A 47,460-nucleotide genomic window follows, 5' to 3' on the forward strand; every position below is an offset into this window, starting at 1 on the left:
GTCGGCAGCGTCGGATGGGTATAAGAGACCGGGAGGCAGCTTGCCCCACCCGCCGCGAGGGGCTACGCCGTTCGCTGCTACCTACTTCAGCCGATCCAGGGCCTCGACCAGTTCCTCGGCCAGCGGCGCGTTCAACACGTAAGGGGTCTTGCCCGCGTCCAGCGCGAACTCCAGCGAGGCGGCATGCAGAAACAGCCGCTTCAGCCCGATCTGCTCACGAAAGCGCTTGTTGACGACAGGATCGCCGTATTTGTCGTCACCCGCCACCGGATTGCCCAGATGCTGGGCGTGCACGCGGATCTGGTGGGTGCGCCCGGTTTCGATCCGCACCTCGCAGTAGGAATGGCCACCGCGGCGCTCCAGCACCTTGAAGTGGCTGATCGACGGCTTGCCGATCGCATTCACCTGCACGTGGCGCTCTCCGCCCTGGCGCAGGCCGACGTGCAGCGGCGCGTCCACGGTCATGGTGCCGTCGGGCATGCGCCCGGCCAGCAGGGTCAGGTATTTCTTGCGGATGCCGGCGCCGTGGTCCTCGCGCAGCAGCGCCTGCAGCTCGCTCAGTGCAGAGCGCTTCTTGGCCACGATCAGCAGGCCGGAGGTGTCCCGGTCCAGCCGGTGCACCAGCTCCAGCGTCTTGCCCGGACGCAACGCCCGCAGGGTTTCGATGGCGCCGAAACTGATGCCGCTGCCGCCATGGCTGGCCACGCCGGACGGCTTGTTCAGGGCCAGCAGGCGCTCGTCTTCATACACGATGGCCTGTTCCAGCCGGCGCATGAACGATTCCGGCGGACCGGTCCTGTCGCCTTCCTCGCTGAGATGGACCGGCGGAATCCGGATCACTTCCCCGCCTTCCAGCTTGCGCTCGGCCTTGGCGCGGCCGCCATTGACCCGGACCTGGCCGCTGCGCACCAGCTTGTAGACCAGGCTGCGCGGCGCCCCTTTCAGTTGTCCGAGCAGGAAATTGTCCAGCCGCTGTCCCGCCCGGTCGTCGGGAACGGTGATCATGCGCACGGAAGGCTTGTCGGAGTTGGGGTTTGCGGGGTCTTGAGCAGTCATCAGCCTGTTTATTCTGTTACACTCGGGCGGCGAGATAAGGGATTGATTTCGTTGGAAGTTACTCCGGGCCAGAAGCCTGTCTTCCAACGAATCCGGCACAGTGCGCGACCACCGCCCCCGGGGCGGCCATGTTAGCGGCTCACCGGCGCTCCCGGCCATCGCCGATTGCCTGACACGCAGTCGCGCTGAACATGTCCCGCGTGGCGCTCCAGTTTTGGCTGACAGCTGCCGCCGGTCCCGTAACACCCAAAACCAGATAACAAGAGCGCTCCCGCGGCCTGCCGTGGTGTCGTAGCGCTGGAAACCCGGGCCACCCTCCCCGCGCCTGCGCGAATGGGCGGCCAGCCGTATCCAGAGGCGAAACTCCATGGCGTTCCGCGCGGTAGCCGCTTGCGAGGAACGCAACAATGAAGCGAATGCTGATCAACGCCACGCAGGCCGAAGAACTGCGTGTAGCCATCGTGGATGGCCAGTCGTTGTATGACATCGACATCGAGCAGCCGGCCAAGGAACAGAAGAAGTCCAACATCTACAAGGGCCGGATCTTCCGCATCGAGCCCTCGCTGGAAGCCGCCTTCGTCGAATACGGCGGTGGCCGCCATGGCTTCCTGCCGCTGAAGGAAATCTCCCGCGATTACTTCCAGGCCGGCGTGGACCACAACAAGGCCGGCATCAAGGAGCTCCTGCGCGAAGGCCAGGAAATCGTGGTGCAGATCGACAAGGATGAACGCGGCAACAAGGGCGCTGCCCTGACCACGTTCATCTCGCTGGCCGGCCGCTACATGGTGCTGATGCCGAATTCGCCGAGCGCCGGTGGCGTCTCGCGCCGGATCGAAGGCGAAGACCGCGCCGCCCTGAAGGACGCGCTGGACAAGCTGAACATTCCCGACGAAATGGGCGTGATCATCCGCACCGCCGGCGTCGGCCGCGATGCCGAAGAGCTGCAGTGGGACCTGGATTACCTGCTGAACGTGTGGCGCGCCATCGCCGAAGCGGCGCTGAGCAAGCCCGCCCCGTTCCTGATCTACCAGGAATCCCGGCTGATCGTGCGTGCCCTGCGCGACTACCTGCGCGCGGACATCGGCGAGATCCTGGTCGATACCGAAGAGATGTACCAGCACGCCCGCGAGTTCATGCAGCAGGTGATGCCGCAGACCCTGCGCAAGCTCAAGCACTACACCGATGACATCCCGCTGTTCAACCGCTTCCAGATCGAGTCACAGATCGAAGGCGCCTACGAGCGCAACGTGCGCCTGCCGTCGGGCGGCTCGATCGTGGTCGACCAGACCGAAGCGCTGACCGCCATCGACGTGAACTCCTCGCGCGCCACCAAGGGCAGCGACATCGAGGACACCGCGTTCCAGACCAACCTGGAAGCGGCAGAAGAAGCGGCCCGCCAGCTGCGCCTGCGCGACCTCGGCGGCCTGGTGGTGATCGATTTCATCGACATGTCCTCCAACAAGCACCAGCGTGAGGTCGAGAACCGCCTCGCCCAGGCGCTGAAGTACGACCGCGCCCGCGTACAGGTCGGCCGCATCTCGCGCTTCGGCCTGCTGGAAATGAGCCGCCAGCGCCTGCGTCCGAGCCTGGGCGAATCCAGCCAGCTGGTCTGCCCGCACTGCGACGGCCACGGCCGCATGCGCAGCGTGGAATCGCTGTCGCTCTCGATCATCCGCGTCGCCGAAGAGCATGCGATGAAGGAAAACACCGGGCAGGTGCTGGTCCAGGCCCCGGTCGAGATCGCCAACTACCTGCTCAACGAAAAGCGCAGCGCCCTGCGCGAGATCGAAGCGCGCCACGAAGCCCCGATCGTGATCGTGGCCGACGAGCAGCTGCACACCCCGCATTACACCGTGACCCGCCTGCGCGAAAACGAGCTGGGCGAGGAAAGTGGCAAGCCGAGCTACCAGCGCGGCACCCCGCGCAAGCTGCCGGTGCATGCCCTGACCAAGGGCCAGCTGAACATCCCGCCGCCGGCCGTGACCCAGGTCCAGCACAACTCGCCAGCGCCGATCCGCGAAGAAGCCGCGCCGCAGCCGGCTCCGGTCCCGGTGGCCGCTCCGGTCGCCGCTCCGGCTGCCACCGGCGGCGTGGTCGGTTGGTTCAAGCGCATCTTCGGTGGTGAACCGGCAGCTGCACCGGCACCGGCACCGGCCGCGCGTGCCAGCGGCGGTGAGAATGGCCGCAAGGACCGCAACGGCAAGGATCGCACCGGCAAGGACCGCAAGGACCGCCGTGACGACAGCCGCAGCGCCGGCAACGGCGCCCCGCAGGCACAGGGCCAGGGCCGCAAGGAACGCGGTGAGCGCGGTGAGCGCCGCCAGGGCAATGCACAGGGCGGCAACGCACAGGTCGCTGCCACCGCCAACGCACAGGCCGGCAACGGCAATGGCCAGCAGCAGCCGAAGCAGCGTCAGGAACAGGCCCAGCAGGGTGGCAAGCAGCGCAATGAGCGCGGCGAGCGCGCCGAGCAGGCCCAGGGACAGGCGCCGGCACAGGGCCAGCAGCAGCCGAAGGTGAAGCAGCCGCGCCAGCCGCGTGTGCAGGATGGCGACAAGCCGCAGCGCGACGGCAGTGACATTGCCGCCGCGGCAACCGTCACGGCGATCACGCCGATGGGCCTGGACGCTGCCGAAGCCGCATCGCGCCTGGCCAACCAGCAGCTGCGTGGCGAAGAGGTCGACAGCCACACCACGACCGCGGCATCCCCGGCAACACCGCAGGCCACCGAGGCAGCACCGGCCACGGCACGCATGCCGGTTGTCGACACCGACGTCGAAGAAACCAGCGCGGTCAATGTTGAAGGCACCGAAGGCACCGAAACGCCGGCCACGGATGACGGCAGCAGTGAAGGCGGCTCGCGTCGTCGACGTGGTCGCCGTGGCGGTCGTCGTCGTCGTCGTGGCAATGCAGAAGGCACCGCATCGGATTCGCTGGGTCATGACGATTCCGACGAAGACGACAACGACGCCGAAGAGCAGGACGCGACCGCGGTTTCGGCTCCCTCTGAAGTGGGTGACACCGAAAAGCGCCAGCCGGCCTCGAGCCGTCCGCAGCCGGAGTTCGACTTCGACGACGAAGGCGATGCCCCGGCTCCGATCGAGCGCGAGAAGCGTGCAGCCGCAGTGCTGGCGACCGCCGCCATCGTGCCGGCCGCGGCCAGCGCAGTGACTGCCGCGCGGGCTCCAGTGGTTGAAGCACCGAAGGTGGAAGCGCCCAAGGTGGAAGCACCGAAGGTCGAGGCGCCGAAGATTGAAGCAGCGCCCGCATTCGTGGCATCGCCCCGGGTCGACACCCCCGCCGAAGCCGTCGCCGATGTGGAAGCGGTGAAGCCGGCCGTCAGCGCCGACGTTGCCCGCCCGCAGCACGACGCCGCCACTCCGGTGCAGGCAGACGTGCCGAAGGCCGAAGCGCCGGTCGCGGCAGCCCCGGTCGCAGCGGTCGAGCAGGCACCGTCCTGGCAGCCCGTGCCGCCGGCAGCGCCCAAGGTGGAGGCCGTCCCGGCCGAAGCCGAAGCGCCGAAGCCGGCCCCGGTGGCGGCTCCGTCTGCCCCGGTGCAGACCAGCATGCTGGACGCCATCGAACCTGCTGCGCCGCAGGCCCCGGCCGCCACCGCGGCGGCGGGTGAGCCGGTCGTGGCTCCGGTTGCCGCTCCGTTGCCGGCTGCGGTTGCCGCACCGGCAGTGGTGGAGGCGGTGGAAGCCGCCGAGCCGGCGATCCTGGCCGGCGGCACTGATGCCGCCGCCCAGGCCGCCGTCGTGGCCCAGCCGGAACCGGCCGCCGCATCGAAGGCCACCGAAACGGTGACCAGCGAGACGGATGCCGAGGAAAACAAGGCCAAGCCGGGCAACCTGCCGCAGGGCTGATCCGCTGCGGTGGTGAAAACGAAACAGCGGCCTTCGGGCCGCTGTTTTTTTGTACCTGATGGCTGAGCCGTACTCGGCGAGTGCAACGGCTAGGGCGTGACGACCAACGGTCGTCACCCACCAGGGCACAGGCTGACGGCCGGCGGCCGTCAGTGCCCGGCGGCGGCGCCTTGGCGCTGCTCCGCCGCCGTATCCGGCGCGAACTGCAGGCGCGTCCATACACCATAATGGTCCGACGCCCAGCGGCCGCCCGCGTCGGGCTGGTCGAACAGGATCTTCGCCTCACGCGCCAGCAGCTGGTCCTGCTGGAAGAAGATATGGTCGATGCGCGACGGCGCCTGGAAATAATGACGGTTGAGGGTGCTGACGCCACTCAGGTCATTGTTGACGTGCACGCTGCCGTAGCTGTCACCGTAATGACTGCGCAGCTCGCTCAGATCCCCTGCATCGACCATCGCGTTGAAGTCGCCGGCGATCACCACCGGCGCGCCGGCCGAGGTGCTGCTGATGAAGCGCAGCAGGTCCTCCACCTGCGCCCGCCGGGTCTGGACGCCCTGCTCATCGGAACGCTCGTTGAGGTGGGTGGCGTAGACATTGATCGGCCTCCCATCCACTTCGATGCGCAGGTGGCCCACGGTGCGGTAGTCGCCCAGCGGCTGCAGCAGATGCTGGCCGCGAGCGAGGACCGGCCGGCGGGTCAGCAGCGCATTGCCATAGCGTTTGCTCGCCCCGGCCGGATCGGTCGAAACGAACAGGTACGAATAGCCCAGCCGGTTCGCCAGCCACTCGGCCTGGTTGCGCACGTTGCGCTTCTGGATCACTTCCTGCAGGGCGATCGCATCCGGCTGCAGCCGCTGCAGTTCGGCCAGGATGGTCTTGCGCCGCTCCGGCCAGTCCTCGCGATCATGGTGCAGGTTGAAGGTCACCATGCTCATGTCCGCTTCGCGCGTCATCCCCGGCGAAGCGCCGGTCGTTGCCGCGAACGCTGCACCCGACCGCAGATCCGCCGCCATTCCCCCACCGGGCAACAGCAATGCCGCACTCACGGCACAGCCAAGCACCATCCGCACGACACCACGCGCGCACTTCCCGCCCCTCACCCGCATGCTGCTCACCCCTTGCGTTCGGCCCGGCGCACGGCGGCCGGGACCTCGATCTCGATCTTCGCCGGTACCTGGTGCACGTGCAGTTCACCGCCAATCCATTCCACCGGCTCGCCATTGATCGTGGTCGCGCCGGGCTCGCCCGGATACGGCCAAGGCAGCACCAGGCCGCCGGCCGGTGGCAGTACGCCGGCTGCGACCTCCAGCACCAGTTGCTTGTCGCTGCGCTGCAGCCGGTAATCCAGCTGGCCCTGCGGCGTGCGCAGGCCCTTCACCGCGACGCCCCGCCCCTCGAACCAACGCACCGGCACGCCGGCGGCCAGCACCAGCGACTGGTCCACGTCGCGGTTGTAGGCAAACATGTCCAGCGCCGAGCGCACGAAATCCGACGCCACCCAGGCATGCGGCAGGTCGCCGACGAAGAACGGCTTGCGCGGCGTGCGCGACACCACTTCGGCCCACTGGTTCCAGGCCTGCGGCGAGCGGTCCTTGAAGAAGAATTCGGTCGCCTGCCAGGCGCGGTCACGCCAGCCCAGGCGCACGAACGCAGCGACGTTGCGCCATTCGTAGGGGGTGTAATCCTTCCACTCGCGCTTGCCGTCGCGGCGTGCCACGAACTCGGTCCAGTAACGCTGGAAGGTGTTGTCCAGTTGCGGTTGCGGCAGCCGCCCCTGCTCACCGCCCGGCGCCAGCGCGATGGTCGTGGAGGTCGCATCGAAGTCGCCCAGCTCCGCCGACCCCGGCAGGAAGTCGATGTGGTGCTGATCCATCGCCGCATACAGCGATGCCTGCAGATCGGCGCGGAACTCATCGCGCGCGCCGGTGATCGCCAGCACTTCCATCTTCTGCAGGCGCTCGGCGATGATCCCGGCGTCCTTGTAACCCCGCAGCGCCCAGAAGTTGTCCCAGTACGAATGCATCGGCTTGGCCGAGTAGCCTTCGTGGCTGATCGAGGCCGGCATCATCCCGTAGAAGGCCGGGTTGCGCGCGCGGTTCTCTTCGGTGCGCTCGCTGGCGCGCAGGCGCTCCATGTAGTGGAAGGCGCCGACCACATGCGGCCACATCGCCTCCAGGAAGGCGTCGTCACCGGTGTAGCGCCAGTATTCGGCGATGTTGTAGATCAGCTCGCCGTGGCTGTCGTTCTCCGGGACCGGGTCACTGCCGCGGTCATCCACGCAGCAGGGCACCTTGCCGTTGTCGAACTGGAACGGGGCATACCACTGCACGTAGTCGCGCACCGCATCGCTGCGGCCCATGCGCAGCAGGCCTTCGGAAATCATCGCGCCATCGCGGATCCAGCTGCGCCCGTAGGAGCGCGTGCCGGGCTGCAGGCGTGGGCCCACGCGGGAAATCAGCATGTGCGCGAGCGCCGTGCGCAGCGTGTCGGCAAGCGGCTGGCCTTCGCGCGGCAGCTGCAGCTGCAGGCCGTCCAGCTTCTGCCGCCACATCGCCGCGACCTGCGCCTGCGCCTTGCCGGCATCGAAACCGCGCGGGTTGAAACTGCCCATCTGCGGCAGCACCAGCGCCACTTCGCGGCTCTGCCCCGGTTCCAGCTTGAACGTATACAGCAGCGCACCGGAGACCATGCCGGTGGGATCCTTCACCGAGGTGGTGGTCGGCAGCGCGCCGCCAGCCAGGTGCATCACCTCCAGCTTGCCGTCGAAGGCGGTGGCAAAGCGCGCGTCCGGCGCCTGCACCGGATACAGCCGCGGTTCGCCATTGACCTTCACCAGCCCTTCTTCCATGTCCAGGCTGTCGATGCGGCTGAAGCCCCCGATGGTATTGAGGAACTGGGTCGGCGGATTGACCTGCCACGGGCGGATCGCCAGCGCCAGGGTGTACTCGTGGGCGACCTTGTCCGGATTCTTCAGTGAGTAACGGGCCACCAGCTGGGATTTTTCCGGGGTGCCCTGCACGAATCCGGTCACCGACAGCGACGCCTTGTCGTGCTGCCAGTCCACGCTGGCGATCGGCAGGTAACTGTCCTGCAGCGACTGGATCGGGCTGACATCGGCCCAGCTGACCAGCTTTCCGTCCAGCTTCAGGAACGGCTCCACGCTGAAGCTGCCACGCGCCATTTCCAGCGCGCCGTCTTCGCTGATCAGCGCCTGCTCGCGGCCGCCATCCAGGCCCAGCAGGGTCCAGCTCGGCTGCTCGCCTACGTACGCACGCGGCAACGAACCGCGCGGCAGGTCGGCCGCCACCGAAGAAAGAAACGCATTCGGGGTGGCGGCGAACGCCAGCGGCTTCAGCGCGATATCGCGGATGCCATAGCGCCAGTTGGGGCCACCCTGCAGGTCGAAGCGCAGGTAGCGCGCATCGGTCTCCGGCAGCGCCAGCCAGTCACGGCCGCCACTGCCGGCAGTGACCTCGCGCACGGTGCGCCAGTCGCGCCCATCCTGCGAGGCGCGCACGGTGTAACGCGTGGCCTCCAGGCCGGGCAGCCAGTCGATCACCGCCCCACCCACTTCACGCGGTTTGCCCAGGTCCAGGCTGATGGTCTGTTGCTTGACCCCGCCGCTGACCCAGAACGTATCGGCCTTGCCGTCGATCATGCGGTCCTGCAGCGCGGTGGCCGTGTCGGCCAGCACGTCCGGCTGCAGCGGCGAATCATCCTGCGCGGGCAGGCCCTGCAGGGTCAGCTTGTCGAAGCAGACCGTGCCGCGCCCGCCAACCTTGCTGTATATCGTGAACTCCATCGACGCGCTGCGCTTGAGTTCCTTCTCCGGCGACGGGCCCCAGGCCTTGTCGATGTGGCGCTTGCGGAACTCCACCGGCGTCCAGGCCTTGGGGAAGGCGTAGCCGGGGCGGTTGACCCACCACACGTTGTCGCCGCTGGCATCGATCAACTTGAACTGCAGGTCGTTGGACGGCGAGTCGCCGCGCAACTGGAACCCAAAGCGGTAGTTGGCCGGGTAGTCGATGCTCAGCGCGCGACGCACGCCGACATAGCCGGATACCTCGTGGAAGTCGTAATCCAGGCACATCGCGCGGCCGCCGCCGGCACCGGCGACGTTGCGCAGCGAGCCGCTGACCTGGTCGGACAGCACCAGTGTCCACTGGCCCATGTCGTCGAAATCATCGATGACCTTCGGTGCAGGTGCGGCAGGAGGCGGGGCAGCAACTGCCACGCAGGACCACAACAACGCCAGGCCAGCGATGATTTTCCGGTTCACCCTTTGACACTCCCCAACATGAGACCTTGAATGTAATAGCGCTGCAGCAGCAGGAACAACGCCAGCACCGGGATCACCGTGACCACCGCGCCGGCCATCATCATCTCAACGTCCATGATGTGTTCGCGTGACAGCGTGGCAAGCGCCACCGGCAGGGTGTAGTGCTCCTGGTCGGTCAGCACGATCAACGGCCACATGAAGTCGTTCCACGCGCCCATGAAGGTGAAGATGGACAGGGTGACCAGCACCGGCTTGAGCATCGGCAGCACGATCTGGAAGAAGATCCGCATCTCCCCTGCCCCGTCCATGCGCGCCGCTTCCAGCAGTTCGTCCGGGATGGAGCGCGCGTACTGGCGCACCAGGAAGATGCCGAACACGGTGGCCAGCGCCGGCACGATCACCCCGCCGAAGCTGTTGACCAGGCCCAGCTGCTTCATCAGCAGGAACAGCGGCAGCATCGCCACCTGCGCCGGGATCACCAGCGCGGCCATCAGCACCTGGAACAGGCGGTCACGGCCAACGAAGCGCAGCTTGGCGAAGGCATAGCCGGCCATCGTGTTGAGCAGCAGCGACCCCAGCGTGATCGCCACCGACACCAGCAGGCTGTTGGCGAAGTTGACGCCCATGCCGGTCCGCGCGAACAGCTCGTGGTAGTTGGCGAAGGTGACGTGCGAGGGCGTCAGTGGCGGCGGGAACGTGGTCGCCTCGCCGGCCGGCATCACCGACACCGACACCATCCACAACAGCGGCGCCAGGCTGACCAGCGCCAGCACCAGCAATCCACCGTTGATCCACCACCCGTGCCAGCGTGACTGGCCGATTTCGCGACTCATACCATCTGCCTTTTGCGCCCGAAGCGCAGCATCACCGAGGTCACCGCCAGGATGATCAGGAACAACAGGAACGCCACCGCCGATGCCCGGCCGAGGTTCCACCACTTGAAGCCTTCTTCGAACATGAAGTACAGCACGCTCACGGTGCTCTGCAGCGGGTCGCCGCGGGTCATCACGTAGGGTTCGGCGAACAGCTGGAAATAGCCGGACACGGTGATCACCCCGACCACCAGCAGCACCGGGCCGAGCATCGGCAGGGTGATGTGCAGGAACTGCTTCCAGCGCGATGCGCCATCGATGCGCGCGGCCTCGTACAGGTCATGCGGGATCGCCTGCAGGCCAGCCAGGAAGATCACCATGTTGTAGCCGAAGTTCTTCCACACCGCGAACAGCATGATCGTCGGCATGGCCCAGTCCGGATCGCCCAGCCAGTCGATCGGGCTGATGCCGATGTGCCCCAGCCCGTAGTTCACCAGGCCATAGCTGGTGTGGAACAGGTAGCGCCAGATCACCGCCACCGCCACCAGCGTGGTCACCACCGGGGCGAACAGCGCGGTACGGAACAGGGCCTTGAAGCGGGCCGCCGGCGCGTTGAGCAGGATCGCCGCACCCAGCGACACCGCGATGGACAGCGGCACCCCGATCACCACGAAGTAGGTGGTGTTCCACAGCGACTTCCAGAACATCGGGGTCTGCAGCAGGTCGATGTAGTTGCCCAGTCCGACGAAGCGCAGGTTGGCGCCGTCGGCCAGCGAGTACAGGTCGAAGTCGGTCACGCTGAGCGCCAGCGCCGAGGCTACCGGCAGGCCGAAGAACACGCCCAGCACGATCACCGCCGGGGCAGCGAAGATCCAGCCGGCAAGCGAAGAACGGTTCATGGCTGGCCTCCCGTGGCCGCAGGCGCAGCATCGCCCGGTTGTCCGGTGGCCTGCTCATGCATCCAGCGACGCTTGGCCAGCACCTTGTCCACGCGGTCGTCCAGCTCGGTCACGGCTGCATCCTGCGCCTGCCCACCACGCACCACCTTTTCGGTGACGATGCGCATTTCCTGCACGATGCGCTCCCATTCCAGTACCTTCGGGGTCGGCTTGACGCGCTCGAGCTGGTCACGGAACGCAGCCGCCAGCGGATCATCCGCCAGCGACGGGGCCTGCCAGGTGCTGCGACGCGGCGGCAGGTCGCCGATGATGGAATGGAAGCGTTGCTGGATTTCCGGGCGCGACAGGAACTCGATCAGCTTCCACGACGCTTCCTTCTGCTGCGCCTTGCGGAAGATCACCAGGCTGGTGCCACCGGCGATGCCGGCACCGGGGCCATCCGGCCCGGGCAGTGCGGCGGTGCCCCACTTGCCGGCCAGTTCCTTCGGCTCCAGCTTCTTGAACTCGCGGATGTTCCAGGGGCCGGAAATGTAGAACACATTGAAGCCCCGGAAGAACTCATCCCAGACGTTGGAGATCTGGGTTTCTGACATCTTCGGCGCCCAGCCCTTCTCGAACATGTTGGCGTAGAAACCCAGCGTCCTGCGGAAACCGGGGCTGCGGAAATTGCCGCGGGTATCGTCATCGCGCAGCAGCGGGTCCGGCTGCTGCAGGGCAAAGGACAGCTGCTGCTCGAACTCGTTGATCGGCATCAGCACCGCATAGCGGTTCGGGCCCTGCATCTTCTTGATGTCGGCCATCTGCTGTTCGAACTCGGCCCAGGTGCGCGGCGGCGCATCGTGCCCGGCCTGCGCCAGCAGGTCCTTGCGGTAATACAGCAGGCGGGTATCGACGTACCACGGCACGCCGACCACTTCACCGTGGATCACGTTGGTGTCCCAGATGCCCGGGAAATAATCGGCAGGCTCGACCACCGTGGAACGGTCGATGTACGGCTGCAGCGGCTCCAGCGTATCGAGCTCGGCGAACTCCGGGATCCACGTATTACCAAGCTGGCAGACATCGGGCAGCCCGTCTGCGGCGAACGCGGTCAGCAGCTTTTCGTGCGCGGCCGTCCACGGGATGTTCTGCACGTCCACGCGGATGCCGGGATTCTCGGCCTCGAACTCATGGATCAGCTCGGCCACCACTTCGGCCTCGCGTCCCATCGCCCAGAAGCGCACCGTGGTGCCCTCTTCCTTGCGCGCGCAGCCCGCCAGCACCAGGCCGGCCACCAGCGCGGCGACCCAGCGCAGGCGACGGCCCGGGGACTTCTTCTTCGTTGCCAGCGCAGGCTTACTTGCCCGGGTTGTTGTTGCGCGATGCATTCTTCTGTTCCTGTGCCGCGGCGGCGCGTGATTCTGCAATGCCGACCGCGCGTGCGTCGGCGGCCTTCTCGTCTTTTTCCAGCTGCAGCGGCTGCTGCTCGCCTTCCGGGGTCAGCCAGCCGCCACTGAAACCAGCGCGCTCCAGCCCCTTGCGGATGTGTGGGTTCTTCTTCATCACCTCCCACACGAAATCATTACGGTAGTTGGCGATCATGGTCAGGATCGGGCCCTGGTCGATGCCGATGTAGTCACTCGCTACCCAGCCGCGATCAGGCACCATGCGCCCGGTCTTGATCGGGATGTCGTAGTTGAAACTCGGGTTGAACGAATCCAGGAAGCCGTAGCTGGAATAGATGTAATCACCGAAGCGCTTGTGCATTTCCTGGGTCGCCGGGATCACTTCTTCCGGGGCGAACACGATGGAGGAAATGGCCGCGGTCGGGGCGATGGTGCCGTCGTCGAAATTCTCGCGCAGGCCGGCGCCGCGCGAAGAGTAATGGCGGAACTGGCGCTGCTCGCCACGGTATTCCTGGGTGGTGTTCTGCGGACCGTCACTGGCGGTCAGGCCCCAGACGTTCTGGCCGTATTCCTTCCATTCCATCGGGTTGCTGATCGCGTACTCGCGCTGGGCCAACGCAGCCGAACGGCTGTTGAGGAAATACGTGCTGCCGCGTTCGCGCATGTAGGCGTCCTGGATATCGCGGAAGTCGATCCAGACATGGCTGTACTGATGGCCGAACAGCGGGCCGAAGGACAGGTATTCCTGGCCCTGGTAGACACCCCAGTCGTTGTCGTAGGTACGCGTCCACACCGTCCACGCATCCGGGCTGACCGGATGGGTCGGCGAACCGAGCGCCAGGATGTAGACGATCATCGCCTCGTTGTAGCCCATCCAGTCGTGTTCGATGGTGCCGCTTTCCGGGAACCAGCCCATCGAGATCAGCGGCGAACGCTCCTGCAGCCACGGCCAGTCAACGCGCTTGTACAGCGTCTCGGCGATGTCCCGGATTTCCTTCTCGCGCGAATCGCCGCCGTCGTAGTACGACTGCGCGAACAGCACGCCCATCATCAGCAGCGCGGTATCCACCGAAGACAGTTCCACCCAGCTGTCGTAGCGGTGGCCTTGCTGCATGTCCAGGAAGTGGTAATAGAAGCCCTTGTAACCGCCCTTGCCGGTGCGCTGCGGGCCCATCGGCACATCGCGCAGGAAACGCAGCGTGGTCAGGGTGCGGTCCACCGCCTGGTTGCGGCTGACCCAGCCGTTCTCGATGCCGATCGGATAAGCGGTCAGCGCGAAACCGACCGAGGCGATGCTGGCGAACGGCCGCGAGGGATAGCGGTCCGGGGTCAGTCCGTTGATCTCATTGCTGGTGTCCCAGAAAAACTGGAAGGTGCGGCGTTCGATGTCATCGAACAGCGGCGGCAGCTCCGGCTTCATCGGACGCGGTGGCAGGTCGGCCTCGACCAGGATCACCTGCGGGGCCGGTTTGGCCGGCTCGGGCGCGGCCTGCGGCTTGCAGCCGGCGGCGGCCAAGGTGATCGCGGCGATGGTCAACAGGTGGCTAACCCGCATCGGCCCCTTCCTTTTGTGCTGTTCAAGAATGGAGAGCATAACGTCCAATGACCTGAAATCGTTTACAAACGCGTCTCGAAAAAAAACCACCGTAGTGGTTCGACGCCGACGGTCATTGCCCAGCCCACTGCCCCCTCCAGGGCAGTGGGCTGGGCAATGGACGGGTCCGAAGACCCGCCATTGCTTCCCACGGTACCGCCCGGAGGCGGTACCGCGTCGTGCATCAGGCGCTCCGGATCAGAACCGGAAGCCGACCTCCGCCTTCACCTGGCGCGGCGTACCGATGATTTCGCCGGTCTCGTTGTAGCTGGCCAGCAGCTTGCCATCGGGCTTGGTGTAGTTGTAGGTGGAGAAGTTGTCGAAGTTGAACACGTTGATGATGTCGATGCGAGCGTACAGCTCGGTGTCGTGCGCCATCTTGAACGTCTTCGTCGCCTGCAGATCGACCGAACGGTAGCCGAAGATCTTGCCACCCAGCAGGAACTTGCCGTTGCCATTGGGCACCGCGGCTCCCGGCGTCGGCAGGTTGTAACCGCTGGCCTGCAGCACGTTGTACCAGTCGTTCACCGCGGTCGGCGTGGCCAGGGTGACCTTGCCGCCGAAGGTGATGCCCCAGAAGCCCGCATACGAACCGGTGACCACCAGGCGGTGGCGCGGTGCGCCGTTGGAGCGGATGGTCGGGTAATCCTCGATCAGGCCGCGGTCGAAGGCGTACTTCTCGTTGATGTCGCGGTTGTGGCGCGCGGTGGTCCAGGTGTAGGCGACCGAGGTGCCCCAGCCGCTTTCCTTGGTGAACGGCTTCTGCGCCGACAGCAGGACCTGGGTCGCACGGGTCTTGATGCCCTGCTGGCCGATGATCAGGCTGCCGAAGCCCGGCACGTTGCAGCTCCAGGCCTGGCTCAGGCCCGGGTCGGTGCCACCGCACAGGCGCGGGTCATCGAAGAACTGGCCGGTCGGGTAGCGGTTGCCCAGGGTGAAGGCGAAGCCGTCATAGCTCAGGGTGCGGGCGATGGTGGCATCGGTCAGCCATTCACCGACCTGGTTGCTCATGCCCAGGCTGAACTGATCGGAGTACGGCGCCTTGAGGTTGTTGTTCAGCAGGTCCACTTCCAGACCGGCATTGCTGGTCGAACCGACCAGCGTCTGCAGGTTGCCGATGCCATTGAGCAGGTTCGGGTTCCAGTCATAGCAGGCGGCCTGGCCGTTGATGCAGCTGCCGGTGGCCGGGTTGCGGAAGTAGATGGTCGGCTGCGGCAGGGCCAGCTTGGTGGTTTCCAGCTGCAGGTTGTCGAACAGGTCGCGATCGTAGGAACGGCCCGCACCACCGTGGATAACGTGCTGCTCGTCGGCGTTGATGTCATACGAGAAGCCCAGGCGCGGCTGCCAGGCATCCTTGAACGCCTTGCGGTTCTTGCCGGTGCTGATGTAATCGCTGATGTCCAGCCCGCCCAGCGCCAGCGAATCGGCGTAGGTCTGGCCGGCGGCAGCGCGCGGGTCCTGCGAATAGATCGCGTCGACCACTTCCCGCGGCGTCACGAAGTCCAGGTAGGACGGGGTCTTTTCGTAGTCCCAACGCAGGCCGAGGTTGAGCTGCAGGTGGTCGTTGACCTGCCAGTCGTCCTGGATGAACAGGCCGATCTGCTTGGACTTGGAGCGCACTTCGCCGGACACGCCCGACACGCCGGTCACCGGCTTGACGAACTGCGCCTTGTACGGAATGGAATCGGGGAAGTCCGCATCGCCCAGGCTGTAGGTGAAGGTCGGGTTGATCTGCGCCGCATCGGATGCGTACAGGTCGATTTCCTTGTACTTCACGCCCATCTTGACGGTGTGGTCGCCGGCCCACTGCAGGCCGTCCAGCGTCAGGTTGTCTTCGATCGACCAGCCCTTCTGGCCCTTCACCTGCGAATCCAGTGCCGAGGCGCCACCGACCTTCACCACGGTGCGGTCTTCGGTGCCGTCCGGTGCGGTGTAGGTGATGCCATTGGCCAGGGTCAGCGGGGTCGGGTTGTTGAACGAATCTTCGTGGGTGAGCAGCACTTCGTTGTAGTAACGCTCGCCGCTGTGGTTCCAGCGCAGGGCGTAACGACGGTCGGTGTTGACCACTTCACGGCCCGCTTCCGGTGCGGTCTGGCCGCTGAACTGCTGCTGGGTCTCGTCGCGGTCCTGGAAGGTCAGCTCGATGCGATCGTTGTCGGTCGGCTCGAAGTCGATCTTGGCGAAGATCAGGTCCTGCTCGAACGGCTGGCTGGCCGGGCCGAGGCCGGCGGCGGCATCGGCCGGCAGCAGGCTGGCCGCACCGCCGACCGCGCCGTCGGGTGCGATGGTGACCGGCAGGTCGAAGCGCTTGGCTTCGTAGGTCACGAAGAAGTGTGCCTTGTCCTGGATGATCGGACCGCCGAGCGCGAAGCCGTATTCCTTCTCGGCCGAGGCCATCTTGTCCTGGCCGGCCTGGCGCTCCGCCGGGGTCTTGGCACGCATGTCCTCGTTGGTGTAACGGTAGAAGGTTTCACCCTTGAACTCGTTGGTACCGGACTTGGTCGCCGCGGTCACCGCAGCGCTGGAGACCTGGCCGTACTCGGCCTTGTAGTTGCCGCTGATGACCTTGTATTCGCCGATCGCCAGCTGCGGGAACGGGTTGCCGGCGCTGCCGGACTGGCCGGCCACGCCGCCGCCCTTGACGTAGCTCTTCTGGCCCACGCCGTCGATGTACACGTTGGTGCCGTCGGCGTTGGTCGCACCGCCGCGCAGCGAGGTGTTGCCCTTTGCGTCACGGGTGAAGATCAGGCCCGGCACGGCATCGGCGAACTCCAGGAAGTTGCGCGACACCTGCGGCGTGGTCTGGATCTGCTGCAGGCTGACGGTCTTGCCAACTTCCGACGTACGCACTTCCTGCAGCAGGGTCGGGGCGATGACAGTGACGGTGTCCAGGTTCTTGGCATCGCCGGCAGCGGCCGGGGCGGCGGCTTCACCGGAGAAGTTCAGCGTGGCGGCCGAAGCCACGGTCACGGTGACCTTCTGGGTCTGGCCATTGGCCACCACGTTGTAGGTGCCCGGGTCGAGGCCCTGCAACGAATAGCTGCCATCGGCGCGCACGGTGGAACGTCGCACCGAACCGGTGGCGACGTTGGTGGCGACCACTTCGCTGCCGGCCTGGGCCGAAGCGACGTTGCCGCGCAGGCTCGCGTTGGCCGACTGGGCCATCACGTCCGGTGCTGCAGCGATGGCCAGGCAGCTGACCAGGGCGCACGTCAACAGACGGCGAGCCGGCATCCGACGATGGTGATTGAACTGCGTCATGAAAATCTCCGGGGGTGGTGGCGACCGCGATGGCCGCCCCTTTCATGTCAAACAAAAAATGGAATCGCCTCTGGCTTCAACGGCCGGATGGCGTGTGGGTTTGGGTCCTGCGGGCAACACTCTTACTTGAATCACGCACGATCAGCTTCGGCACAAGCGTCTGCTTGTCACCCGCGCCTTCCGTGCTTTTTGAATCCATCAACTGCATCAGGCGCGTCATCGCCATGTCACCGAGTTCGGCGATACTCACCTGCATCGTCGTCAACGACGGGTGAACGAAACGGGCCAGCGGAATGTCATCGAAACCGGCCAGGGCCACGTCATCGGGAACCTTCAGTCCGGCCTGGGCAAACGCATACAGACAGCCCAGCGCCATCATGTCGTTGGCCGCGAATACCGCATCGGGCAGCGTTCCGGCTGCCAGCAACTCCTGACCGGCACGATGGCCGGAAGCTTCGTCGAAATCGCCGGGCAGCTCGATGCCCTGCGCATCACTGCCAAAGGCAGCCAGCGCATCGCGGAAGCCCCGCAGGCGTTCGCGCGCATCGTAGTTGGAGTCCGGGCCTGAAATGAAGGCAATGCGGCGGTGGCCAACGTCGAGAAGGTGGCGGGTCATCGCCACCGCGCCGGCGTGGTCATCGATGCTCAACACAGGATGGTCCTGGTCGGGCAGATAGGTATTGATCAGTACCGTGGGCAGCGACTGCGGCAGGTTGTCGGTCAGGAAACCCGGGCTTTCCGCATACGGGGACAGCACCAGCAGGCCGTCGACGCGGCCGCGCATGGCACGCAGGGCAGCGCCCTGCTGCTCCTGGTCGCCGTGGTAACTGGACACCAGCAGGTGCTGGCGGCGGATGCGGGCGATCTGGTCGATGCCGCGCATCAGTTCGGAGAAGAACTCTCCATACAGATCAGGCAGCACCACCCCGACGGTATTGGTGCGCCGGCTGCTCAGGCTGCGGGCGGCCGCGTGCGGGGTGTAGCGCAGGCGCGCAGCCACCTCCAGCACCAGTTGGCGAACCGGCTCGGCGACATTTTCGTGTCCATTGAGCGCGCGCGAAACCGTGGCCACGGAGACCTTGGCTTCCCGCGCAACATCCTTGATGGTGATCGCTGCCTTGTTCACAAAGTCGCCCTCCACGACTCCAGCCTTACGGCTTGGCGCGGAATGTAAGCGTTTCCAATGTCCGATGTAAACACTTCGTTAGTCCTATAGGTCGTGGGGCGTCCGCCCGCTGTCCGTGGCGGGACGTCCCCGGGACGTCACAGGACAGGAGGGGACACCGGGTCAGCCAGCCTCGGCCGGGGTATGCGCCTGGATCGACAGCGCATGGATATCGGTCTGCATCATGTCGCCAAGTGCGGCGTAAATGGCGCGATGTCGGGCCAACTGACCCAAACCAGCAAATGCCCCGCTGACCACCCTGACGTTGAAGTGGCCGCGCCCGTCGCGCGCCCCTGCATGCCCGGCATGTCGGTGGCTGTCGTCTTCTATCTGCAACTGCACGGGGGCCAGCGAATGCTGCAATGCATCACGAATTCGCTCGATCCGCTCCGCATTGCTCACGGCAGCACCTTGCGGAACGGACGCACCTCGGTGCGCACGTAGACACCGGCCGCCACGTACGGGTCGGCATCGGCCCACTCGCGGGCGGCGGCCAGCGAGTCGAACGCGGCGATCACCACGCTGCCGCTGAAACCGGCCGGACCCGGATCTTCGCTGTCGATCGCCGGGCACGGTCCGGCCAGCAGCAACCTGCCCTGCTCCTGCAGGGCCTGCAGCCGTGCCAGATGGGTCGGGCGCGCCGCGATCCGGGCCGCGAGCACGTCCTGGCCGTCATAGCCTTCAATTACGTACCACATCATTTGTCTCCTGTTGTCCTGCGGGAACTGGCGCTGATTCTAGCCGCTGCCCGGCCCTGCGCCGCGCCTGACTGGACACCGGCACTGCAAAGCCGTAACCTGTTTGCATTGCACGTGACTGGACGCAGCGTCCCGTCGGTCCCATGGCCCCGCAGGCCACCGATGATCGAACCGCTGCCCCCGACCAGACCGCGTAGACGACCTCCCCGTAGTTTCGTCGCTGCCGCCAGTGCGGTGCGTCCTGCTTTATTGATGTGTGGAATCGCGCCGATTCCGGCGTGTCCTGGTTTCCGCCATGGCCTGTCAGGCAGTTGCCTGAAGGGAATGGCCGGTGCCGCGACCGGTCCGTTGCAATCCTGATGTCCTTTGATGACCTCTGAAACCGCGCTAGACGCGACCCCGTCAATCCGGCCGCCCACCCCACAGCAGCAGGAAATGCCGCTGGCCGTGGTGCATGGACAACCGGTCCTGCAGATCCCGCAGGACCTGTACATCCCACCGGATGCACTGGAAGTCATCCTCGACGCCTTCGAGGGACCGCTGGACCTGCTGCTGTACCTGATCCGCCGCCAGAACCTGGATGTCCTGGACATTCCCGTCGCCGAGATCACCCGGCAGTACGTGGAATACATCACGGTGATGCGCGAACTGCGTTTCGAGCTCGCCGCCGAATACCTGGTGATGGCCGCGATCCTGGCCGAAGTGAAGTCGCGGATGCTGCTGCCGCGGCCGGTCAGCGAGGACGGCGATGAAGCCGATCCGCGCGCCGAACTGGTCCGCCGGCTGCAGGAGTACGAACGTTTCAAGCAGGCCGCCGAGGATATCGACAGCCTGCCCCGGCAGGACCGCGACACCACCGTGGTGCATGCCTTCGTGCCCGACCGCGCGGCGATCCGGCTGCCGCCGCCGGTGGAACTGAAGGAAATGCTGGTGGCCCTGCACGACGTGCTCAAGCGCGCCGAGCTGTTCACCGGGCACGCGATCAAGCGCGAGGCCCTGAGTGTCCGCCAGCGCATGGGCGACCTGCTGGGCCGCATGGAAGAAGGCGTGTTCTACCGTTTCGAATCGCTGTTCACCGCCGAAGAAGGAAAGCTCGGCGTACTGGTCACCTTCCTGGCAATGCTGGAACTGGCCAAGGAACAGCTGCTGGATATCGTGCAGGAAGCCCCGCTGGCGGCGATCTACGTCAAGTCGCTGGCGGCGGGAAACACCAATGAGCCGCTGTCTTTCAGCAGCGAATTCGATGACAACGACGCAGCCAACCCGACCGAGTGAGCGCGAATTGCCGATGGATCAACCGCTGATCAACCGAATCGTCGAAGGCGCACTGCTGGCATCGCCGCAGCCGCTGACCCTGGTGCAGCTCAAGGAGCTGTTCCCGGAAGACGAGCCGGCGCCGGCAGGCAGCGTGGAACGCGCATTGGAAACCCTGCGCGAGGCCTGCAGCGAGCGTGGCGTGGAACTGGTGGAGGTGGCCTCCGGCTTCCGTTACCAGGTCACCGCCGAAGTGCATGGGCATATCAGCCGGCTGTGGACCGAGCGCAAGACGCGCTACACCCGCGCCACGCTGGAAACCCTGGCGCTGATCGCCTATCGGCAGCCGATCACCCGTGGCGAGATCGAACAGGTACGTGGCGTGGCGGTGAGCAGCAACATCATCCAGGCCCTGGAAGAACGTGAGTGGATCCGGGTGATCGGCCACCGCGACGTGCCCGGCAGGCCGGCGCTGTTCGGCACCACCAAGGGTTTCCTGGATTATTTCGGCCTCAAGCGTCTGGATGAACTGCCGCCGCTGTCCGAGCTGAAAGACCTGGCTGAACTGGAACCGCAGCTGCCGCTGGGTCCGGATGGCCAGCCCGACGCACCGCAGCCCGCCACGGCCGCCAGCCCCGGCGCAGCAGCCAATGATGACGATGCCCCGGCCGCCGGTGGCACCGATGAAGAAGGCATCCCGGCCGCCGCAGGCGCCGATGCCGCACCCCGATCCCCTGCCGCGCCCGTCGCGGTAGACCCTGATGAGCAAGCACCTTCGCCCAGCGACAACGGGCACCCCGACACCGCGCCGGGCACGCGCGCGGCGCCAGTGAACGAGAGCGAAGACAACGCCGTCGCGAAGACGACCGTGGCTGTTGACCTAGCCGATTCCGAACCAGAGGCCGACGACCAAACGCCGGCCGGAGCCAAAGTTAATGAGTGATACCCCCCGCAAGCTGTCGTTGAACAAGCTGTCGCTGAAGCGCGAAGCCACCTCCGAACAGTTCAAGCTGGAAGAACGCCTGCACAAGGTGCTGGCACAGGCCGGGCTCGGTTCGCGCCGGGCGCTGGAGCAGCGCATCGCCGAGGGCCTGGTCAAGGTCAACGGTGAAGTCGCACAGACCGGCATGTCGGTGCGCAGCGGCGACCGCATCGAGCTGGACGGCCGTGGCTTCGTCGCCACCGCCCTGGCCGAACCTTCGCGCGTACTGGTCTACAACAAGCCGGAAGGCGAAGTGACCACCCGCGAAGATCCCGAAGGCCGCCCGACCGTGTTCGAGTCGCTGCCGGCGCTGAAGGGCGCGCGCTGGATCGCCGTCGGCCGCCTGGACATCAACACCACCGGCCTGCTGCTGGCCACCACCGATGGTGAACTCGCCAACGCGATGATGCACCCGTCCTTCGAAGTCGAACGCGAATACGTGGTGCGCGTGCGCGCCCCGGAAGGCCAGGAAAAGGTCGACGACAACACCATCCTGCGCCTGCAGCGTGGCGTCGCGCTGGAAGACGGCCCGGCCAAGTTCGATGAAGTCGAGCGCATTGGCGGCACCGATTCGCATGACTGGTTCCGCGTGGTGGTGAAGGAAGGCCGCAACCGCGAAGTCCGTCGCCTGTGGGAATCGCAGGGCTGCCAGGTCAGCCGCCTGAAGCGTACCCGCTACGGCACCGTCAGCCTGCCGCGCGAACTCACCCGTGGCCATTCGGTGGAACTGCCGACCGCCCAGGTCGAAGCGCTGCGCGCCAAGTTGAACCTGGAAGAAGGCGCACCGTCCGCGCTGACCCTGCAGCCGGTGATCGGCCAGCGTCGCGCGGCCAAGACCACCGTGCGCATGGGCCGCGATGGCGGCCGTGGCACGGCCTATGTCAACGGCCACAACACCGCCGATGAAGGCCGCGAGCTGCGTCGCTTCGACAACGTCCGCGAAGAGCGCGGCCGCGGTCGCGGTGGCAAGGGCGGCGGCGGCTTCAAGGGCGGCCTGACGGTCAGCGGTGAAGCCGCGGCCAAGCAGTCGCAGCGTCCGTTCAAGGCGCGCCCGCAGAAGAATGACCGTGGCCTGCCGGAAGGCAACCCGGCTGCGTTCCGCAGCTGGTACGTGCCGGACGGCGTCAGCACCGGTCCGAGTGGCCATCGCAACGCCGGTCCCGGCGCGGCGCGTGGCCCGGGCGCACGTGGCCCCGGCGGCCCCGGCGGCCCCGGTGCCCGTGGTCCGGGTGGTCCGGGCGCTCGCGGCCCCGGCGCACGCGGTCCCGGCCAGGGCGGTGGTTACGGCCAGGGCCAGGGTGAAGGCGGTCGTGGCGGTTACGCCAAGCCGAAGTCACCGGGCGCCGGTGGCAACCGCGGTGGCCAGGGCGGCCAGGGCAACAAGCATCCGTATGGTCATCCGGGCAACGCACCGTCGTTCCCGTCCGACCACGCCAACCCGGGCTTCAGCCCGTACGGCAGCACCCCGCGTGCGGCCAACGGCAATCGCGGCCCGGGCGGCAACCGTTCGGCCGGTGGCCCAGGCGGCAATCGCGGTCCGGGTGGTCCCGGCGGCAACCGCGGTCCGGGTGGCCCGGGTGGCAATCGGGGCCCGGGCGGCCCGGGCGGCAACCGTGGTCGCGGTGGCCCGCGCGGCGGCTGATCCTGGCCTGTGATCCAACAAAAACCCGGCCTCGGCCGGGTTTTTTGTTGGATGGGGTGACGACTTGGATGGCTGGTGGGTGACGACCGTTGGTCGTCACCTACACCCTCCTCGCTCAGCGCCGTTCGATGGTGAACGCCGTGCCGTCGACCCCCAGGCCCCAGCCCTTGCCGGTGCCGGCCAACGCCAGCGAGATATCGCCCTTGGTCATCGCCACCGCGCCACTGGAGCGGACCGCCCCGGCATGCGCGCTGACCGCCGCATAGGTACCGAACAGGTCATCGGGGGAATACGCACCGGTGAAACGGCCCGTGCCATCGACGATCTTCGACTTGCCCACGGTCAGGCCACCGCCCCTGACCTTCAGCGTGACCGGCACGCGCATGCCGTTGTCGCAGGTGATCGTCCCATTGCCGGAGGCGGTCTTGTAGAACGCCGACCAGCCGGACAGGTCGTAGCGCAGGCTGCATTCGAGGTTGCCGGCCGCCTGCGCAGCCGGAGCGGCAAAGGCCGATGCCAACAGAGCAGCCATCAGCGAAACAGTGTTCTTCATCGTGGGAATACTCCGGATGCGTGATGCGCCGAATCTAGCAGCGCGCCGCCCCGTCAGGACAGGGCCAGCCGCGCCAGTCCGCTGCGCGGTTCAGCCTGCGCGCGGCGGCGGGTCCAGTTCGAAACGGTCTGCGTCCAGCATCGCCGGGAAGCGCGCGCGATGGGCGGCCAACGCCTGCCCCGACAACGTGGTGGTCACCACCTGCTCTACCTCGCGCACCTCCACCTGCGGCTGGCCCAGGTAGTCAATGACCGCGCTGTCACCGGCGTAGTGCAGGTCGTTGCCATCCACGCCCACCCGGTTCACCGCCGCCACGAAACACAGGTTTTCGATCGCGCGTGCACGCAGCAGCGTCTTCCACGCATACGCCCGTGCAGAGGGCCAGTTGGCGACGAATATCTGCAGGTCGAAATCCAGCTGCCCTGCCCGCTCCACGTCGAAACGGTTGCGGCAGAACACCGGGAAACGCAGGTCGTAGCAGACCTGCGGATTGATCCGCCAGCCCTTCCATTCCACGCTCAGGCGCTCGCGCCCGGCGGCATAGCGTTCGTGCTCGCCCCCGTAACGGAACAGGTGGCGCTTGTCGTACTGCTGCAGAACGCCATCCGGAGTGGCAAACAGCAGCCGGTTGTAGACCGCATCGCCTTCGCGCAGCTGCACGCTGCCGGTGACCGCCGCGCCCAGTTTCACCGCCTGCTCGACGATCCATGCCACGGTGGGGCCGTGCATGTCTTCGGCCTGGCTGATCGCCGCGTTGGAAAAACCACTGGTGAAGGTTTCCGGCAGCACCACCAGATCGGTCGTGCCGACCAGCGGCGCCAGCAGCGCGGCGTAATGTGCGCGGTTGCCGGCCGGATCGTGCCAGCGCGTATCGCCCTGCACCAGGCTGATGCGCAGATCCTGGGCGGCGGCGCTCACAGCTGCTTCAACCGTTCAATGGCCGCATCCAGCGTGGCTTCGTTCTTGGCAAAACACAGCCGCACGATGCGCTGGCCGGCCGGCGGCGTCTCGTAGAACGGCGACAGCGGGATCGCCGCCACGCCCTTTTCGATGGTCAGCCACTTCACGAATTCATGGTCCGGCAGGTCGCTGATGGCCGAATAATCGACCAGCTGGAAGTAACCGCCAGGCACCGCCAGCGGCATCAGCCGGGTCTGCGCCAGCTGCTCGCCGAAGCGGTCGCGCTTGGCCTGATAGAACGCCCCCAGTTCCAGGTGGTGCTGCGGCTCGTCACGGATCATCGCGGCGAAACCATACTGCGCCGGCCCGAAACTGGTGAAGGTGTTGTACTGGTGGACCTTGCGGAATTCCGCGCTCAGCGCTGGCGGCGCGATCGCATAGCCGATCTTCCAGCCGGTGCAGTGGTAGGTCTTGCCGAAGCTGGAAATCACGAACGCGCGTGCGCGCAGTTCCGGGTGGCGCAGCGCTGATTCGTGGCGACGGCCGTCGTAGATGATGTGTTCGTACACCTCATCGGAGATCAGGTAGATGTCCGTGCCACGCAGCAGGTCGGACAGCGCCTGCAGGTCGGCCTCGGCCAGCATCGCACCGGACGGATTGTGCGGGGTGTTGACCATCAGCAGGCGGGTGCGCGGTGTGATCGCCGCGCGCACGCGGTCCCAGTCCACCGCGAAGGTCTGCGGGTCCAGTGGCACGTGCACCGCACGTGCGCCGGCCAGGTCGATCGCCGGTTCATAGCAGTCGTACGCCGGGTCGAGCACGATCACTTCCTCGCCGGCACGCACGACGGCGTGGATGGCGTTGAAGATCGCTTCGGTGGCGCCGCTGGTGACGGTGACTTCGGTATCCGGGTCGACCTGTGCGCCGTACAGGTCCAGCGATTTCTGCGCGATGGCCTGGCGCAGCGGCGCCACCCCGGTCATCGGCGGATACTGGTTGAGTCCTTCGGCCATCGCGCGGGTGGTGGCATCGATCAGGCGCTGAGGCGCGCTGAAATCGGGGAAGCCCTGGCCGAGGTTGACGGCGCCGTGTTCGGCGGCCAGCTGGGACATCACGGTGAAGATGGTGGTGCCCACCTTGGGCAGCTTGGTCTGCGGTTGCATCGGCCTGTGCGGGGAGCGGAAGACAGGCGTGGAGTGTACTGCGGGGGGTGAAGCGTGACGACCAACGGTCCTCACCCACCGGGTGCTGGGGTCATCACGCACCGGGTGCTGGGGTCGTCACCCACCGGGTGCTGGGGTCATCACCCACGGGGTGCTGGGGTCGCCACCCACCGGCAGCTGCCCGCGCGCTCCGCAAGCCGGCGCGGGCGGCTAGAATCAGGGCCCGTCCGCCGTGCAGAGATCGTGTCCCTTGAATACCCCTGCGCTGCTGGCCGCACATGGTCTTTGCTTCTCACGAGATGACGAACGCGTGTTCGGGCCGCTCGAGTTCCATGTCGATACCGGCGAAGCGCTGCTGGTGCAGGGGGACAACGGCGCCGGCAAGACCACCCTGCTGCGCGTGCTGGCAGGCCTGCTGCGGCCGTCAGCCGGCCGCGTGGAGATCGATGGCCGCGCCGCCAGCACCGCCGAGCGCGCGCGCTTCGTCGCCTACCTCGGCCACCTGCCTGCCATGAAACCGGACCTGGATACGCTGCAGAACCTGCATTTCCTGTGCGGGCTGCATGGCCGTCGCGCGCGCCAGATGCCCGGCAGCGCGCTGGCCGTGGTCGGGCTGGCCGGCCACGAAGACACCCTGGTGCGGCATCTTTCGGCGGGACAGAAGCGCCGCCTGGCGCTGGCGCGGATGTGGTTGTCGCCGGCGCCGCTGTGGCTGCTGGACGAACCCTATGCCAACCTCGACCTGGAGGGCATCAACCTGGTCAACCGGATGATTTCCGCGCACCTGCGCGGCGGTGGCGCAGCGCTGGTCACCACCCACGGCGCGTATGCCGCCCCGCCAGTGCGCACGCGTCAGTTGCAGTTGGCGCTGCCGCAGGTAGCCGCATGATCGCGCCCGGTACCGAACCCGGCCTGTGGCAGACCGCACGTGCGCTGGCCACGCGCGACCTGCGACTGGTCTGGCGCCGCCGTGGCGATGCGCTGCAACCGGTGCTGTTCGCGTTGCTGGTGGTGGTGCTGTTCGCACTGGCGTCCGGCCGCGATCCGCAGCAGCTGGCCGCCAACGCGGTTGCGGTGCTGTGGCTGGCGGTGCTGCTGGCCGGGCAACTGGCGCTGGATTCGCTGTTCCGTTCCGATGCCGAAGACGGCTCGCTGGAACAATGGCTGCTGGCGCCGGTGCCGCTGGCGTGGCTGGTGCTGGTGCGCGTGCTGATGCACTGGCTGACGACGGCCCTGCCGCTGATCGTGCTCAGCCCCCTGCTGGCGGAAATGCTGCATCTGCCACATGACCAACTGCCGATGTTGCTGGCATCGTTGCTGCTGGGCACGCCGCTGTTGAGCCTGATCGGCGGCATGGTGGCGGCACTGACGGTCGGCATCCGGCGCTCTGGTATCCTCGTGGCGTTGCTGTCGTTGCCGCTGTACGTGCCGGTGCTGGTGTTCGGCGCAGGCAGTGTCGCCGCTGCTGCACGCGATCAGGATCCGTATGGCGCGCTGCTGATGCTCGCCGCCGGGCTGGTGGTGGCACTGGTGCTGGCGCCACTGGCCACCGCTGCCGCCATCCGCATTTCCTTGAGCTGAGCCACACCGACCAACCGGGATAGCCGCTACCGCATGCAACCGATCGTCCGCTGGTTCCACCAACTCGGCTCACCGCCCGCCTTCGACCGTTTCGCCCGTCGCTGGTCCCGTGTCTTCCACCTCGCTGCCCTGCCGGTGCTGGCCTTCGGGCTGTGGCAGGCGCTGTTCGTGGTGCCGGCCGACTACCAGCAGGGCGACAGTTTCCGCATCCTGTTCGTGCACGTGCCCAGCGCGTGGATGAGCCTGTTCGTGTTCGCGCTGATGGCGCTTTACGCAGCCATCGCACTGGTGTGGAAGATCAAGATCTGCGAGGTGCTGGCGATGGCGTGCGCCCCCATCGGCGCAGGCTTCACCCTCGTCACCCTGCTCACCGGCAGCATCTGGGGCCGGCCGATGTGGGGCACATGGTGGGACTGGGACCCGCGCCTGACCACCGAACTGATCCTGCTGTTCCTGTACTTCGGGGTGATCGGGCTGTACATGGCCATCGAGGACCGGCGCAATGCCGCGCGCGCGGCGGGCCTGCTGGCCATCGTCGGGGTCGCGTTGCTGCCGGTCATCCGCTATTCGGTGAACTGGTGGGGCAGCCTGCACCAGGGCCAGACCATCCGCCTGTTCGGGCCGACCACGCTGGATGCCAGCATGCAGCTGCCGCTGTGGCTGATGGTGATCGGCACCAAGTTGTGGTTCGTCGGCTCACTGCTGGCCAAGGCGCGCGCGGACAACCTGCAGCGCGAAGCCGGCAAGGACTGGGTGCAGCGCCAGCTGCAGGGGGAAGCATGAATTACCTGGGCTACGTGGTGGCCGCCTACGCAGTGTTCGTCGGGCTGCTGGCCATCGATGCGATCGGCTCGCACCTGCGCCTGCGCCGCGCACGCCAGGATGCCCGCCAGCGCCAGCAGCGGCAGCAGGCTCGGCGCTCGGCCAGCACCGGTAACGGCGCGCCGCTGGAGCTGGAGCGATGAACCCGCAGCGCCGGCGTCGACTGCTGTGGGTGCTGCTGCTGGTGGCCGCTTCCGGCCTGGCCACCGCGCTGGTGGCGATGGCCCTGCAGCGCAACGTGGCCTACCTGTACACCCCGGCCGAAGTGCTGCGTGGTGATGCCGGCAGCGCCGAACGCTTCCGCCTGGGCGGGATGGTGGCCAAGGGCTCGCTGGAACGTGAGCCCGGCTCGCTGGTGGCGCTGTTCACCGTGACCGATGGTGATGCCGAGCTCACCGTTCGCAGCGACCAGATCCTGCCCGACCTGTTCCGCGAAGGCCAGGCGGTAGTGGTGACCGGACGCCTGCAGGGTGATCGCTTCATCGCCGAAGAAGTGCTGGCCAAGCACGATGAAACCTACATGCCGAAGGAACTGGCCGACAAGATGGGCAAGGCGCACGTCAAACACGATGTGCCCGTGCCTGCGCCCGAGGTGCGCTGAGTGCTGCCCGAACTGGGACAGATCCTGCTGCTGCTGGCATTGTTGGCCGCGTTGCTGCAGGCCAGCCTGCCGCTGATCGGGGCGCAGCGCGGCATCGCCAGCTGGATGCAGGTCGCGCGACCGGCGGCGCTGGCGCAGCTGCTGTTGGTGGCGGCCGCCTTCGCGGTGCTGACCGCTGCCTTCGTGCAGCAGGATTTCTCGGTGCGCTACGTCGCCGAAAACTCCAATACGCTGCTGCCGATGGTGTACCGCTGGTCAGCGGTGTGGGGCGCGCACGAAGGCTCGCTGCTGCTGTGGGCGCTGGTGCTGGCCGCGTGGACCGGCGCGGTGGCGCTGGGCTCGCGCGCGCTGCCCGCTACCGTGCAGGCGCGCGTGCTGGCGGTGATGGGCCTGGTCAGCATCGGCTTCCTGGCGTTCCTGATCTTCACCTCCAATCCGTTCGCGCGCCTGATCCCCGCACCGTTGGAAGGCCGTGATCTCAATCCCCTGCTGCAGGACCCGGGACTGATCATCCACCCGCCGATGCTGTACCTGGGCTACGTCGGCTTCTCGGTGCCGTTCGCGTTCGCGGTCGCCGCGCTGCTGGATGGCCGGGTCGATACGCGCTGGGTGCGCTGGACACGGCCGTGGACCAACGTGGCCTGGGCCTTCCTCACCCTGGGCATCGCGCTGGGCAGCTGGTGGGCCTACTACGAACTGGGCTGGGGCGGCTGGTGGTTCTGGGATCCGGTGGAAAATGCGAGCTTCATGCCATGGTTGGCCGGCGCCGCGCTGATCCACTCGCAGGCGGTCACCGAAAAGCGCGGCACCTTCGCCAGCTGGACCCTGCTGCTGGCGATCGCCGCCTTCGCGCTGTCCCTGCTTGGCACCTTCCTGGTGCGTTCGGGCGTGCTGACCAGCGTGCATTCCTTCGCTGCCGATCCCTCGCGCGGCATGTTCATCCTGCTGTTCCTGGCGATCCTGGTCGGCGGCGCACTGTTGCTGTTCGCGCTGCGCGCCGGCAGCCTGGGCGTGGACAGCAGCGATCCGCGCCGCGGCTTCACCGCCACCTCGCGCGAGACCCTGCTGCTGGCCAACAACCTGCTGCTGGCCAGTGCCTGTGCGATGGTGCTGCTGGGCACCCTGTATCCGTTGCTGGCCGATGCGATGGGGCTGGGCAAGATCTCCGTCGGGCCGCCCTACTTCGGCAGCCTGTTCCTGCTGCTGATGGCGCCGCTGGTGCTGCTGCTGCCGTTCGGCCCGCTGGTCAACTGGCAGCGCGACCAACCCTCGCGCGCGCTGGCGCTGCTGTTGCCGTGGCTGGTGCTGGCAGTGCTGTTGGCCGCGCTGGCGTGGTGGCGGGCACCCCAGAACGGCTGGAAGGTCGGGCTCGGCGTCGGCGCGGCCGCATGGGTTGGATTGGGCACGGCACGCTTCATCTGGCAGCGGCTGCGCGGCAATGGGCGCTTCACCGCGGAAATGACCGGCATGCTGCTGGGCCACGTGGGCATGGCGGTGTTCCTGGCCGGCGCGCTGCTGGTGGAAGCGCTGAACGTGCAGCGCGAAGTCGCCCTGTCACCCGGGCAGGCCGTGGTGGTGGGCCGCCATGAAATCCGCTTCGAAGGCGTCGATCATCGCGAGGGCCCGAACTTCAGCGCCGACCGCGGCCACCTGCGGGTGTTCCGCGATGGCCGCGAACGCGCCCTGCTGCATCCGGAAAAACGCCTGTATGCCAGCGGTGGCCAGGTGATGACCGAAGCCGGCATCGATGCGCGCCTTTCCGGCGATGTCTACGTGGCAATGGGCGAGCCACTGGGCAACAATGCATGGGCCGTACGCGTGCATATCAAGCCATTCGTGCGCTGGATCTGGCTCGGGGCGCTGCTGATGGCGCTCGGTGGCCTGGTCGCTGCCGTTGACCGTCGTTTCCGCCGTCCGTAGGAGTCCTGTTTTCCATGTCCGAATCCCCCGCCCCCCGCCCTTCCCGTCCGCTGCCGCCGGTGGCCATCGTGATCGGCGTGCTGTTCTTCTTCGGCCTGCTCGGGCTGATGGTGTATGGGGTGATGAAGAGCGGCGATCCGCAGCGCGATGTCCTTCCCTCGCCGCTGATCGGCAAGCAGGCGCCGGCTTTCGAACTGCCGGTGCTGCACGATCCGCACATCCAGGTCCGCAGCGAAGAGCTGCGCGGCGCGCCGTACCTGCTCAATGTCTGGGGCAGCTGGTGCGCGGCCTGCCGCGAAGAACATCCGGTGCTGACCCGCTTTGCCGAAACCAAGCGCGTGCGGGTGATCGGCTACAACTGGAAGGATGAACCGGCCGATGCCCTGCGCTGGCTGGAACAACTCGGCAATCCCTTCATGGTGGTGTTGAGTGATATCGAAGGCCGCACCGCGATCGACTGGGGCATCACCGCCGCACCGGAAACCTTCCTGGTGGACGGCAGCGGCGTGGTGCGCTGGAAGTACAGCGGCGCGATGACCCAGGCGGTGATCGAGCAGAAGTTGATCCCGGCGCTGGAACAGGTCGAGAAGTCCCAGGCCGATGCCGGCAATGCACTGCACGCCACTCCCTGATCGCCACGCGGCCAGCCGGCTGGCAGGCGGCCTGCTGATGGCCGTGCTGCTGCTGGCCTCGCTGTTCTGCAGCGTCGCGCGCGCGCAGCAGCCGGTGCATGATGCGCGGCCGCTGCAGTTCACCGACCATGCCGAAGAAGCCCGCTTCCATGCGCTTGCCGCGCAGCTGCGCTGCGTTCAATGCCAGAACCAGTCACTGGCCGATTCCAATGCCCAGATCGCCCAGGACCTGCGCCGCGAAGTGTTGCAGCTGATCCAACAGGGCCATGACGATGCCGAGGTGAAGCGCTTCCTGGTGCAGCGCTATGGCGAGTTCGTGCTGTACCAGCCCACGTTGCAACCCGGTACGTGGCTGCTGTGGGGCGGACCGTTGCTGTTCCTGCTGGCCGGCGCGCTGCTGGTGTGGCGGCTGGTGCGCCGCCGCGGTGGCACGGTGGTGGTCGAGGAAACCCGCGGTGATGGCTGGTGACGGCCGGCTTGGCCGTACTGGCGGGGATTGCGGGCCTGCTGCTGGCGCTGGCGGTGCTGTGGCCGCTGCGCGCGCGCGGGCGGGCGGGATTCCTCGTTGCCTGCCTGAGCATCGGCCTGGCCAGCGCCAGCCTGTACCTGCTGGTGGGCGATCCGCGCGCCGCGCAGGAACCGGCCGCGCCCTCGCTGGCGGAGCTGCGCGATGGCGTGCAGGCGCTGGAACAGGCACTTGAGCAGGAACCGCAGCGCGCCGATGGCTGGGTGCTGCTGGGCCGCTCGCGCGGCGAACTCGGCCAGCTTGATGCCGCTGCTGCCGCGTACAGCCGGGCTGCAGCGCTGGCACCGGACGATGCCGGCGTGCTGGTGGAAGCCGCCCAGGCGCGTGCCCAGGCCGATCCGGAAAAACATTTCGATGACCGGGCGCTGGGCTGGCTGCAGCATGCGCTGCAGGTGCAGCCCGATGCCGAACGCGCTGCCTGGCTGCTGGGCATCGCGCTGCGCCAGCGCGGCCGCGATGCGGAAGCGGTGGCCGTGTGGTCCGCGCTGCTGCCGCGCCTGCAGCCCGGCGCGGCGGCGGCACTGCAACAACAGCTGGTCATCGCACGCGCGGCGGCAGGTGCCGAAGCGCCCGCCGCTTCCTCCGGGGCGTTGCAGGAAAACGCGGCGCCCCTGCTGAGCATCCGCATCGCGCTACCGCCCGGTTTCGCTCCCGCGCAGTGGCCACGGGACGCGGCGCTGTTCGTGCTGGCACGTGCACCGGGAGGCCCGCCGATGCCGGTGGCGGTGCGCCGCTATCCGCTGCAGGCGCTGCCTGCGAGCGCCACCCTCAGCGACGCCGACAGCCCGATGCCGACCCAGCCGCTGTCTTCCCACGCACAGGTGGAGGTGCTGGCGCGACTGTCACGCACCGGCACGGCGTCGCACGCCGAGGGCGATCTGCAAAGCGCGCCGGTGACGGTGCAGATGCCGCAGCGCAGCGAGCTGGAGCTGCAGCTGCGGTAACGCCGTCAGCCCGCGGACCGCTGCGCTCGCCGACCATGGGTCGGCGCTGCCGTCCCCGGTGGACGCACAAACGAAAAAGCCCGGCGCGAGCCGGGCTTTTTCGTCATGCGGCAGCATACGGCTCAGTCGCCCTGCTGCTTCTGCATGTGTTCCCAGCGCTCCTGCGCATCGATCGTGCGCTCGGCGGTCAAGCGCGCTTCGAGGCGATCCAGGCCGATCTCTTCGCCGGTATCGACGCAGTAGCCGTAATCACCTGCTTCCAGGCGCTTGAGCGTGCTGTCGATCTTGCCGATCAGCTTGCGGTAACGATCGCGGGTGCGCAGTTCCAGCGAGTTCTCGGTTTCGCGAGTCGCACGCTCGGCTTCATCGCCGATATCACGCACTTCCTCGCGCAGGTTCTCGATGGTCTGCTTGGATTCTTCCACCAGATCGGCGCGCCAGTCCTGCAGGCGCTTGCGGAAGTACTCCTGCTGCAGCGGGCTCATGTATTCCTCTTCTGCGCCCGGCTTGTAGCCGGCAGGCAGGATCGGACGGCCGGTGGCTTCGTCGGTCTTGTACTCGACCACCTTGTATTTGCTGCGCGGCGCCGGAGCGGTCGAGCGTGCGGTCACTGCCACGGCGACCTTGCCCACCGGGCGGGCGACGGTCTTCGGGGCGGCATCGGATTTCACAGGGGTTTTCGCGGACGATTTCGAAACGGGCACGGGATTCTTGATTTGCGGGGCCTGCTTGGCTGGCGCCTTGGCCACCTTTTCAGGTGCCTTGGTACCGGCGTTGCTGGCCGGGACAGACGTGGCCGGAACCGGCGGGGCCGGCTTCGGTACGGACTTCACTGCGGGCGCCGCCACCGGCTTGCCGGTGGCTTTGCCGACCGCGGGCTTTGCCGTGGCGGTCTTGTTCACCGCCGGACTGGCCGACGGCTTGCTTGCGGACGCCTTGCCGGAAACCGGCTTGGCGGCCTTGGCCGCCTTGGCGACCGTGGAAACCTTCTTTGCCGGGGCCGGCTTGGCCACGGGCTTCTTTGCGACCTTGCCGGCCGGTTTGGCAACCGGCTTGGCCGGCTTCGAAGCGGCCTTGGCCGGCTTGCTGGCGACCTTGGCCGGCGCTTTCTTCGCCGCTGCCTTGGTGACCGCCGTCTTCTTGGCGACGACCTTCTTCGCCGGTGCCCTGGTCACCGCGACCTTCTTGGCCGCGACCTTCTTCACCGGCGCTTTCTTCGCGGGCGCTTTCGCTGCCGGCGCCTTCTTCGCCGTGGCCGTCCTGGCCGTTGTCTTCCCCGTTGCCTTGGCCACCGGCTTGGCCGGCTTGCTGGCTACAGACTTGGCCGCCGTCTTCTTCGCAACAGGGCTGGCGGACTTCTTGGCGGCCTTGACGGCCTTTTTTGCAGATTTTTTAGCAGCCACGAAACGCTCTTCCTTGGATTCCCCGGGGCCCGGGAAAGCGGGCCTTTATAGCCTACCCGGCCGACTGCAGCAACCGCGTGACAGGACGCACACACAACCGTTGTAAAACAAGGCCGTGGCTTGCCCGGGACCCGCATCACCTGCTGCGCGGCACGGAACCTGGTCGGCAGCCATGCCGCCGACATGGCTGCGGCGCAGGACGCGTGCGGCAGCCAACGCCCCATCCTGCGACAAATATGCGCCGCTGCCAACCATGTAGCCCACGGGCTCCCACTGAATGGGCGACGGCCGTTCCGTCGGGATTTACGGGCAGCGCTGCCATGCCGCCGCGATTCACCCCAACAGCGGGCACTCGTTCTACTATGAACGGGTGATCTCCCACCTGCTCATCGCCCTGCTGCGCTTCTACAAGCGCTTCATCAGCCCGCTGCTCGGGCCGCGCTGCCGCTTTGTCCCCAGCTGTTCCGAATATGCCATGCAGGCCATCGCCGGCCACGGTCCGCTGCGTGGCAGCTGGCTCGCCGTGCGCCGTATCGGCCGCTGCCATCCCTTCCATCCTGGCGGATTCGATCCAGTGCCCGAGCGCACCGAAGATCCCGCCTGCCGCTGCAAAGGAAACCACTGACATGCCTTCCACGCTGATTACCAACGCCCGCCTGGTCAACGAAGGACGCGTCTTCGATGCCGACCTGCGCATCGAGAACGGCCGCATCGCCCGTATCGAAAGCGGCCTGGCCGCGCGCGATGGCGAGCAGGTGGTCGATGCCGCAGGGCGCTGGCTGTTGCCCGGCATGATCGATGACCAGGTGCACTTCCGCGAACCCGGCCTGACCCAGAAGGGCGACATCGCCACCGAATCGGCGGCCGCCGTGGCCGGGGGCCTGACCACCTTCATGGACATGCCCAACACCAATCCGCCGACGCTGAACGCCGACGCCCTGCAGGCCAAGTACGATTCCGCTGCTGGCCGCGCGCGTGCGAATTACGGCTTCTACATGGGCGCCAGCAACGACAACCTCGAACACATCCAGCGCCTTGATCCGAAGACCGCGCCTGGCATCAAGGTGTTCATGGGTGCCTCCACCGGCAACATGCTGGTCGACAACCCGCAAACGCTGGACGCGATCTTCCGCGACGCGCCAACTCCCATCATCACGCACTGCGAAGACACGCCGATGATCGACGCGCTGATGAAGCAGTACCAGGCGCAATACGGCGACACGCTGAGCGCGGAGCAACATCCGGACATCCGCTCGCGCCAGGCGTGCCTGAAGTCGTCGGAACTTGCGGTTTCGCTGGCGCGCAGGCACGGCACCCGCCTGCACGTGCTGCACATTTCCACCGCCGACGAGCTGGCCCTGTTCGAGCGCGGCCCGTTGATCCGTGCCGATGGCAGCCGCAAGCAGATCACCGCTGAAACCTGCATCCATTTCCTGCGCTTTGATCGGACCGATTACGCGCGCCTGGGCAACCTGATCAAGTGCAATCCGGCGATCAAGGACGTGGCTGACCGCGAGGCGCTGACCGCCGCGTTGGTGGAAGACATCATCGACGTGCTCGCCACCGACCATGCCCCGCACACCTGGGAAGAAAAGCAGAAGCCGTACGCACAGGCCCCGTCCGGCCTGCCGCTGGTGCAGTACGCGCTGACCGCTGCGCTGGAGCTGGTGCACGAAGGCAAGCTGGACATCGCCCGGGTGGTGCAGAAATTCGCCCACGCGCCGGCGCAGTTGTTCGACGTGGCCGAACGCGGCTTCCTGCGCGAGGGCTACTTCGCCGACCTGGTACTGGTGGAGGACAAGCCGTTCACCGTCAAGCGCGAAGACGTGCTGTCCAAGTGTGGCTGGTCGCCCTTCGAAGGCACTACGTTCCAGTCGCGCATCGCATCGACCTGGATCAACGGCCAGCTGGCCTGGGACGGCACGCAGATCGTTGGGGCCGCCAACGGCCAGCGCCTGGCGTTCAACCGCTGATGAGGGCGCTGTTGCTGGCCTCGGTCCTCGCCGGCGCCCTGCCCGCCCTGCTGTGCGCGGTGAACCCGGCCGCCGCACAGGCCACCGACAGTCGCGTCGTGTTCCCCGCCAGCGCCTCGCAGGGCGCGATGGTGATCGGCAAGGTGCCGGCGGGCAGCACGGTCCGCTACGGCGGCCGCACGCTGCGGGTGAGTGGCTACGGCAGCGTGGTGTTCGGCATCGGTCGCGATGAGAAGGGTCCGCTGCAGGTTGAAGTGCAGCGTCCCGACGGCGGCAGCGAGCGCGTCGCGATCGCGGTGACGCCGCGTGACTGGCCGGTGGAACGGGTCAACGGCGTGCCGCCGAAGACGGTCAACCCGCCGCCGGCGATCGCCGAGCGGATCAAGCGCGAACAGGCCCAAGTGACGGCGGCGCGGGCGCGCGATGACGACCGCGCCGACTTCGCCCAGCCGTTCATGTGGCCGGTGCAGGGTCGCATCAGCGGCCGCTTCGGCAATGCCCGGGTCTACAACGGACAGCCTGGATCGGGCCATTCCGGAATGGACATCGCCGTGCCCACCGGCACGCCGGTCAAGGCGCCGGCGGCTGGCGTGGTGACCTTCGCCGCGCCAGACCTGTATCTCACCGGTGGCACGCTGCTGCTGGACCATGGCTTCGGGGTGAGCTCGAACTTCCTGCACCTGTCGCGCATCGACGTCAAGGTCGGTGATCGGGTCGAACAGGGCCAGGTGATTGCCGCGGTGGGGGCCACCGGGCGTGCGACCGGGCCCCACCTGCACTGGGGCATGAACTGGTTCGACACCCGCATCGACCCGCTGCTGGTGCTGGAACGGAAGTGAGGAGGTCACGACCAACGGTCGTCCCCCGCCACCCGCTGCGCTCGCCGACCATGGGTCGGCGCTACCGACAACCCGGACCAGCGGGTAGCGCCGAGCCATGCTCGGCGGAATCGATCAGGCCACCACCCGCTGCGCTCGCCGACCATGGGTCGGCGCTGCCAGCAGGGCGTCAGCCGCGCGCGGCCCACCACACACGCAACAAGGTGCGCACCGGCGTTGCTTCGATCGGCTTGCCGCTGGCCTGCGCCTGCAGCCGTGCACGCGCCAGCACCGCCCATATCCGTCGCGGGCGGGGGCCGGCAACGCGCAGCTTCCAGTCCTTCAGCAGTTCGCCGGCCCAGCGCTGCGAGGCGCCATCGGCCTCCTGCTCCAGCAGCGAACGCGGCACGCCGGCCACGCCCGCGTCGTAAAGCCGCTGCGCCAGCGTCTGCAGCAGCACAGCACGGCCGGCACCGGTGCGCGGCTTGTCATCGAACAGCACGGCCTCCACCGCCGCCACCGCTTCGGCGAACACCGTCAACGCACGCTGCGCGGCTGCCGCATCCACGGCCACCGCACGCGCCTCCACCAGCGTCGGCAGCGCATCGGCCAGTGCCGCCCACGGCGCGCGGATCGGCTCCAGCACGCGGCCCAGCGGATGGCGTGAGCGCTGGCCCGCCCAGCTGCGCAGCTCTTCGCCCCACCAGGCCAGCTTGGCATCGGCCGGCAGCGGATCGCCGCTGGTGTTGAGCATGTCATCGAATTCCTGCAGCAGCGAAAACCACGCCACCGCGCGCGCACGCTGCTCCGGCGCCACGAACGGCTCGGCCACCGACCATTCCGGCCAACGCGCACGCCATTTGTCCAGGAAGCTGTCCAACGCACTGCTGTTCACTACGTATCCTTCAATTCTTGACCGGCGGTGCCGGGAGGGTCGGCCAGCGGCTGGCCTGCTGCAGCGCGTGCGCATCGTCCAGCACGACATCGGCGTTCCAGCTGGCCGGGTCGTCCTCGGCCAGGCGATAGCCCCACAATGCGGCAACCGAAGGCATTCCGGCAGCGCGCGCGGCGATGATGTCACGCTCGTCATCGCCGACGTACACACACTGCCACGGTGCAATGCCGATCGCCTGCGCGGCATGCAGCAGCGGCATCGGGTGCGGCTTGCGCTCGGGCAGCGAATCGCCGCCAACCAGCACCGCACAGCGTGCCTGCCAGCCATGCTGCGGCAGGATCAGCCGCGCCAGGTATTCGGGCTTGTTGGTGACGATGCCCCAGCGCACGTCGGCGGCATCCAGCGCGGCGAGCATGCCCGCCACGCCGTCGAACAGCGTTGCATGCCGGCCGATCAGCGCTTCGTAGCGCTGCAGGAACTCCGGAACCAGCGCATCGCGCTGGTCGCCGGGCAGGTCCGGGAAGGCAGCGGCCAGCATCGCGCGCGAGCCCTTGGACACCACCGGGCGAAGCACTTCCAGAGACACCAGCGGCCGACCGCGGGCGGCCAGCATGTCGCCGGCGGTGGCGACGAAATCCGGCGCGCTGTCCAGCAGGGTACCGTCCAGGTCGAACAGCACCGCGGGCGGGAAGCGCACTGCGGTCATGCCGGCCTGGTCGCGTGGGCGAGGTAGTTGATGTCCGTCCGGCTGGACAACCGGGCGCGGTTGCGCCATGGCTCGTAGGCCATGCCGCTGACGTCCCGCAGCTGCAGGTCAGCCTCGCGCAGCCAGCGCGACAGCTCGGCCGGGGTGATGAATTCCTGGTAGTGGTGGGTGCCCTTGGGCAGCAGCCGCGCCACGTACTCGGCGCCCACGATCGCCACCGCGAAGGCGGCGGCGGTGCGGTTGATGGTGGACAGGAACAGTTGGCCGCCGGGCTTGAGCAGCCGCTTGCAGGCCTCGATGATCGCACCGGGGTCCGGCACGTGTTCCAGCATCTCCATGCAGGTCACCACGTCGTAGCTTTCCGGCTGCTCAGCGGCCAGGTCCTCGGCAGCCTGTACCCGGTAGTCCACGCTCACGCCGCTTTCCAGCGCGTGCAGGCGCGCCACCTTGACCAGCTCCGGCGCCAGGTCGATGGCGGTTACTTCGGCACCGGCCTGGGCCAGCGCCTCGCTGAGCAGGCCGCCACCGCAGCCGATGTCAAGCACGCGCAGCCCGCGCAGTGGTGCCCGGTCGGCGACATACTTCAGGCGTACCGGGTTGAGCGCATGCAGCGGCTTCTGCGGACCGTCGGCATCCCACCAGCGGTTGGCCAGGGCGGCGAACTTGTCCAGCTCGGCCTGGTCGAAATTGGAAGAAACATTCGGGGCGTTCATGGGGTGTCCTTGCGGCGCCGGGGGGCGCGCGGATGGGATGGATCAGGCACGCACGTGACGGATGCGCTCGCGCCACTGGCGCGCGTTGGCGATGATGCCCGGCAGGTCCATGCCGACCAGTTCGCGCTGCACCAGCTTGGGCTGGCCGGCGATCCACACATCGCTCACCTGCTGGCGACCGGTGGCATATACCAGCTGCGACAGCACGTTGTGCAGCGGCTGGGTCTCCAGCGCGGACAGGTCCACGCAGACCAGGTCGGCCTGCTTGCCGACTTCGATCGAACCGATGCGCTCGCCGAAGCCGAGCGCGCGCGCGCCGCCCAGCGTGGACGCGCGCAGCGTGCTGGCCGCATCCAGTGCGGTCGCATCATTGGCCACGGCCTTGGCCAGGATCGCCGCAGTGCGGTTTTCGCTGAACATGTCCAGGTCGTTGTTGCTGGCGCAGCCATCGGTACCGATGGCCAGGTTCACCCCGGCGCGCTGCAGCGCGCAGGCCGGGCAGAAGCCGGACGCCAGCTTGAGGTTGGATTCCGGGCAATGCACCACGCTGACGCCGCGCTCGGCGCACAGGTGGATCTCCGCCTCGGTCAGCTGGGTCATGTGCACGGCGATCAGGCGGTCGTTGACCAGGCCGAGGCGATCCAGCCGAGCCAGCGGACGCTGCCCGTGCAGGGTGATCGAATCGCTGATCTCCTGCGCGGTCTCGTGCGTGTGCAGGTGCACCTGCATGTCCAGCTGGTCGGAAAGCATGCGCACGCGCTCGAAGTTCGCATCGTTGACCGTATACGGCGCATGCGGGGCGAACGCGGTGCCGATCAGCGGATCGTTGCGCCACTGGTCGTGCAGCTCGCCGGCCTTGGCGAAATACTCGTCATCACTCTTCGCCCAGGCGGTGGGGAAATCGATGATCACCGCGCCGACCAGCGCGCGGAAGCCGTGCTTCTTGTAGACCGCTGCCTGCACGTCGCCGAAGAAGTAGTTTTCGTTGGCGCAGGTAGTACCGCCACGCAGCATCTCGGCGATCGCCAGGGTGGTGCCGTCGGCCACGAATTCGGGCCCGATCACCGCCGCTTCCACCGGCCAGATATGCTGCTGCAGCCACGTCATCAGCGGCAGGTCGTCGGCCACCCCGCGCAGCAGGGTCATCGGGTTGTGGGTGTGGGCATTGACCAGGCCCGGCATCAGCGCGGCCTCGGGTCGGCTGACCACCTGGGCGGCATTGAAGCGCTCGCGCGCCTGGCTGCGCGGCAGGACCGCGATGATCTCGCCATTGCGCACGGCCACGGCATGGTCTTCCAGCACCACCGCATGCGGCTCGATCGGGACCACGTAACCGGCTTCGATCAGCAGGTCACAGGCTTCGGGGGTGCGTGCGGTGTCGGTCATGCGGACTCACTTGGCGGGGGCGGCGGGTCGGCCGTGGAGACGGCCATCGGCCGGCCCCACGTAACGCCGGGAGCGGACGGCCAGCGACCGTCCCTACCGTAATCCGGCTGCGCCGGATTACTTTACGCGCGCGGAGTATTCGCCCGAGCGGGTGTCGACCTTGATGATCTCGTCCTGGTTCACGAACAGCGGAACGCGGACCACCGCGCCGGTTTCCAGCGTGGCCGGCTTGCCGCCGCCGCCGGAGGTGTCACCGCGCACGCCCGGATCGGTCTCGGTGATCTTCAGCTCAACGAAGTTCGGCGGCTGCACGAAGATCGGCGAGCCGTTCCACAGGGTCACGATGCAGGACTCTTCGCCCTTCAGCCACTTCTCCGCGCCGCCCATGCCGGCCTTGTCGGCCTGCACCTGCTCGAAGGATTCGGGGTCCATGAAGTGCCAGTACTCGCCGTCGCTGTACATGTAGTTCATGTTGGTATCGACAACGTCGGCCACTTCGACGTCATCGGTGGCCTTCATGGTCATTTCCACGGTACGGCCGGACTTGATGAAGCGGTAGCGCACGCGGGTGAAGGCCTGGCCCTTGCCCGGCTTGATGAACTCGGTTTCCGAGATGACGGCCGGTTCATTGTTGACCAGGATCTTCATCCCGTTCTTGACATCGTTCATGCCCGCAGTGGCCATGCTCAAGCTCCTCAAATGGCGAAACCGCCGCATGCGCGGCGAGCCGGATAGAATGGAAAGCCCACCGCAGGACGGTGGGCACTGATTTATGCCCCCATGATAACCGCAGGCCCCCTGTCCATGCAGCTCTCCGCCGCTCACCGCCCCGTTTCCGCCCGCTGGCAGCAGCTCTGGCGCCAGGCGATACGCGACCCGGCCGAACTGCTGTCACGGCTCGGGCTGGAGCCTGCGGCGCTGGGCGTTTCGGAGGCGGCCCTGCAGCAGTTCGCACAGCGCGTCCCGGAAGGGTTCGTGGCCCGCATGCGGCATGGCGACCCGCACGATCCGCTGCTGCGCCAGGTGCTCCCGATCGACGCCGAAATGCGCCAGGTGCCTGGTTTCAGCCTGGATGCGGTCGGCGACGGCGCGGCAAAGAAGGCGACCGGGGTCATCCAGAAGTACCGTGGCCGCGCGCTGCTGGTGACCACCGGCAGCTGCGCGATCAACTGCCGTTACTGCTTCCGCCGCCACTTCGACTACGGCACCGAAAACGCCGCCAAGGGGGGCTGGCAGGACGCGGTGCGGGCCATCGCCGAAGACCCGGGCATCGACGAAGTGATCCTGTCCGGTGGGGATCCGCTGTCACTGGCCACGCACAAGCTGGTGGAGCTGACCGATGCCCTGCGCGCCATCCCGCACCTGCGCCGACTGCGCATCCACAGCCGCCTTCCGGTGGTGCTGCCCGAGCGCGTTGACGAAGACCTCGTGGCCTGGCTGGGCAGCCTGCCGTGGCCGCTGGCCTTCGTGATCCACGCCAACCATGCCAATGAGTTCGATGCCAGCGTGGATGCTGCATTGGCGCGGCTGCGCGCGGCCGGCGCGCAGCTCCTGAACCAGGCAGTGCTGCTGCGCGGGGTCAACGACAGCGAAGACGCCCTGGCGGCGCTGAGCGAACGCAGCTTCGCCGCCGGCGTGATGCCCTACTACCTCTACCAGCTGGATCGCGTGGAGGGCGTGGCCCACTTCGAAGTGGACGATGCAACGGCCAAGGCCCTGATCGCCGCACTGACCGCGCGCCTGTCCGGCTACCTGGTCCCCAAACTGGTCCGCGAACTTCCCGGCGACCCCAGCAAGCGCCCTGTGTAGCGGGAAATCAGGCGCCGGATTCGATCATCTGCACCACCGCGGTGGCGGTGACCGGGTGGCTCAGCCAGTAGCCCTGGGCCAGGTCACAGCCGCGCTGGCTGAGCAGGTCGAACTGCACTTCCTGTTCGATGCCTTCAGCCACCACGGTGATGCCCAGCGCGTGGGCCATGGCGATGATCGCGGTGGTCAGTGCCAGGTCATCCGGGTCGCGTTGCATGTCAGCGACGAAACTCTTGTCGATCTTCACCCCGTCCACCGGCACCTGGCGCAGGTGGCTGAGCCCGGAGAACCCGGTACCGAAGTCATCCAGCCAGACCTTCACGCCGGTGCGGTGCAGCTTGTCCAGCAGCTGCGCGGCCAGCATCTCATCGCCGATCACTGCGGTTTCGGTCAGCTCCAGGTGCAGGCGCGAAGCCGGTAGCCCGGACTCGTGCAGGCACTGCGCCACCAGGTCCGGCAGTTCGCCGCCGCGCAGCTGCCGGGATGACACGTTGACCGACACGAACAGGCCCTCGCCGTCGATATTGCGCGGCCACTGCGCGGCCTCCATGCAGGCCGCGCGAAGCACCTTGGGGCCTATCACTTCGATCAACCCGCTCTGCTCGGCCACTTCGATGAACACCGACGGCGGGATCGTGCCCAGCGTGGGGTGCTGCCAGCGCAACAGCACTTCCACCCCGACCATGCGCCGGTCGCGGGTGCGGAAGATCGGCTGGTAGGCCAGCCGCAGCTCGCCGCGTTCCCAGGCACCGCGCAGCTCCTGCTCCATGTGCACGCGGCGCTCCACCGCGTGGTCCATGGCCCGGCTGTAGTAACGATGGCAGTTCTTGCCGGCCATCTTGGCCTGGTACATGGCGATGTCGCCGTTCTTCAACAGGGTGGTCGCATCGGCGGCATCATCGGGGAACAGGGTGACGCCGATCGAAGCCCCGAGGAACAGCTCGCGGCCCTGGACGCGCAGCGGCTTGCCCAGCTCGCGCACCAGCAGGTCGGCCAGCTCGCGCGCCTGCGCGGCGACATCGCCTTCAGCCAGCAGGATCACGAATTCGTCGCCGCCGAAACGCGCCAGCAGGGCCTCGTCGCCGCCCGCCGTGGCCACCGCCTCGCTGATGCGCTGCACGAACTGCAGCAGCGCCTCATCGCCGGCTTCGTGGCCCAGCGTGTCGTTGACCCGCTTGAAATCATCCATGTCGGCAAACAGCAACGCCAACTGGTGGCCCGAAGCGCGCGCCGCCATCAGCCGATGGTCGAGCGCCTCGCGGAACGCCAGCCGATTGGTCAAGCCGGTCAGTGCATCGGTATAGGCCATGTGCCGCACTTCGCGGTCATGCCGGGCGATGGCATCGCGCATCCGCGCGAAGGCACGCACCAGCTCGCCGACTTCGTCATCGCGATGGTTCTCGCGCAGTGGCACCTGGTAGTCACCGGCCTCGATCTGCCGCGCCGCCATCGCCAGCCCACGGATCGGCGTGACCAGGGTGCGCTGCACGTACAGCACCACCGCCACCCCGATCGCCACCAGCAAGGCCAGCATCAGCAGCAACCAGCCAAGGTGGCGGGTGCCGACCTGTTCCAGCCGCTGCGCCAGGGTCTGGCTGGCCTGCGCCTCCAGCACCTGCACGTCCTTCAACGAAATGCCCACGCGCACCCCGCCCAGGCGCTGGTTGCCGACCAGGATCGGCATGCTGTTCTCAAGCACCTTGGGCGATTCCTGCACCAGCGCACCCTTGGCGGCCACCGCCCTGGCAGCGAGCGGATCGGTCATCGCACGCCCATAATCCGGCACCCCGACCGACCCGTCGTGCAGCAGGCGGCCCTTGGCATCGAACACCAGCACGTAACCCACCGCACGTTGCCGCGAGACGTTGCGCACCAGCGACCCGACCTGCTCCAGGTCGTTGTAGTACAGCGGATTGGACAGCGCATCGGCCAGTTCACGGGCCATCGTTTCACCGCGGCTGCGCATGCTGCGGTCGAACAGTTCGTGGATCACCGTGCCACTGAGCCGGGTCACTTCCCGCTGCGTCGCCGCCTGCCGTCCCAGCAGCACCGCCAGGATGGCCACCACCACCAGCATCGCCCCGCCCATCGCCAGCACGAAGCGCGCCTGCATTCCCGATCCCAAGCCCAGGCGCTTCATTCCACTTCCATCCGCACGCGTACCAGTCCTCGTTTCAAATCATCCGGCCGCTGCAGCATCCGCGCATCAACGCGATGGAAGCCGGATGTACCAAAAAAGCGTGCCAACGCGTCCTTCGCCTGCGGATCCTGCGCGGCGTCCAGCAACACCTGCTGCAGGCGATCGCGCACGCGCCGATCCAGGTCCGCGCGCACCACCTCCACTGCACGCGGATACGGCGCAGTGCGATGGATGACCCGCAGATCATGCTTGAAGGAAGGAGGCACGCGGCGTTCGTCGTCCCAGTCCACGCTGCTCACCGCGCCCGCATCGACCATGCCCTTCTGCACGAAGGTGGCGATGTTCAGTTCGGTGCGCGCGAACACGTAACCGACCGCATCGGCGGTCGGCGTGTCATCGGGCTCCTGCAGGATCTGCGGCACCAGGCCGTTCTCCAGCAGGGTCATGGCCGGCACCAGATAGGCGCTGGTGGAGGCCGAATTCTGCAGGGCCAGGGTATGCCCGCGCAGGTCGGCCAACTGGTGCAGCTGGCTCTGCCGGCGCACGAAGAACACGCTGTGGTATTCGCGCACCCCGCTGCGCTCGGTCAGCAGCAGCGGACGCGCATCGGCGCGCTGGCCCAGCGCCACTGCGGTGCTGGCCGTTTCGGTGACCCAGTCAACGCGCCCGCGACGCAGGTAGCTGGCCATCTGCTGCGCATCGCGCGCCATCAATACGCGGCCTTCGGTGATCCCCAGGTCGTGCATGTGGGCCACGACATAGTCCAGCAACGGCTGCAGCTGCGCGTAGTGGGCCCTGGGGTCATCGCTGATGCGGCCGAGCACCAGCACGTGACGCTGGTCGGCGCGCCCACTGCTGGACGCCGGCGACGCCGCCATGCACGCACCTGCCATCAGCAGGCACGCCAGGCCCAGCAGTCCCCACTGCATGCGTCCCAGCCAAGCGTTCACGATGTTCCCCCGTCATGTAAGGGAAAGACTACCCGAAAAAGTGAGAACTGCGTCAGGCTATTTTTTGTCGCCGTGCGCCATCCTGGCCATCCGCTGGGCGTCGGCCAGGATCCCACGCAGCAGCCGCACTTCCTGCTCGCTGGGTTCGCTGCGCAGGAACAGGCGGCGCAGTTTGCGCATCGCCGATTCCGGCGCCCGGCCCTTGTGGAATTCGATCTCGTCCAGGGTCTCGCCCAGCTGGCCGAAGAAGCTTTCCATCTGCTCATGGCTGGCCGGCTGTTCACGCAGCCCCGGCTCGGCCACCGGCGTGGCGGCATCGCCCAGCAGGCGCATGCGCACTTCGTAAGCCAGCACCTGCACCGCTGCGGCCAGGTTCAACGAGCTGAACGCCGGATCGGACGGGATATGCACCGCGGCATGGCACACCTGCAGCTCTTCGTTGGTCAGGCCGGTGCGCTCACGACCGAACACGATCGCCACTTCGGCGCCTTCGGCCGCCTTGGCCGCGACCCGGGCGGCGGCCACGGTGGGCAGCAGTTCTTCCAGCTGCACCCGGCGCGCACGCGCGGTGCAGCCCAGCACGAGGGTGCAGTCGGCCACGGCATCGGCCAGGGTCGCCACTACCGGCGCGTCGCCCAGCACGTCTTCGGCGCCGGCCGAACGCCGGAAGGCATCTTCGTCCAGCGGCTTTTCCGGGGCAACCAGCACCAGCCGGGCCAGGCCCATGGTTTTCATGGCACGCGCGGCGGCGCCCATGTTGCCGGGATGCTGGGTTCCGACCAGGACGAAACGGATACGGGAAGCTATGGATGGATCGGACATGAACGCGGTAGTCGAGCTGGACGGCCTGCAATGGTAAACTGTGCGGCCGGCCACTGCGCCGGACCTGCTCTTTTCCCCCGCCGATCCCCCCTCTGCCCTCCCGGGAGCTACCGCCATGCAGAAACCCGCCGTCACCGTCATGGTCAAGGCCGCCCGCCTCGCCGGCAATGTGTTGTTGCGCAACATCAACAAGCTCGAGGCGCTCAACGTGGTGCAGAAGGGCCGCATGGACTATGCGAGCGAGGTCGATGCGGATGCGGAAAAGGTCATCGTCAAGGAACTCAAGCGCGCCTACCCGGAATACGGGGTGATCGGCGAAGAAGGTGGCACCCAGGGTGCCAACCGCTACATGTGGGTGATCGATCCGCTGGACGGCACCAGCAACTACCTGCGCGGTTTCCCGCACTACTGCGTATCCATCGCGCTGGTGGAGAACGGCGAGCCGACCGATGCGGTGATCTTCGATCCGCTGCGCAATGAACTGTTCACCGCCAGCCGTGGTGCTGGCGCAGTGTTCAACGACCGCCGCATCCGCGTGTCGGACCGCAAGGATCTGGAAGGCACGATGATCCACACCGGCTTCGCCCCGCGCGAGCGCGCCCGCGCCAGCGCCCAGCTGAAGGCGGTGGATACGCTGCTGGTGCAGGCTGAAGACGTGCGTCGCACCGGCTCGGCGGCGCTGGACCTGGCCTACGTGGCCTGTGGCCGCGCCGACGCCTACTTCGAGGCCGGGGTGAAGTCCTGGGACATCGCCGCTGGCATCCTGCTGGTGCGCGAAGCGGGCGGCAAGGTCTGCGATTACAAGGGCGCCACGCTGGGCCGGATGGACAACCGCGGCCCGGAAAACCATCAAGTGGTGGCCGGCAACCTGAAGGTGGCCGAGTCACTGCAGAAGGTACTGGTCAACACCGGCTACGCCGCCGAGTTCGACGCGAAGTTCTGATTTCGCTTGAACCCGGTTGATCGGACGGCGCCTGCGGGCGCCGTTCTGCTTTCTGGAGCAACGTCAAGGTCAACGTCAAAGGCTGCAGGGCTGCTGGTTGGCGGGGCGGGGCGGCTGTGCAGGACACGCCGCAAGTACGTCCCTGTAGGCTCGCTTTTCGCATCCATGCGAAAAGACGGTCCTGCACAGCCACCCCGCCCCACCTTCGACAGGTCCATGGGGGCCATGGAACCTTCGGTAGCGCCGACCCATGGTCGGCGGAATGTTCCCGCCAACGGCCCGCTGCGCTCGCCGACCGTGGGTCGGCGCTACCGCTTTTCTTCTTTTTTATACCCGGGTGGCGGCGCCCGGAACCTGTCAGGGCTGT

At 67.2% G+C, this 47,460-nt stretch carries 41 protein-coding genes; 18 read left to right on the forward strand and 23 right to left on the reverse strand.

The features are described 5' to 3' along the window. Positions 1 to 81: 81 nt before the first annotated feature. Positions 82 to 1,056: an RluA family pseudouridine synthase gene (locus CXG43_RS02185; protein ID WP_101098496.1), complete on the reverse strand. Its 975-nt coding sequence runs from the start codon at positions 1,054 to 1,056 to the stop codon at positions 82 to 84. A gap of 407 nt (positions 1,057 to 1,463) precedes the next feature. Between CXG43_RS02185 and CXG43_RS02190 the strand changes: the two genes are divergently transcribed. Continuing rightward, the gene (locus CXG43_RS02190; RefSeq protein WP_101098497.1) at positions 1,464 to 4,922 is read left to right on the forward strand and encodes an Rne/Rng family ribonuclease; all 3,459 of its coding nucleotides are present in this window, start codon (positions 1,464 to 1,466) and stop codon (positions 4,920 to 4,922) included. Between the two features lie 149 nt (positions 4,923 to 5,071). On the opposite strand, the gene CXG43_RS02195 is transcribed toward CXG43_RS02190, so the two are convergent. The 10 genes from CXG43_RS02195 to CXG43_RS02240 all read right to left on the reverse strand — a co-directional run bounded on the left by CXG43_RS02195 (position 5,072) and on the right by CXG43_RS02240 (position 19,015). Continuing rightward, positions 5,072 to 6,028, reverse strand: coding sequence for an endonuclease/exonuclease/phosphatase family protein (locus CXG43_RS02195; protein ID WP_101098527.1), 957 nt, complete (start codon positions 6,026 to 6,028; stop codon positions 5,072 to 5,074). 5 nt (positions 6,029 to 6,033) lie between these two features. Continuing rightward, the gene (locus CXG43_RS02200) at positions 6,034 to 9,156 is read right to left on the reverse strand and encodes a discoidin domain-containing protein (RefSeq protein ID WP_232767556.1); all 3,123 of its coding nucleotides are present in this window, start codon (positions 9,154 to 9,156) and stop codon (positions 6,034 to 6,036) included. 41 nt (positions 9,157 to 9,197) lie between these two features. Beyond that, a complete protein-coding gene (locus CXG43_RS02205) occupies positions 9,198 to 10,034 on the reverse strand; it encodes a carbohydrate ABC transporter permease (protein ID WP_042615044.1) in 837 nt (278 codons plus the stop codon). Next, entirely contained in the window at positions 10,031 to 10,912 is an 882-nt protein-coding gene (locus tag CXG43_RS02210) for a sugar ABC transporter permease (RefSeq protein WP_057506835.1), read from the reverse strand. The genes CXG43_RS02205 and CXG43_RS02210 overlap by 4 nt, the downstream gene beginning before the upstream one ends. Next, positions 10,909 to 12,279: a sugar ABC transporter substrate-binding protein gene (locus tag CXG43_RS02215; RefSeq protein ID WP_101098499.1), complete on the reverse strand. Its 1,371-nt coding sequence runs from the start codon at positions 12,277 to 12,279 to the stop codon at positions 10,909 to 10,911. The genes CXG43_RS02210 and CXG43_RS02215 overlap by 4 nt, the downstream gene beginning before the upstream one ends. Further along, a complete protein-coding gene (locus tag CXG43_RS02220) occupies positions 12,248 to 13,852 on the reverse strand; it encodes a glucoamylase family protein (RefSeq protein WP_101098500.1) in 1,605 nt (534 codons plus the stop codon). Before CXG43_RS02220 ends, CXG43_RS02215 begins: the two co-directional genes overlap by 32 nt. Positions 13,853 to 14,089: 237 nt before the next feature. Next, on the reverse strand, positions 14,090 to 17,152 hold the full coding sequence (locus tag CXG43_RS02225) for a TonB-dependent receptor (RefSeq protein ID WP_101098501.1): 3,063 nt from the start codon (positions 17,150 to 17,152) through the stop codon (positions 14,090 to 14,092). 76 nt (positions 17,153 to 17,228) lie between these two features. Beyond that, positions 17,229 to 18,293: a LacI family DNA-binding transcriptional regulator gene (locus CXG43_RS02230; protein ID WP_042615189.1), complete on the reverse strand. Its 1,065-nt coding sequence runs from the start codon at positions 18,291 to 18,293 to the stop codon at positions 17,229 to 17,231. Between the two features lie 147 nt (positions 18,294 to 18,440). Continuing rightward, complete coding sequence (locus CXG43_RS02235) at positions 18,441 to 18,719, reverse strand: BolA family protein (protein ID WP_101098502.1); 279 nt, start codon at positions 18,717 to 18,719, stop codon at positions 18,441 to 18,443. Then, on the reverse strand, positions 18,716 to 19,015 hold the full coding sequence (locus CXG43_RS02240) for a YciI family protein (protein ID WP_101098528.1): 300 nt from the start codon (positions 19,013 to 19,015) through the stop codon (positions 18,716 to 18,718). Before CXG43_RS02240 ends, CXG43_RS02235 begins: the two co-directional genes overlap by 4 nt. A 369-nt stretch (positions 19,016 to 19,384) precedes the next feature. Here CXG43_RS02240 and CXG43_RS02245 point away from each other — a divergent pair, with 369 nt between their 5' ends. From CXG43_RS02245 to CXG43_RS02255, 3 genes are read left to right on the forward strand one after another with little or no spacing between them, the layout of a single operon-like run. Beyond that, positions 19,385 to 20,290: a ScpA family protein gene (locus CXG43_RS02245; protein ID WP_042615192.1), complete on the forward strand. Its 906-nt coding sequence runs from the start codon at positions 19,385 to 19,387 to the stop codon at positions 20,288 to 20,290. 13 nt (positions 20,291 to 20,303) lie between these two features. Then, positions 20,304 to 21,212, forward strand: a complete 909-nt coding sequence (gene scpB / locus CXG43_RS02250) for an SMC-Scp complex subunit ScpB (protein WP_101098503.1) — start codon at positions 20,304 to 20,306, stop codon at positions 21,210 to 21,212. Then, on the forward strand, positions 21,205 to 22,893 hold the full coding sequence (locus tag CXG43_RS02255) for a pseudouridine synthase (RefSeq protein WP_101098504.1): 1,689 nt from the start codon (positions 21,205 to 21,207) through the stop codon (positions 22,891 to 22,893). Before scpB ends, CXG43_RS02255 begins: the two co-directional genes overlap by 8 nt. A gap of 115 nt (positions 22,894 to 23,008) precedes the next feature. On the opposite strand, the gene CXG43_RS02260 is transcribed toward CXG43_RS02255, so the two are convergent. The 3 genes from CXG43_RS02260 to CXG43_RS02270 form a co-directional block, all read right to left on the reverse strand. Further along, complete coding sequence (locus CXG43_RS02260; protein WP_101098505.1) at positions 23,009 to 23,446, reverse strand: hypothetical protein; 438 nt, start codon at positions 23,444 to 23,446, stop codon at positions 23,009 to 23,011. A gap of 90 nt (positions 23,447 to 23,536) precedes the next feature. Continuing rightward, positions 23,537 to 24,364 (reverse strand): amidohydrolase, encoded by an 828-nt coding sequence (locus CXG43_RS02265; RefSeq protein ID WP_101098506.1) that lies wholly within the window; start codon positions 24,362 to 24,364, stop codon positions 23,537 to 23,539. Beyond that, positions 24,361 to 25,509, reverse strand: a complete 1,149-nt coding sequence (locus CXG43_RS02270; RefSeq protein WP_101098507.1) for a pyridoxal phosphate-dependent aminotransferase — start codon at positions 25,507 to 25,509, stop codon at positions 24,361 to 24,363. The genes CXG43_RS02265 and CXG43_RS02270 overlap by 4 nt, the downstream gene beginning before the upstream one ends. A gap of 250 nt (positions 25,510 to 25,759) precedes the next feature. On the opposite strand from CXG43_RS02270, the gene ccmA reads away from it, so the two are divergent. The 9 genes from ccmA to CXG43_RS02315 are packed head-to-tail and all read left to right on the forward strand — an operon-like array spanning position 25,760 to position 32,535. Beyond that, positions 25,760 to 26,398 carry a heme ABC exporter ATP-binding protein CcmA gene (gene ccmA, locus CXG43_RS02275; protein WP_101098508.1) on the forward strand — a complete coding sequence of 213 codons (639 nt, stop codon included), beginning with the start codon at positions 25,760 to 25,762 and terminating at the stop codon, positions 26,396 to 26,398. Beyond that, positions 26,395 to 27,090, forward strand: a complete 696-nt coding sequence (ccmB, locus tag CXG43_RS02280; RefSeq protein WP_101098509.1) for a heme exporter protein CcmB — start codon at positions 26,395 to 26,397, stop codon at positions 27,088 to 27,090. The genes ccmA and ccmB overlap by 4 nt, the downstream gene beginning before the upstream one ends. A 33-nt stretch (positions 27,091 to 27,123) precedes the next feature. Further along, positions 27,124 to 27,873 carry a heme ABC transporter permease gene (locus CXG43_RS02285; RefSeq protein WP_101098510.1) on the forward strand — a complete coding sequence of 250 codons (750 nt, stop codon included), beginning with the start codon at positions 27,124 to 27,126 and terminating at the stop codon, positions 27,871 to 27,873. After that, on the forward strand, positions 27,870 to 28,055 hold the full coding sequence (gene ccmD, locus CXG43_RS02290) for a heme exporter protein CcmD (RefSeq protein ID WP_101098511.1): 186 nt from the start codon (positions 27,870 to 27,872) through the stop codon (positions 28,053 to 28,055). Before CXG43_RS02285 ends, ccmD begins: the two co-directional genes overlap by 4 nt. Continuing rightward, a complete protein-coding gene (ccmE, locus tag CXG43_RS02295) occupies positions 28,052 to 28,513 on the forward strand; it encodes a cytochrome c maturation protein CcmE (RefSeq protein ID WP_101098512.1) in 462 nt (153 codons plus the stop codon). Before ccmD ends, ccmE begins: the two co-directional genes overlap by 4 nt. Beyond that, positions 28,514 to 30,433 (forward strand): heme lyase CcmF/NrfE family subunit, encoded by a 1,920-nt coding sequence (locus tag CXG43_RS02300; RefSeq protein WP_101098513.1) that lies wholly within the window; start codon positions 28,514 to 28,516, stop codon positions 30,431 to 30,433. Between the two features lie 14 nt (positions 30,434 to 30,447). Then, complete coding sequence (locus CXG43_RS02305) at positions 30,448 to 31,065, forward strand: DsbE family thiol:disulfide interchange protein (protein WP_042615204.1); 618 nt, start codon at positions 30,448 to 30,450, stop codon at positions 31,063 to 31,065. Positions 31,066 to 31,102: 37 nt separating this feature from the next. Then, positions 31,103 to 31,534, forward strand: a complete 432-nt coding sequence (locus CXG43_RS02310; RefSeq protein WP_101098529.1) for a cytochrome c-type biogenesis protein — start codon at positions 31,103 to 31,105, stop codon at positions 31,532 to 31,534. Then, on the forward strand, positions 31,531 to 32,535 hold the full coding sequence (locus CXG43_RS02315; protein WP_232767555.1) for a cytochrome C biogenesis protein: 1,005 nt from the start codon (positions 31,531 to 31,533) through the stop codon (positions 32,533 to 32,535). The genes CXG43_RS02310 and CXG43_RS02315 overlap by 4 nt, the downstream gene beginning before the upstream one ends. A 122-nt stretch (positions 32,536 to 32,657) precedes the next feature. On the opposite strand, the gene dksA is transcribed toward CXG43_RS02315, so the two are convergent. Beyond that, a complete protein-coding gene (gene dksA / locus CXG43_RS02320) occupies positions 32,658 to 33,938 on the reverse strand; it encodes an RNA polymerase-binding protein DksA (protein ID WP_101098515.1) in 1,281 nt (426 codons plus the stop codon). Positions 33,939 to 34,308: 370 nt separating this feature from the next. Between dksA and yidD the strand changes: the two genes are divergently transcribed. The 3 genes from yidD to CXG43_RS02335 are packed head-to-tail and all read left to right on the forward strand — an operon-like array spanning position 34,309 to position 36,750. Next, positions 34,309 to 34,563 carry a membrane protein insertion efficiency factor YidD gene (gene yidD / locus CXG43_RS02325; RefSeq protein WP_042615209.1) on the forward strand — a complete coding sequence of 85 codons (255 nt, stop codon included), beginning with the start codon at positions 34,309 to 34,311 and terminating at the stop codon, positions 34,561 to 34,563. Between the two features lies 1 nt (position 34,564). After that, positions 34,565 to 35,911, forward strand: a complete 1,347-nt coding sequence (locus tag CXG43_RS02330; RefSeq protein WP_101098516.1) for a dihydroorotase — start codon at positions 34,565 to 34,567, stop codon at positions 35,909 to 35,911. After that, positions 35,911 to 36,750, forward strand: a complete 840-nt coding sequence (locus CXG43_RS02335; protein ID WP_101098517.1) for a M23 family metallopeptidase — start codon at positions 35,911 to 35,913, stop codon at positions 36,748 to 36,750. Before CXG43_RS02330 ends, CXG43_RS02335 begins: the two co-directional genes overlap by 1 nt. Before the next feature lie 169 nt (positions 36,751 to 36,919). Here CXG43_RS02335 and CXG43_RS02340 read toward each other — a convergent pair whose 3' ends face one another. From CXG43_RS02340 to efp, 5 genes are all read right to left on the reverse strand, one after another. Next, positions 36,920 to 37,624, reverse strand: coding sequence for a phytoene/squalene synthase family protein (locus tag CXG43_RS02340; RefSeq protein WP_101098518.1), 705 nt, complete (start codon positions 37,622 to 37,624; stop codon positions 36,920 to 36,922). Between the two features lie 10 nt (positions 37,625 to 37,634). Then, on the reverse strand, positions 37,635 to 38,330 hold the full coding sequence (locus tag CXG43_RS02345; protein ID WP_101098519.1) for a phosphoglycolate phosphatase: 696 nt from the start codon (positions 38,328 to 38,330) through the stop codon (positions 37,635 to 37,637). Then, a complete protein-coding gene (gene ubiG, locus CXG43_RS02350; protein WP_101098520.1) occupies positions 38,327 to 39,043 on the reverse strand; it encodes a bifunctional 2-polyprenyl-6-hydroxyphenol methylase/3-demethylubiquinol 3-O-methyltransferase UbiG in 717 nt (238 codons plus the stop codon). Before ubiG ends, CXG43_RS02345 begins: the two co-directional genes overlap by 4 nt. Positions 39,044 to 39,085: 42 nt before the next feature. After that, positions 39,086 to 40,429: a TRZ/ATZ family hydrolase gene (locus tag CXG43_RS02355; RefSeq protein ID WP_101098521.1), complete on the reverse strand. Its 1,344-nt coding sequence runs from the start codon at positions 40,427 to 40,429 to the stop codon at positions 39,086 to 39,088. Between the two features lie 117 nt (positions 40,430 to 40,546). Next, entirely contained in the window at positions 40,547 to 41,113 is a 567-nt protein-coding gene (gene efp, locus CXG43_RS02360) for an elongation factor P (protein WP_101098522.1), read from the reverse strand. A 120-nt stretch (positions 41,114 to 41,233) separates the two neighbouring features. On the opposite strand from efp, the gene epmB reads away from it, so the two are divergent. Then, complete coding sequence (epmB, locus tag CXG43_RS02365) at positions 41,234 to 42,238, forward strand: EF-P beta-lysylation protein EpmB (protein WP_198551436.1); 1,005 nt, start codon at positions 41,234 to 41,236, stop codon at positions 42,236 to 42,238. Positions 42,239 to 42,245: 7 nt separating this feature from the next. On the opposite strand, the gene CXG43_RS02370 is transcribed toward epmB, so the two are convergent. The 3 genes from CXG43_RS02370 to CXG43_RS02380 all read right to left on the reverse strand — a co-directional run bounded on the left by CXG43_RS02370 (position 42,246) and on the right by CXG43_RS02380 (position 46,150). Further along, positions 42,246 to 44,378 (reverse strand): GGDEF domain-containing phosphodiesterase, encoded by a 2,133-nt coding sequence (locus CXG43_RS02370; protein WP_101098524.1) that lies wholly within the window; start codon positions 44,376 to 44,378, stop codon positions 42,246 to 42,248. Further along, positions 44,375 to 45,307, reverse strand: coding sequence for a phosphate/phosphite/phosphonate ABC transporter substrate-binding protein (locus CXG43_RS02375; protein ID WP_101098525.1), 933 nt, complete (start codon positions 45,305 to 45,307; stop codon positions 44,375 to 44,377). The genes CXG43_RS02370 and CXG43_RS02375 overlap by 4 nt, the downstream gene beginning before the upstream one ends. Positions 45,308 to 45,385: 78 nt before the next feature. Further along, on the reverse strand, positions 45,386 to 46,150 hold the full coding sequence (locus CXG43_RS02380; protein WP_101098526.1) for an RNA methyltransferase: 765 nt from the start codon (positions 46,148 to 46,150) through the stop codon (positions 45,386 to 45,388). 115 nt (positions 46,151 to 46,265) lie between these two features. Here CXG43_RS02380 and CXG43_RS02385 point away from each other — a divergent pair, with 115 nt between their 5' ends. After that, positions 46,266 to 47,093 carry an inositol monophosphatase family protein gene (locus tag CXG43_RS02385; RefSeq protein WP_042615229.1) on the forward strand — a complete coding sequence of 276 codons (828 nt, stop codon included), beginning with the start codon at positions 46,266 to 46,268 and terminating at the stop codon, positions 47,091 to 47,093. Positions 47,094 to 47,460: the final 367 nt, after the last annotated feature.

Source organism: Stenotrophomonas sp. Bg11-02, from assembly GCF_002836635.1.
Classification (GTDB): domain Bacteria; phylum Pseudomonadota; class Gammaproteobacteria; order Xanthomonadales; family Xanthomonadaceae; genus Stenotrophomonas; species Stenotrophomonas lacuserhaii.

What these genes read in the sequence shown, in the direction of transcription:
- CXG43_RS02355 (WP_101098521.1), bottom strand. Translation starts at nt 40,429, where the DNA reads ATGACCGACACCGCACGCACCCCCGAAGCCTGTGACCTGCTGATCGAA.
- CXG43_RS02305 (WP_042615204.1), top strand. Translation starts at nt 30,448, where the DNA reads ATGTCCGAATCCCCCGCCCCCCGCCCTTCCCGTCCGCTGCCGCCGGTG.
- CXG43_RS02245 (WP_042615192.1), top strand. Translation starts at nt 19,385, where the DNA reads ATGACCTCTGAAACCGCGCTAGACGCGACCCCGTCAATCCGGCCGCCC.
- CXG43_RS02385 (WP_042615229.1), top strand. Translation starts at nt 46,266, where the DNA reads ATGCAGAAACCCGCCGTCACCGTCATGGTCAAGGCCGCCCGCCTCGCC.
- CXG43_RS02380 (WP_101098526.1), bottom strand. Translation starts at nt 46,150, where the DNA reads ATGTCCGATCCATCCATAGCTTCCCGTATCCGTTTCGTCCTGGTCGGA.
- CXG43_RS02190 (WP_101098497.1), top strand. Translation starts at nt 1,464, where the DNA reads ATGAAGCGAATGCTGATCAACGCCACGCAGGCCGAAGAACTGCGTGTA.
- epmB (WP_198551436.1), top strand. Translation starts at nt 41,234, where the DNA reads ATGCAGCTCTCCGCCGCTCACCGCCCCGTTTCCGCCCGCTGGCAGCAG.
- ubiG (WP_101098520.1), bottom strand. Translation starts at nt 39,043, where the DNA reads ATGAACGCCCCGAATGTTTCTTCCAATTTCGACCAGGCCGAGCTGGAC.
- CXG43_RS02345 (WP_101098519.1), bottom strand. Translation starts at nt 38,330, where the DNA reads ATGACCGCAGTGCGCTTCCCGCCCGCGGTGCTGTTCGACCTGGACGGT.
- CXG43_RS02185 (WP_101098496.1), bottom strand. Translation starts at nt 1,056, where the DNA reads ATGACTGCTCAAGACCCCGCAAACCCCAACTCCGACAAGCCTTCCGTG.
- ccmD (WP_101098511.1), top strand. Translation starts at nt 27,870, where the DNA reads ATGAATTACCTGGGCTACGTGGTGGCCGCCTACGCAGTGTTCGTCGGG.
- CXG43_RS02205 (WP_042615044.1), bottom strand. Translation starts at nt 10,034, where the DNA reads ATGAGTCGCGAAATCGGCCAGTCACGCTGGCACGGGTGGTGGATCAAC.
- CXG43_RS02210 (WP_057506835.1), bottom strand. Translation starts at nt 10,912, where the DNA reads ATGAACCGTTCTTCGCTTGCCGGCTGGATCTTCGCTGCCCCGGCGGTG.
- efp (WP_101098522.1), bottom strand. Translation starts at nt 41,113, where the DNA reads ATGGCCACTGCGGGCATGAACGATGTCAAGAACGGGATGAAGATCCTG.
- CXG43_RS02370 (WP_101098524.1), bottom strand. Translation starts at nt 44,378, where the DNA reads ATGAAGCGCCTGGGCTTGGGATCGGGAATGCAGGCGCGCTTCGTGCTG.
- CXG43_RS02225 (WP_101098501.1), bottom strand. Translation starts at nt 17,152, where the DNA reads ATGACGCAGTTCAATCACCATCGTCGGATGCCGGCTCGCCGTCTGTTG.
- CXG43_RS02285 (WP_101098510.1), top strand. Translation starts at nt 27,124, where the DNA reads ATGCAACCGATCGTCCGCTGGTTCCACCAACTCGGCTCACCGCCCGCC.
- CXG43_RS02255 (WP_101098504.1), top strand. Translation starts at nt 21,205, where the DNA reads ATGAGTGATACCCCCCGCAAGCTGTCGTTGAACAAGCTGTCGCTGAAG.
- CXG43_RS02240 (WP_101098528.1), bottom strand. Translation starts at nt 19,015, where the DNA reads ATGTGGTACGTAATTGAAGGCTATGACGGCCAGGACGTGCTCGCGGCC.
- CXG43_RS02335 (WP_101098517.1), top strand. Translation starts at nt 35,911, where the DNA reads ATGAGGGCGCTGTTGCTGGCCTCGGTCCTCGCCGGCGCCCTGCCCGCC.
- scpB (WP_101098503.1), top strand. Translation starts at nt 20,304, where the DNA reads ATGGATCAACCGCTGATCAACCGAATCGTCGAAGGCGCACTGCTGGCA.
- CXG43_RS02270 (WP_101098507.1), bottom strand. Translation starts at nt 25,509, where the DNA reads ATGCAACCGCAGACCAAGCTGCCCAAGGTGGGCACCACCATCTTCACC.
- ccmE (WP_101098512.1), top strand. Translation starts at nt 28,052, where the DNA reads ATGAACCCGCAGCGCCGGCGTCGACTGCTGTGGGTGCTGCTGCTGGTG.
- CXG43_RS02195 (WP_101098527.1), bottom strand. Translation starts at nt 6,028, where the DNA reads ATGCGGGTGAGGGGCGGGAAGTGCGCGCGTGGTGTCGTGCGGATGGTG.
- CXG43_RS02375 (WP_101098525.1), bottom strand. Translation starts at nt 45,307, where the DNA reads ATGCAGTGGGGACTGCTGGGCCTGGCGTGCCTGCTGATGGCAGGTGCG.
- CXG43_RS02310 (WP_101098529.1), top strand. Translation starts at nt 31,103, where the DNA reads ATGGCCGTGCTGCTGCTGGCCTCGCTGTTCTGCAGCGTCGCGCGCGCG.
- CXG43_RS02330 (WP_101098516.1), top strand. Translation starts at nt 34,565, where the DNA reads ATGCCTTCCACGCTGATTACCAACGCCCGCCTGGTCAACGAAGGACGC.
- CXG43_RS02215 (WP_101098499.1), bottom strand. Translation starts at nt 12,279, where the DNA reads ATGCATCGCGCAACAACAACCCGGGCAAGTAAGCCTGCGCTGGCAACG.
- CXG43_RS02260 (WP_101098505.1), bottom strand. Translation starts at nt 23,446, where the DNA reads ATGAAGAACACTGTTTCGCTGATGGCTGCTCTGTTGGCATCGGCCTTT.
- CXG43_RS02220 (WP_101098500.1), bottom strand. Translation starts at nt 13,852, where the DNA reads ATGCGGGTTAGCCACCTGTTGACCATCGCCGCGATCACCTTGGCCGCC.
- ccmB (WP_101098509.1), top strand. Translation starts at nt 26,395, where the DNA reads ATGATCGCGCCCGGTACCGAACCCGGCCTGTGGCAGACCGCACGTGCG.